The following is a 57,671-nucleotide window of genomic DNA, read 5'->3' as shown; positions in this document are numbered from 1 at the left end:
ACTCTGTCTGGTGCTGTGCACTGGTTCCTGTCCCGCCACCGGCCTATCGTAGATAAGCGCGGAACCGGTTCGGAAAGCGGGCCGGCGGCGCGGCGGTTTTGCTCCAGCGGGGCCAGCTGCCTTGCCTGACGGCAACCAGCCGCGAAAAGCGCAGCGATGCGCCGCTCGGCGAGAGCAGGTAAAGAATGTCCCTGGAGATGTCAGCACTTGAAGTCGAAACAGCAGACGGCTGGGTCCGCGGCGTAGTAGACGACGGCGTACGCACCTGGCGGGGAATCCCTTACGCGGCACCGCCTTTGGATGATCTTCGGCTCCGCGCTCCTTTGCCGCCGCAGCCCTGGACCGGCATCAGGGACGCTTCGGAATTCGGAGCAATACCGCCCCAGTCCCGCGGAATTGCGCTCACGGGTTCACGCCGCAGGCCCCTGATGAGCGAGGACTGCCTGACGGTAAACGTGAGCGCCCCGCTGGAGCCGGAAAAGTCCGGTCTCCCCGTGCTCGTCTACCTTTACGGCGGCGCCTTCAGTTCCGGGTCCTCGGCGGTGCGGACCTACCGTGGAGCCAACCTTGTCCGAACCGGGGAGGTAGTTTACGTCTGCCTCAACTACCGGATCGGCGCCCTGGGGTTCATGGACTTTACGTCTTTCTCCACCCCGGAGCGCCCGTTCGACTCAAACGTCGGGCTGCGGGACCAGGTCGCGGCTCTGCAATGGGTGCAGCGGAATATTGCAGCGTTTGGCGGAGATCCGGAGAACGTCACTATCTTCGGGGAGTCGGCCGGCGGCATCTCCGTGACTGCCCTGATGTGCATTCCTGCGGCTGCCCCCTACTTCCATAAGGCCTTTGCGCAAAGCCCTGCGCCTTCCGGAGCCTATTACCCGGACATGCATGAGCGCTGGGCCCTGGACCTGCTGGAAATACTGCGGGTTAACGAAGCCGACGCCGCAGAGGCACTGAGCCGTATGCCCGCGGCAAAGCTCGTCAACGCCATCCGTCACCTGACCACGAAGGTTGGTCCGGTGCAGCAGCCCGGCAGCCTTAGCGTGTCGCCTGTGATAGACGGCGAGTTCCTGCCCCTTCACCCGATCGACACGTTCCTGGGAGGAAAGTCTGCGCCCAAGCCCCTGGTGCTGGGAACCATGGCCCACGAAGGTGCCCTTTTCGCCAAGCTGGACAACATACTTCCGTCGACGCCGGCGCGGCTTGAACGCATGTTCGCCGGGACCGATCCGGATGCGCTGGCCCGCGTAGTGGCCGCTTATCCCGGCTATCCTTCCCGGGACCGGTCTGTTCAGATCAGCGGTGACCTGGTCTTCTGGTATCCGAGCCAGATGGTGGCAGAAGGGCACTCCAGGGTCGCGCCCACCTGGACCTACCGCTACGACTACGCCACCAGGCTGATGAACCTTCTCGGCTTCGGAGCCACGCATGCCTTCGACGTACCGGTGATGTTCGGTGAAACCAACGAAAGAACCATGCGTGCCCTGTCCCTGCTGGGCGGCATGGAGGAGCTCCGCGAACTCTCCGCCAGGTTCCAGGGATCCCTGCTGAGCCTCGCCCACCGTCATCTGCCCGGCGAGGACTGGCCGCGGTACGACGAGAAGGACCGGCATACCCGGATCTTCGACCGTGAAGACCGGATAGAGTCGGATCCCTTTCCCGAACGGCGGCGGGCCTGGGAGGGGTACCGCGGCTATATCTGAGGTGCCGGGTGCATTCAGTCCGGGCTGCAGCCGTGAGAGTGTTAAGCAGGCTTAGGATTCAACTCCCGTGCCGAAGTATTTAGCTACCCTTTATGTCCACCATTGAGGAGCCAGCATGAGTGCACATTACGACGTCGTTGTCCTCGGAGCCGGACCAGGCGGCTACGTGGCGGCCATCCGCGCCGCACAGCTTGGGCTTAGTGTTGCTGTCGTTGAAGAGAAATACTGGGGAGGGGTGTGCCTGAACGTTGGCTGCATCCCGTCCAAGGCGCTCCTTCGCAACGCAGAGCTCGCACAGATTTTCACCCGGCAGGCGGACACCTTTGGTATGCACGGCGAGGTGAGCTTCGATTACGGTGCTGCCTTCGACCGCAGCCGCCAGGTGGCGGACGGCAGGGTCAAGGGCGTGCACTTCCTCATGAAGAAGAACAAGATCACCGAGTACGACGGCCGGGGTGTCTTCAAGGACGCCCACACCATGGAAGTGACGCTTTCGGACGGGAAGACCGAGGAAATCACCTTCGAGAACGCCATCATCGCTACGGGCGCAACGGTCAAGCTGCTGCCGGGCGTGGAGCTCAGCGAGAACGTGGTGACGTACGAAACCCAGATCCTCAGCCGGGACCTTCCGCGCAAAATGGTGATTGTCGGGGCCGGCGCTATTGGCATGGAATTCGGCTACGTCCTGCGCAGCTACGGGGTGGACGTCACCATCATCGAGTTCATGGACCGCGCGCTGCCCAACGAAGACGCCGATGTGTCCAAGGAAATCACCAAGCAGTACAAGAAGCTCGGCATTCCAATCCACACCTCCGCGAAGGTTGAGAGCGTGGAGGACAACGGCAGCTCAGTCACGGTCAAATACACGGACAAGGGCGGCAAGGAGCAGAGCCTCGAAGCCGACCGCGTCATGATGTCAGTGGGCTTTGCTCCGCGGCTGGACGGCTACGGCCTGGAGAGCACCGGCGTTGAAGTCACGGACCGGGGAGCCATCGCAATCGACGACTACATGCGCACCAGCGTGCCGAACCTGTTCTCGATTGGTGATGTGACGGGCAAACTGCAGCTGGCGCACGTCGCGGAAGCGCAGGGGGTGGTAGCTGCGGAAACCATTGCGGGAGCCGAAACCATGCCCCTTGGGGATTACCGCATGATGCCGCGCGCCACCTTCTGCCAGCCGCAGATCGCCAGCTTTGGACTGACTGAAGCGCAGGCAAGGGACGAGGGGCACGACGTGGTGGTCAGCACCTTCCCGTTTACGGCCAACGGCAAGGCGCACGGACTGGGGGAGCCGGTTGGTTTCGTGAAGCTCATTGCCGACTCGGCGTACGGCGAACTTCTGGGCGGACACCTCATTGGCCCTGACGTCTCCGAACTGCTGCCGGAACTGACTCTGGCGCAGAAATGGGACCTCACGGCGGCCGAGCTTGCCAGGAACGTCCACACCCACCCGACGCTGAGCGAGGCACTGCAGGAAGCCTTCCACGGCCTGACCGGCCACATGATCAACTTCTAGCGGGGACGGGAGTTCCCTGCCGTGTAGCGAAGCAGGAGTGTGTCCTGCGAGCGAAGGACGTGGTGCAGCAGGAGTGGCTGCAGCGGCGCTTCCAGTGTGCCCGAGGTGATGCGGCCTGCCGTGCCCGGAGCGAAGGCCGGTGAGAGGGTAAGACACAGTTCATCCACAAGCCCCGCCGACTGGAACGTGGCGAACAGCTGAGGCCCGCCTTCGCACAGTACCCGCTTGTAGCCACGCTCCGCCAGGACCTGCGCAGCCAGCTCCGGTTCAACCGTCCGCGCGCCTGCCACGGCAACGTCTGCGACACGTTCAAGCGCCGCCCGGCGTGCGGACGAAGCTGCGGCTGCAGTGATGACCAGGGGTCGAACCGGAGCCGCCGTGAAGAAGTCCGAACGGGGATCCAGATCCAGCGAGCCGGATACAACGGCAACTCCGGGATGGGGCGGGTATCCCTGAGCCGTCCGCAGCGACTGCGTTTGGAGCGGCAGCAGTTCCCCGGCGTATCCCTCGGACCGCACGGTGCCGGCACCGACCAGGATTACGTCCGCAGTGCTGCGGAGCAGTGCGAAAACCCGGCGGTCGGCGTCGTCACCCAAGGCACCGGAACGTCCCTTCCAGCTCGCGGCTCCGTCTACGGAAGCCACAAAGTTGAAGCGGAACCGCGGGCGTTCATCCGGCTGTTCCGGGGGCCAGGCGTAGGCGTCCAGCAGCTGCCCGTCGCTGAGCTCCACATCCGAGCCTGCAGCGGTGATAGGCGCCGGACTCATGCCTGCGGCTCATTTCGCTCACCCATGTTGTGGCGCAGCAGCGCGGGTTCCCGCCAGCCCAGAATTGCCTCAGTCATCCGGATGGCGCGGGATGCTGCCCGGACGTTGTGCATCCGCAGGATCCTGCCGCCGTTGATGATGCTGGCCACCGCTGCTGCCAGGGATCCCTCCACGCGGCCGGACTTTGGTTCGTCCAGCGTCTCGCCGATGAAGTCCTTGTTGGAAACCGCGGCCAGCACCGGGTACCCAATTGCCGCAATCTCCGCGAGCCTGCGCGTCAGCTCGAGTGAGTGCAGGGTGTTCTTGTTCAGGTCGTGGCCCGGATCAACAATGATCTTTTCCGGCGGTACCCCGAGTTCCCGGGCATACTCGGCGCGGCTGTGCAGGAACTCGGCAACTTCATCCACCACGTCGCCGTACTGCGGCCGCGGGTACACGGTACGCGGAGCTGCCAGGCTGTGGGTAATGACCAGATGGACACCTGCATCCGCGGCAACCCTGGCCATGTCCGGGTCGTGCATCCCTGTGGTGTCGTTGATGACGGTTGCGCCGGCCACGATCGCCTTCTCGGCCACGGCCGGAAGGAAAGTGTCCGCGGAGATGATCACGTCAGACGCCTCACGAACCGCACGAATCACGGGCACAATCCGGGCAGCCTCTTCGCCCGCGTCCAGGGCCGGCCCGGGGGCGAAAGGAACGCCGCCAATATCAACCCAGTCCGCGCCGTCGGCCACTGCCCGCAAAGCCGCGTCACGGGCGGCCTCCAGACCATAGGTGCGCCCGGCATCGTAAAACGAATCCGGGGTCCGGTTAATGATCGCCATGAGGGCGACTTCCCGCCGAAAGTCCAGTGAACGGGTTCCAATCCGGTGAACCGGATACATCAGCGGAGGCTGATACGGACCGTACGGGGAAGCAATGCGCTGCCGGGCAGCGCTGTTCAGACTCATAAATGCATCCTACGGTGGTGACAGCCAGGCCCGATTCCGCCCGCCTCCCCTGAGCAAAGGACAAACACTCGAATGGAACTGCCGCTTACCCCTCCGGTTCAACCCATGCTCGCAAGTTCGGCCAAGGGCATCCCGGAGGGCAACTTCGCGTACGAACCCAAATGGGACGGCTTCCGGTCCATCGTGTTCCGCGACAGGAATGAAGTCGAGATCACCAGCCGTAACGGACGAAGCCTGAACCGGTACTTTCCCGAGCTGGTGGAAGCCTTTGGGCAAGGCCTCCCGGAGCGCTGCGTAGTGGATGGGGAGATCATCCTCATCAAGCCTGGGGGAAAGCGTCTGGACTTTGACCTGCTGCAGCAGCGGATCCATCCCGCAGAGAGCCGGGTGGAGATGCTGGCAGAACAGACTCCAGCGTCCTTCGTTGCCTTTGACCTGCTGGCGCTTGAGGACCGCGACCTCACCGGAACGCCTTTCGGCGAGCGCCGGACGGAGCTGGAGGCAGTAATGCGCACCGCCGGCGGACGCCTCCACCTGACCCGCCAGACCCTGGACAGCGCCACTGCCGGAAACTGGTTCGAGAGCTTCGAGGGGGCAGGCCTCGACGGCGTAATGGCCAAGGACCTGGACGGCGCCTATGAACCCGGAAAGCGTTCCATGACCAAAATCAAGCACCGGCGTACGGCGGACTGCGTGGTGGCGGGGTACCGCGTGCACAAGAGCGGGGATGACCGCATCGGGTCACTTCTGCTGGGCCTTTACGACGGCGACGGCGTCCTCGCGAATGTCGGCGTGATCGGCGCCTTCCCCATGGCCCGCCGCAGGGAACTGTTCGATGAACTGCAGCCCCTGGTTACCTGGGACACCTCCCATCCGTGGAGCGCCGGGGAAGGCGAATCAGCAACCAGGACCCCGCGCAGCTCCGAGGGAAGCCGCTGGACCGGATCCAAGGACCTTTCCTTCACGCCGCTGCGTCCTGAGCGGGTGGTCGAGGTGGCATACGACCATATGGAAGGTCCACGGTTCCGTCATCCGCCAAGCTTCCTGCGCTGGCGCGGGGACCGGGACCCGGAGACCTGCGGGTACGACCAGCTTGAGGAACCGGTGAGCTACGACCTGGCCGGTGTCCTCCAGAAGCCGGGGACAGCTGCTTCCTGACCACAGGGGCTTCTCGGCACGGGGCCGCCCTCCGTCCTGGTCCCCCCGGGGAACATACCGCGCAGGGCCTTCAAACGGACAGTTTCCTGTCTCCGGGAGAGCCATGCGTGGGATAGTTACTGAGTGGATTACTGCCCCCAGAGCAGCCGGTGCGCCGAGGACGCGGGCGGACGCCAGCGGCGAAACCGTTCGGGAACGGAAGCGAAATGAGTCCCAGCCAGCTGACCACCGAATCCCTGATCTCCGAGTGGCTGGAACATCCCAGCGGACGGGCCATCCTCATCGATGTCCTTGCCCGGCGCGGTCCGGACGTACGCGCGCTTTACGCAATTCAGACCCTGCCGTTGTCCTCGGTGATCACACTTTCCCGTGGAACAGTGACCGCGGAACAACTGGATCTGCTGGTCGAAGCGGCAAACCAGCGGATTTCCGATACTCCGCCCAACCCGGAGCTTGCGCATCTGTTTCCGTCAGCACCGCCTCCGTCTCCCACGGACTGGACGGAGAAAGTCATCCCGGGGCGTTTCAGCGGCAAGCGGTTCATAGTGACCGGTGCCGGGTCCGGAATAGGCCGGGCCACAGCGCTCCGGCTCGCCCGGGAAGATGCAGCGGTAGTCGCCGTCGAGCTCAATACCCTCCGCATGGAAGCACTCCTGGAGAACCCGGCGGCGCACAGCATCACTGGAGTGGTTGCAGACATCAGCCGCGAGGCAGACATCCAGCGGATCATTGCGGCCGCCGGCAGCCGCATTGACGGACTGACCGTCATAGCCGGGGTGGCTGATGACATGACCCCGCTGCACGAGGTCGATGACGATCTGTGGGAGCGGATCTTCCGCCTCAACGTCACGGCCCCGTTCCGCCTGACCCGCAAAGTGCTGCCGATAATGCTCTCCCGGGGCGCAGGATCAATAGTGAATTTGACCTCACAGGCAGGGCTGCGCGGCTCGGTTGCAGGAGCGGCGTACACGGCGGCAAAGCATGCGGTGATCGGGCTGACCCGGAGCGCGGCATACAGCTATTCGCCGCGGGGTGTGCGGGTGAACGCCGTCGCGCCCATGCCCACCCGCGCGATACTGGATTCAAACTACGGATTCCCGGGCGGACTGGGACCGTCGCCCGCGGCGTCCCTGATTCCGGCGGATCTTGAAGCTGCGTCGGTAGCGGCTCCGATAGCCTATTTGCTCAGTGACGACGCAGTGGCCGTGACCGGGACTGTGCTGCCCGCGGATGAAGGCTGGGGACTGGGATAGGAGCTGGTTACGCTGATCACACGGGCAGGCCGGATGTGACGCAGGCGTCCGTGGGGGCCCTCACAGCGGTCCCATACGGGTGATTGAGCGGGGATAACCTGAGTCTTATGGAATCAGGTGACATCAATTTTCATACCCGCAAGTGGGTCAGGCCGGAAGACCTGAATGCGAACGGAACACTCTTCGGCGGGTCCCTCCTCCGCTGGATCGATGAGGAAGCCACCATCTACGCCATCCTGCAGATGGGCAACGGCAGGGTCGTGACCAAACTGATGTCGGAGATCAACTTCGTCAGCTCGGCTCAGCAGGGCGACCTGATTGAGATGGGGCTGTGCGCCACGAAGTTTGGAAACACGTCGCTGACCATGCGGGCCGAGGTCCGGAACATGATTACGCGCTCCAGCATCCTCACGATCGAACGCATTGTCTTTGTGAACCTGGATGAGAACGGCCGCCCTGCCCCGCACGGGTACACAACGGTCACTTACGACCGCGACAGGCTGCCGACCCACCACCTTCCGGCTTTCCCGCCGCAGACCCAGCCCCAGCTCTAGGAACAGGCACCTTTCAGGTGCTGCCCTCCTGCTGCTCCGCCCGCTCTGCCAGCTTCCGGGCCAGGGCAGCCGCGTTCTCCGCGCTCAGCGGGGAACCGGGAAAACGGCCAAGCCGGTCAAGCGGGAGGCTTCCCATCAGTGTGAGCATCGAGGCGGCCACGCCCGGATCACCGGCGCCTGCGCCGAAGGCTTCGGCGAGCACGGCAGCTGCCAGCGGATGTTCCATCCACTCCGCCAGCGTGGAGGACGCCGTAGGCAGCGGCTTCGGTGCCGCGGCCGCAAGCGTGAATGCTGCTGTCAGCCGGATGTCCCGGGAAGAGGACCCTACACGGAGTTCGTACGTCCCGGGGTCCGTTGCCCATAGTCCCGTCAAAGGGTCGAACCGGTCCAGGCTGCCCGGTGCCAGCACCAGCTCAACAGTCCGTGTTTCCCCGGGCGCAAGGTTTACCCGCTTGAACGCACGCAGTTCCTGGACGGGGCGTGGCGCTCCTCCCGCCGGTGCTGCTACGTAGAGCTGAACCACCTCGGCGCCTTCCCTGGCCCCGGTATTCGCCAGCTGCAGGACAGCGCGCACTTCCTCTTCCCCGCCCCGGTTTGAGACTGTGGCCTCCAGGCCGGAATACCTGAACTCCGTGTAGCTCAGGCCGTGGCCGAACGGAAACGCCGGCTCCACCATCCTTGTGTCGTACCAGCGGTAGCCGACCAGCAGGCCTTCGCCGTAGCGGACCTGGCCGGCCTCACCGGGGAAGTTTCCATACGCCGGGGTATCCGCCAGGCGGCGGGGAAAGGTCTCGGCCAGCTTCCCTGACGGGTTCACGTCCCCGAGCAGCACGTCCGTTACTGCCTCTCCGCCGGCCTGGCCTGGCAGCCAGGTCTCCAGTACTGCCGCCGCTTTCGGCACCCAGTCAGTGGCCACGACGGAGCCGTTGGCGAGGACCACCGCCACATCCGGGCGAACCTCGGCTATGGCTTCGAGCAGGCGCAGCTGGGCCTGCGGAAGCTGAAGCGTGCTGCGGTCCAGCCCCTCGGTCTCGGCAGCGTCCGGCAGTCCCAGGAACACTGCTACCTGATCGGCCCCGCGGGCGGCGCGGACTGCTTCGGCAATCAGGTCCTCGTCCGGTGCGCCCGGCTCCAGAAGATAGCCGGCCGCAAACACGGCGCCGGGAATGCGTTCCGAAAGCGCGGTCCAGGCCGTGCTGAGCCGGGTTGGGTTTACCCGGGAAGAGCCGCTGCCCTGGTATCTGGGTGTCCGCGCCAGTTCACCGACAACAGCCAGCGTTGCAGCGGAGCTGAAGGGCAGCAGGGCGCCGTCGTTCTTCAACAGCACCATGGAACGGGCCGCGGCGTTCCGCGCCAGAGCGTCGTGGGCAGTTAGGTCCGGGGGAGCCGCAGGCTTGTCCGCAGTGCGGCGGCCCAGCTCGCGCAGCCGGGCCAGGGACGCATCGACGTCGTCCGGGGAGACCAGCCCGGCATCCAGGCCTGCCACCAGCTCGGCCGGACCTATACCGGAGGAAGAAGGCATTTCCAGGTCCAGGCCTGCCGCCAGCGCTGCAGCCCGGTCCGTGACGGCGCCCCAGTCAGAAACCACCACGCCGTCGAAGCCCCATTCCTGCCGCAGGACCTGCCTCAGGAGCCAGGGGTCCTGTGCAGCGTGGAACCCGTTGATTCGGTTATAGGCGGCCATGACCGTCCACGGTGCCGAGCGGCGCACCACAGTTTCGAACCCGCGGAGGTAGATTTCCCTGAGCGTCCGCTCATCCACGATGACGTCCACGGTCATCCGGTAAGACTCCTGGTTGTTTGCTGCGAAGTGCTTGGGGGACGCCGCGACCCCGCAGGACTGGACTCCGGTCACCCACGCTGCGCCCAGTGAGCCGGTGAGCAGGGGGTCTTCTGAGAAGTATTCGAAGTTCCGCCCGCAAAGCGGCGAACGCTTGATGTTCAGTCCCGGCCCCAGGAGCACATCGACGCCCAGCGCAGCCGCTTCAAGGCCCGCGGCACGGCCAAGTTCTTCAAGCAGTTCCGGATCCCAGGAGCTGGCAGTGGCGCATTCGGCCGGGAAGCACGTGGCGGGCCGGGACTCGCCAAGTCCGGGGCCGGTGTCGCCGGCGGCTGAGAGCCGCACTCCGTTTGGGCCGTCAGTCAGCACCAGGGACCGGATGCCTGCCCGTTCCGAGCCCGGCGTTTCCCACATGCCGGAGCCGCTCAGCAGCTCGGCTTTTTCAGCCTGGTCCAGGCCATTTATCTCCGAGGGCATGCGTGCTCCTGAGTGGTTGGCGTACCGCGTTTGGGTGGCTTGAGTGTAGGCGGCGGGTACTTCCAGGGGAAGCCGCCTGTACTGATGGCGCAGCCGGAAGGCGGTGGTGGCCTCCGGGGCCGGCGCGGTCCCTGTTGTCCGTCCGCCGGCGGGGCTATCGTTCCCTAGTACGGGCGGGGGCGGGTGTGCCCCGATTTCCCCGTCCGGGCTCAGCGCGGGAACAGCAGGTCCTACGGAGAGAAGGCAATGAAGACCAATTTTGACCGCTACCGGCAAATGGCGGAGATTCTCTACCGCAACGGCCTGGGCTATCTGGTCTCGGTGTCAGGGCTGGAATCCAGGCTCCCGTTCCGCCGGCGCGGCACCGATGGTACCGATTCCGGCCGCCTTGCCAGCCCCGCCTACCTGCGCCGGGCCCTGGAAGAGCTTGGTCCCACCTACGTAAAACTCGGTCAGCTGCTCTCCACCCGGCCGGATTTGCTCCCGCCGCCCTATATGGATGAGCTGGCGAAGCTGCAGGACAGGGCGACGCCGGCAGCCTGGGAGGACGTGCGCGCGGAACTGCAGCAGGAACTGGGGGCTGACCCGCTGGAGGTGTTCGCAGAGTTCAACACCACGCCCATTGCCAGCGCCTCGATCGGCCAGGCCTATGCCGCCACGCTCAAGGACGGCTCCGACGTCGTCGTGAAGGTCCGGCGGCCGGGAATCGTTCCCGAGGTGGAAACGGACCTCTCCATCCTGCAGTCACTGGCTGGCCATGCCAGCAGGCACTGGGAGGCCGCCCGGGACTATGACGTCAAGGGCTTTATGGATGAATTCGCCGATACCCTGCGCAAGGAAATGGACTACGTTCAGGAAGGCCACAACGCCGACCGCTTCGCCCTGAACTTCCAGGACGATCCGGACGTGGTGATTCCGCGGATCTACTGGGAACACAGCACGCACAAGGTACTGACAATGCAGCGGCTGTACGGCATGAAGGTCACTGACACACAGGCCCTCGAAGCGGCAGGACTCAACCGCAAGGAGCTGGCGGTTACGGCAGCGAACGCGGAAATGAAAATGGTGTTCGAAGACGGCTTTTTCCATGCCGACCCGCATCCGGGAAACATCTTCGTACAGCCGAACTCACAGATCGGTCTCATCGACTTCGGGATGGTCGGGGAGCTGGATGACAAGATGCGGGGGCAGCTCTCAGCCCTGTTTGTTGCTGTTATCCGCAAGGATCCCGAACGTATGGCCACCGCACTGATGAGGATGACGGTCTCGCGTTCGCGGCCGGACAGGATCAAGCTCAGGGTGGACCTTGCGGGGCTGATCCGGCTCTATTCAAACCGCACGCTCGGGGACGCGCCCGTGGGACGGATCATCTCAAGCGGACTGGCAATCATCCGGACCCACCACCTCCAGCTCCCCGGCGAGGTGGCACTGCTGCTGCGGATGCTCATCATGACGGAGGGCATGGGGGAGGTGCTGGATCCGGATTTCAGCATGGGCAAGACGCTGGCCCCTTATGCGCGGCGCATGACGATGCAGCAGCTGAACCCCGCGGCGTACGCCAAGCGCCTGGGCAAAGCCGGGGGAGAACTCCTGGAACTCGGCACAGAGCTGCCGGGCCAGCTGCAGCGGCTCATCAACACCCTCGATTTCGAAGGCATGGAGGTTCACCTGCGGGCCGGTGACCTCCTGCCGCTGGTGGAACGCATGGAACGCGTTGGAAACCGGATGGTTGCCGCGATCTTTGCAGCGGCGTTTATCCGCGGGGTGGGCGAGCTTACGCTGGGCGATCCTTCCCGCTGGCGCAGCTGGCAGGCACCGCTCATGGGCGCCGGCCTGGCGTCCACCGGAGCGCTGGGAGGATATTTGGCGTGGTCAGCCCGCAGGCAGCGACGGCTGGACGCAGGCTAGGAAACGCGGCTTAACCGAAGGCGGCCGGCCCGGTGGGCCGGCCGCCTTTTGCCGTGACTACTTCTTCAGGCCAAGTTCGGCCGTCGGGATCCGGAAGGACTCCTTCGCGGTCAGGGCCGAAATTGATGCAATACCCGCGACCGCTGCCGTGAACCAGCTGATGACCACCCAGCCGCCGGGCTCAAGGCCGCCCAGCGCTGCCACGATCGAGGGGGCGAATCCTGCCATCAGGAAGCCCAGCTGTGTACCGATGGCCAGCCCGGAGAAGCGGACCCGGGCGCTGAACATTTCGGCGTAGAAGGACGGCCAGACGGCGTTCGCTGCCGCGTACCCGCAGCCAAAGACCACCACGGAGAGGGCGAACTGCAGCAGCGAGTTCCCGGACTCCATGGACAGCAGGTAGAACGGCATTACTGCGGCACTTGAAAGTGCGCCGTAAATGAAGACCGGCTTCCGGCCGAAGCGGTCTGCAGCCATGCCGAAGAGCGGCTGCGTGAAGAGAGCTGCAATGTTGCCGGCCACGACCAGCCAAAGGGTGATGGCGGCGTCGACATTGCCCACCTCAGTGCCGTACTTGATGGCAAGCGTGCCGTAGACAGTGGAGACTGCCGCGATGAAGGCGCAGCAGATCACGCGCAGGACGTCGCGCCAGTGGTGCTTGAGCAGGTCCCCCACGGGCAGCTTGGCGATCTGGTTGTTCGCCTTCGCTTCCTGGAAGGTCGGCGTTTCGTGCAGCGTGCGGCGGATGAAGTACGTGACGATGACGACGACGGCGCTCAGCCAGAAGGGGATTCGCCAGCCAATGCCGTACTTGATGTCATCAGGCAGCGCCATGACGGGAATGAAGACCATGGCGGCGAGGATCTGTCCGCCCTGGGTGCCGGTGAGGGTCCAGGAAGTGAAGAAGGCCCGGCGTCCGTCGGGAGCATGCTCAAGGGTCATGGAGCTGGCACCGGCCTGCTCCCCGGCGGCCGAGAGGCCCTGGGCCAGACGGCAGAGCACCAGCAGGGTAGGAGCCCACCAGCCGATGGTGCTGAAGTCCGGCAGGCAGCCGATCAGGAAGGTGGAAGCACCCATCAGGACAAGGGTGAACATAAGGATCTTCTGGCGGCCCACGCGGTCACCGAAGTGTCCAAGGATCACAGCGCCCACCGGACGTGCAATGTAGGCAAAGCCGAATGTTGCCAGGGACATGATGCTTGCCTGGGCGTCTGCGTCCGGGAAGAACACGTGCGGGAAGATGAGCGATGCGGCGGTGCCGAAAATGAAGAAGTCGTAGTACTCGACCGCGCTGCCCATGAAGCTCGCCGCGGCGGCCTTCTTCGGGGTCTTGGCGGTGGCTTGGGCGGACTGCGTCGGTGCAGCGCTCATATAGGGCCTCCAGGGAAATGTGTGCGGAGTACGCACAGCAGTGCTTCATACGAACACCACAATGTAACCCGTGCCATATCGACATGCAACATAATTGTGCGCTATTCGCACAGTTGTGCATTTTATGAACAGGCCGGTACCGTGGGCCTAGCCCGCCACGGGTATCGAAGGGAGAACCACTTGAGCACCACCACCGAATCCTGGCTCGTCGGGCTGATTGGCGACGGGATTACGGCGTCACTTACCCCGCCGATGCACGAGCGTGAGGCGCTCGAAAATGGACTGCGGTACATGTACCGTCCGGTGGACCTTTCGGTAAACGGACGCAGCGGTACTGAGGTGGGGGACCTGCTGCGCTACGGCCGCGACCTGGGTTTCAACGCCTTCAATATCACCCACCCCTGCAAGCAGCTCGTTATGGAGCACCTGGATGAGGTCTCCGACGACGCAGCCCGGCTGGGCGCCGTCAACACAGTGCTGGTGACAGACTCCGGTTTTATCGGGCACAACACGGACCATTCAGGTTTTGGCCGGGCACTCTCGGCAGGACTTCCCGGTGCGGCGCTGGAGAAGGTCGTCCAGCTGGGAGCCGGCGGGGCCGGCGCTGCCGTCGCTTACGCGCTGCTCAAGGCAGGGGTAGGCACCCTTACCCTGGTGGACCTTGACCCCGGGCGTGTCCGGGAACGTGTCCAGGCACTCTCCGCACTCTTCCCGGATGCCTCCGTCACTGCCGGAACCGGTGCAGACCTGCCGGGGCTCCTTGCTGCCGCGGACGGGTTTGTGCAGGCAACGCCGGTCGGCATGCACTCCCACCCCGGAATGCCGGTTGAGGCAGGTCTGCTCCGGCCCGAAATGTGGGTGGCGGACGTGATCTACCGGCCGGTCCGCACCCAGCTCATCGACACTGCCGAAGCGCTCGGCTGCCGTGTACTGGACGGCGGCTACATGGCCGTGGGCCAGGCTGTGGATGCCTTTGAACTCATCACGGGCATCCGCCCGGATTCGGCCCGCATGCGGGCGCACTTCCTCGAAATGGTCAACAGCGGCCTCTGAGCCGGTTCTGAAGGGAACTCCACCATGCGCACGTCGATCGCCACCGTCTGTCTCTCGGGAACCCTGGAAGATAAGCTCCGCGCCTGTGCAGCGGCGGGTTTCGACGGCGTCGAAATCTTCGAACAGGACCTGGTGGTCTCGCCCTCCACACCGGAACAGATCCGGGCGCTTGCGGCACGTCTCGGACTCACCCTGGACCTGTACCAGCCGTTCCGCGATTTTGAGGGCGTCACTGAGGAACTCCTGGAAGACAATCTCCGCCGGGCCGAAGCCAAGTTCAAGCTCATGCGGCGGCTCGGAATCGACACCATGCTCGTGTGCAGCAACGTGGCCACAGCCACGGTCGACGACGACGAGGTAGCTGCCTCCCAGCTGCGCCGCATGGGTGAAGCTGCTGCCCGGTATGGAATACGGCTGGCCTATGAAGCCCTTGCCTGGGGACGCTATGTAAGCGACTTCGAGCACGCCTGGCGCATCGTCGAGCTGGCCGACCACCCCAACGTTGGTACCTGCCTGGACAGCTTCCATATTCTCTCCCGCCGGTGGGATCCCGCGGCCATCGAGCAGATCCCCGCGGAGAAGATCTTCTTCGTCCAGCTGGCGGACGCTCCGGAACTGTCAATGGACGTCCTCTCCTGGAGCCGCCACTACCGGGTCTTCCCGGGCGAAGGTGCCTTCGACCTGGTGGACTTTATGGGCCATCTGGTCCGCAGCGGCTATAACGGGCCGGTGTCCCTGGAGATCTTCAATGACGTTTTCAGGCAGGCAGCGGAGGAACGCACCGCCGTCGATGCCATGCGGTCCCTCATACGGCTGGCCGAGCAGACTTCCATCCATCTGCGCGATACCGGGACCGGGAAAGCCACAATGGAGCTGGCCACCCTGCCCGGCGTGGGCGAGCCGCTGGGATTCAATTTTGCCGAAGTGAAGGCCGGGCAGCCGGAACTCATCCGCACGCTGCTCTACCAGCTTGGTTTTACCAGCCAGGGCACCCACCGCAGCAAGGCTGTTGAACTGTGGACCCAGAACGGTGCCCGGGTCATCATCAACAACCAGAATGCCCAGGGCATGGAACCCGGCATCTCCGCCATTGGCCTGGACGTTCCGGATGCTGTCGCAGCCGCGTCACGGGCGCTCCAGCTCAAAGCCACGGCCGTGCCCCGCCGCAGCCAGGCCAATGAAGAGGTTTTGCAGGCAGTAGCCGCCCCCGACGGCACGGAGATCTTCCTCTGCGAAGCCGAGCCTTCTGGTCCCGGCTGGATCCGGGAGTTCGGCGCAGGCACCCCTGAACCGGCACCGGGCTCCATCACGGCCCTGGACCACGTGAACCTCTCCCAGCCCTGGCAGCACTTCGATGAAGCCGTGCTGTTCTACGAATCGACGTTGGGCCTGACACCGCGGCCCAGCGTCGAAGTCCCCAGCCCGATGGGCCTGGTCCGCAGCCAGGTCATGCGAAGCAGCGACGGCGCCGTGCGCATGGCACTGAACATCGCGCCGATGGTCTTCAACAGCGAGGGCAACGGCTCCGGCTACCCCCAGCATGTGGCGTTCGCCTGCAGCGACCTGGTCCAGGTGGCCCGGAACGCGGCCGCCCGCGGCCTGGAGTTCCTGCCCGTTCCCGGCAACTACTATGAGGACCTTGACGCACGGTTCGGGCTGGAACCGGCCTTCCTCGCCACACTGTCTGAACTGAACCTGCTCTATGACCGGGATGCCGACGGCGAGTTCCTGCACTTCTACACCTCAACGGTGGGGAACGTGTTCTTCGAGGTAGTTGAGCGCCGTCCATCGTACGAAGGCTACGGGGCGCCGAACGCGCCGGTGCGGCTCGCCGCCCAGTACCTCGCAGACGCCTAAACCCGGTCCTGACCTGTTCGTTTAGCCCCACCGGTCCCGGGCACGCGTAGCACTCTGGGCTAGGATCACTTCCAGAGCGTTCGGGCCGGGCCCGGCAGGAGTGCAGCAGCAGGGGGAGACCGGGATGGACGGCACACACGGGAACTGGTACGTGAAATCCGTGGAGAAGACGTTTACCGTGCTGGGGGCCTTTACGGAGGAGCAGCCGCTGCAGAGCGTCAGCGAGGTCGCCGCAAAAGCAGACCTGAGCCGCGCTGCGGCCCGGCGGTTCCTGCTAACCCTCACTGAACTTGGTTATCTCTCAACGGACGGAACACGCTTTTCCCTGGCGCCAAGGGTCTTGACCATCGGCTCTGCGTTCCTGTCCAACCTGACACTGCCTGCTCTGGCAGAGCCACACCTGAAGCCGCTGTCCGCAGACCTGCAGGAAACAGCTTCCCTGTGCATCCTGGATGACGTCCACGTGGTGTACGTAGCCCGGATCACCTCGCCTCGGCTGGTTAGTGTGGCAGTGCACGTTGGCACGAGGTTTCCTGCCTGGGCTACTTCCATGGGCCGGGTGCTGTTGGGTGCCCTTGACGACGCCGATCTCCAGGACCGCCTGGAGCGTTCGGACATCCGGCGCCTGACCCCAGCCACCATCCCCTCGCACAGCGCTTTGCTGGAGGAAATCACGGGTGTGCGGGAGCGCGGCTGGTCGGTGGTCCGCGAAGAGTACGAGGAAGGGCTCAGCGGTGTCGCGGTTCCGGTGCACCGGGCAGGCCGGGTTGTTGCCGCCGCCAACGTCTCCCTGCACCAGTCCTACAGCCAGGCAGCACTGGAAGGTGTGCTCCTGCCCCGCCTCAGGCAGGCCGCAGCGGACATCAGTGCCGATTACAGCATCCGTCTTACCGGCTAGGACAGGGAACTGCGGCGGGGACCCGTTCGCCTGTCCCCGCCGCAGTCCGTCTTGTTGTCCCCGGAGCTACGTTGCGTAGTCGGAGGCGTTATACAGGTTGAGGCTCAGTGCCGAGGCGATCTGAGCCACTGCCTTGCGTGCACGGACGCTGTTGCCGGCAGGGTCCAGCGGCGGCGAAAAAGCCGCAATGGCCAGCACCCCCGGCATGACGGCCAGGACACCCCCGCCCACGCCGGACTTCCCCGGGAGTCCGACACGGTAGGCCCAGTCTCCGGAGGCCGTGTAGAGCCCCTCCATGGTCATCTCCGCCAGCATGGGCGGAACAATGTCCGTGTGGGTGATCGCAGCCTTCTTCGTGAGCGGGTTGGTTCCCCGGGCCGCGATGGTTGCACCCATGGTGGCCAGGTCCACCGCGGTAACAAGGGTGGAACACTGGCGCGTGTAAACGTCACAGGCCTCCATCGGATCCGAGTACATCGTTCCGCCTGAATACAGCAGCCAGGCAATGGCCCGGTTATGGAAATTGGTGGACTGCTCCGAATCATTCACTGCGTCGCTGAGTTTGATCTCCCGTCCGGCGAAGGCTGACTGCGTCTCGAGGATCTTTTGCCAGCGCTGCTCGGGACCATCCGCCGGGATGAGTGAAACGGTGGACATGGCCCCGGCGTTGACCAGCGGTGAGAGAGGCTTGTCGTCGTGCAGTGCAACCGCTATCACTGAGTTGAACGGCTCGCCCGTGGGGTCCGCGCCAACCTTTTCGTGGAACTGCGGCAACCCCACCTCGTCCATGGCCCGGGCCATGGAGAACACCTTGGAGATCGATTCGAGGGCGAACTCGAAGTTCGAGTCGCCGGTTTCGAACACCTCGCCGTCGGCTGTCACCACACTGATGCCGTAGAGCGCCGGGTCCACCGAGGCCAGATAGGGGATGTAGCTGGCGTTCTGGCCGCCCTGGTCCGACCTAAAGTCGCTGTGGGCAGTTCGTACGGCCGCCTGGATGGCTGACTTGTCAATTTTCATACCGCTGTACTCCCGCCTGCTGCCGGCCCGGTGTGCGGCCGGTGTACCCGCGTCCGTCCGCTCTGTCCTGAACCCCTGGAACCGGCGCCGGTTGGCGAAGACTTCCCGGAGTGTTTGCCGGTGGTGCCGGAGGGTGTCCCGGCGGTGGTGCCGCCGGCAGCTCCGGTTTCCGCGGTGCTGTCGAATGTCTCCTCCCATTTCGCGGACAGCTCCGCCGTGGGTGCCGAGGATTCATTGACCGTCCCCGGGTGCTTGTGTTCCAGCTGCCAGGTGAAGGGCACGAATTCGGCCTGCGGATCCTTCCAGTGCGGCTTCCGGAACGCGTAAATCACCATGGGCAGGATGATGAGCAGCACCGCGCCGCCCACCAGGATTCCCACATAGGTTTCCGGGGACCCCACGGAAATCTGGTCCGGCGGGATGAAGCTGAAGACAAAGGCCATCAGCGAGCCCAGGAATCCGACGCCGCCGAAGATCCACATGCCCAGGTCACCGCCGGGCACCCGGTACGGCCTGGGCCGGTTCGGCTGGCTGTAGCGCAGGTAGATCGCCGCGGCGAACATCAGCAGGTACATCACCAGGTAAAGGATGACGGTGAGCTGGCTCAGGATCTGGTAGGCCGCCTGAACCGAGGGCAGGACCACGTAGACAACGCCGAGGGCCGTCACCATAAACGCCTGGAAGAGCAGGATGTGCGTTCCCATGCCGTGCTTGTTGGTGTGCTGCCAGAAACGTGGGAGGTACCCTGCCCTGCCCACTGCCAGCAGGCCGCTGGAGGGACCGGCAACCCAGGTAACCACCCCGGCGAGCACACCGATCAGCAGCATTCCCGCAACGATCGGGGAGGCCCAGCCAATGCCGGCCCAGTCGAACATGTCGTTATAGGAGGTCAGCAGGCTCTGGGTCAGGTTGATGTCCGCCTGCGGCACCACAAAGGCAATGGCGAGCGTTCCCAGGACGAAAATGATGACTGTTCCTGCAGCGGCAATAAGCACTGCCAGCGGATAATTCCGGGTCGGGTTCTTTACGTCCTTGACGTGGATGGCGTTCATTTCCATGCCGGCATAGAAGAGGAAGATACTGGCTGCCAGGACAACGTTGGAGAAGTTGGAGAAGTCCGGTATGACCTCCCCCCATCCCATCTGGATCTGAGGGGTGTTGCCGGCAAAGTAGTAGGAGAATCCAAGAACCACCAGGATCGCTGCGGGAATCAGGGTGCCGACAATCCCGCCCCACTGCGCAACTTTGGAGAATGCCGCCGCACCCCGGAAGGCAATGAACGTGGCCAGCCAGTACACCACCAGCACGACGGCGAGGACGAAGGCCTTATTCCCCGACAGCTGCGCATCGATGTTCTGGTCCGTGCCCGTGTATGCCAGGGACACTGCGCCGAAGGTGAGCACGGTGGGGAACCAGATGGTCACCTCGATGAAGAGCATGAACATCGCCAGGAAAGCCCATCGAGGACCGAAGGCCTCCCCGACCCAGCGGAAGACGCCGCCGGTTTCCGGCCACCCGGTTGCAAGTTCGGCTGCCACAATGGACACCGGGATCAGGAAAACCAGGGCAGCGAAAACGTAGTAGAAAATCGAGCTGAGGCCATACTCTGCCTCAGCCGGCAGGCCACGCAGACTGACCACGGCCACAATGTTCATTACCGCGAGCGCGCCAACGGTAATGGTGGCGTTCTGCTTTGCCCGGCTCTTCCGGCCCGCCGGGCCAGTCGATGCAGCCGATGCAGTGGAATCGCTCATCCCGCTCACCTCCTAGTGGTGGAATCCCGGATGTTCCTGTTCGGAGGGCATGGGGGCGCTGAGATTCTCCAGATACGCCGTCTCTGTCCTAATGTCGCTGAGCAGGCTTTCGGCCAGGTCCATACTGAGGCCGTTGCGCACCACAATCCGTTCGACCGTGAGGTTGCTGAGGTTGTCAGGCATTGGATAGGCAGGCACCAGCCAGCCCTTGGTCCTAAGCCGGTCGGCCAGGTTGTACAGGGTCCAGCGGTCGGTATGGCCTTGCTTGAGACGCCAGGCAAACACAGGGATGTCGGAGCCGTCGTTCCAGAGTTCGAACGGACCGATTTCGCTGATGCCGTGGGAGAGGAACAGCGCCACGTCCTGGGAAGCCTGCTGGACCTTCCTGTACCCGTCGAATCCAAGCCGGAGGAACAAGTAGAACTGGAGGACAACCTGTGCTCCCGGACGGGAGAAGTTCAGTGCGAAGGTGGGCATGTCGCCGCCGAGGTAGCTCACGTAGAAAATGAGGTCCTCCGGAAGCCACTGCCGGTCCCGCCAGACCACCCAGCCCAGGCCGGGGTACACCAGCCCATACTTATGCCCTGACGTGCTGATGGAATGGACCCGTTCAATCTTGAAGTCCCATTCGAGGTCAGGCTGGATAAACGGGGCAATCATGCCGCCCGAAGCGCCGTCCACGTGGATCGCGATGTCCAGCCCGGTTGAAGCCTGGATCTCGTCAAGCTTCGCGGCGATCTGCTTTACGGGCTCGTACATGCCGGTGTAGGTCACGCCCATGATTGCGACGACGCCAATGGTGTTCTCGTCGACGTACTTCTCAAGTTCGAATCCGTCCAGGCATTTGTGTTCCTCGGAGATCGGAACCAGCCGGGCCTCGATGTCGAAATAGTTGCAGAACTTCTCCCAGCACACCTGTACCGCCGAGCTCATGATCAGGTTGGGCTTCTCTGTCGATTTCCCCTCAGAACGGCGCCGGTGCTGCCAAAGACGCTTCAGTGCCAGGCCGCCAAGCATGCAGGCTTCCGAGGAGCCGATTGTTGAAGTGCCTATGGTTCCCTGCGGGTCGGGGGAGTGCCACAGCCCGGCGAGCATCTTCCAGCAGTACTGCTCAATGGCAGCGGTCTGCGGATACTCGTCCTTGTCGATCATGTTCTTGTCATAGGTCTCGGCGTACAGCCGGTTCGCGTGGTCATCCATCCACGTGCTGACGAACGTCGCGAGGTTAAGCCTTGCGTTGCCGTCGAGCATGGTTTCGTCATGGACGATCTGGTAGGCCGTTTCCGGTGCCATCTCCGACTGAGGGAGGTGATACTTCGATGCCTCCGTGGCCTCGCCCGGCCTGGCGAAGAGCGGATTGACGGTGAGGAATTCGTGTGACTCGTTTTGCGGCATGAGCCCGACCTCTCTATGGAGTGTCCCAACTGGCTGAAAATCCGTAGTGAACGGCGTTATTCGAGTCCGCACAGGGGCGCCAAGCAGGTAAGACTATACGCGCGGGAAAATGCCAATACTAGGTAACTGGCCCGTATTTGCCCGGTGTTGGACGCCTGCCCAGTGGCACCGGAACTTTGTCCGGCCTAAGGGAGCAGAGTTGGACAGCAGCCGTTGAGGGGGCTGTTCGCGGCGCGTAGTGTGAGCCCATCAATCCGCCCGGCAGGCCCGAGGAGAAACCATGGCTGGACTAAGCCGACGAGACCGCTTTGAACTTCCCGAACCCATGCGCCGCCTTTTCGAAGGTGACTGGGAGGTTCCCGCTTTCCGGGTGGAGGAATTCCGGGACAACGGGGCGATGGTAGTTCGGGCAGAGCTGCCGAACATCGATCCGGAGCAGGACCTTGACGTCACCGTGACTGACGGAACGCTGCGGATCCACGGCGAGCGCCGCGAGGAGACATCGAACAAGTCCAAAAACGGCTACCGTTCGGAATTTAAGTACGGCAGCTTCAGCCGCGACATAGCGCTGCCTGCCGGCACATCCCCGGATGACGTAACCGCGTCTTATCACGACGGCATCCTCGAAGTACGGGTTCCGATCCAGTCCGAGGGCGGGACGGGGCGCAAGGTACCCATCAGCCGCAACTGACGGACTGTGGCGCCGGCACCCGCTGGACGCTTCGTGCAGGCGGGCACTCAGGAGGCCGCGTGTCGCAGCAGAGCCAAACCGGGAATTCCCCGTCCCGGCTGCAAAGAACGCCCGCTTGGGCGGTAACGGCAATCATGGCCCTGGGCGGGATTACCGTCTCGCTTGAAAAGACCGCGGTAGTTCCACTTCTCCCGGAGTATCCGCGGATTTTCGGAGTGACCCCGGACGACGTTTCCTGGCTGGTTACCGTCACCCTGCTCAGTGCTGCAGTGGCGACGCCGATCGTCTCCAGGCTGGCGGACATGTTCGGCAAGAAGCGGATGCTGATGATCTCGCTTGCAGTGATGGTCGCCGGCGGATTCATCGCCGCACTGGGCGGATCATTCGCCGCGGCCCTCATCGGGCGCACCCTGCAGGGTTTCGCCGGTGCCGTGATTCCAGTCGGTATCAGCATTCTGCGCGACACCCTGCCGCAGCGTCGGATCGCAGGCGCCGTATCCCTGATGAGTGCCAGCTTCGGCATCGGAAGCGCCCTCGGCCTGCCGCTTGCGGGCTTTATCTATGAGCGGCTGGGCTGGGAAGCGACGTTCTGGGTCGTGGCGCTGGTTGCCCTGGTAATCCTCGCAGCCGTTGCCATCTTCGTGCCGGAGTCTGACCTGCGCACCCGTGGACGATTCGACTATGCGGGCGCACTGCTGCTCTCCGGCGCGATGACCACGCTGCTGCTGGCGATCACAAAGGGCGGCGTCTGGGGATGGACCAGTGACGTCATCCTTGGACTGTTCGCTGCCTGCGCCGTGCTGCTGGCTCTGTGGTTTCCCCTGGAGCTGAGGAACGGCCAGCCACTCGTGGACCTGCGGACCTCCGCCCGCAGGCCGGTCCTGCTGGTCAACATCGCGGCCATCCTGGTGGGATTCTCGATGTACGCGAACATGCTTGTCACGACTCAGCAGCTGCAGCTTTCACGGGTTACCGGCTTCGGGTTCGGCCTCAGCGTGCTGGTGGCAGGACTGACGATGATTCCGTCCGGCCTGGCGATGGTGGCCATTGCACCGGTGTCCGCTCGCATAACCAACTCGGTAGGGGCCAAAGCGACTATGGTGAGCGGCTGTGCCGTCATGGCAGTCGGCTACCTTTCACGCACTGTCCTGGTGAATACCGTCACAGGCATCATTCTTGGTGCAATGGTGATCTCCGTGGGAACTGCCATGGCCATGGCCGCCATGCCCACCATCGTGATGAGCAATTCACCCCGCACCGACACTGCGGCCGCCAACGGTCTCAACACCCTGCTGCGTTCGGTGGGCACATCAACCTGCAGTGCAGCCGTTGCCACCATCCTGGCTTCAGTTACGGTCACTGTTGGCGGGCGGGTCTTCCCGGGGCTGGAAGCGTTCCGGCTGATTTTCATCCTTGCCGGTCTTGCCGCGGCGGCAGCAACGGCCATCTGTCTGCTGCTGCCAAAAGCGGCACGCAGGGAAGCCACGCACCCGGAACTGCACCGCAGCGGCCCGGGCGAGCCTGACGGGGCTGCTCCGGAGGCGGCGCCGGCTCCCGGCCAGGCTTTCCAAGTCACCGGTGTGCTTCGGCCCCCGGGGGACCGCGGGCCCATCGAACAGGGCACCGTGACCGTCACAGGCATATCAGGCGAGCCCGTGGACTGGGACCGCACGGACGAACACGGCGGCTATGCCGTGGTACTGCCGGGCCCCGGCGAATACGTTTTTATAGCGTCACACCGGCGCTGGCAGCCTGTGTCCGAGATACTCAGCTTCCCGGGGACCGCGCTGCCGCACGATATCCACTTCCGCCGGCGTCTGGTGCTGGCCGGCCGGGTCACACACCACAGACGCGCGGTACCCGGAGCCCTGGTTCTCCTGGTGTCCCCGTCAGGGGAGAGCGAGCCCGTTTCTGTCAGGTCCGCCCGGGACGGCAGCTACGAACTGCCGCTGCCGTCCCCTGGACGGTATGTACTCACGGTTGCGGAACCAGGCGGTGCCACCCACACAAGACGGGTCCAGCTGCCTGCGCCGGAGACCCGGCTCGACGTGGACCTGGGAGATGAACCGCCGCCCACAGTACTGAGGGTCTAGTCGCTCAGCGCAGGAACCCCGGCGTACTCCGGGTAGTCCGTATAGCCTTCAGCACCGTCGGTGTAGAAGGTGGACGGGTCCGGTTCGTTCACGGGATACCCTTCGCTCCAGCGCCGGACGAGGTCCGGGTTGGCAATCGCCGGGCGGCCCACTGCAACTGCGTCGCAGAGTCCCTGCTCCATCAGTTCTGCTGCTTCCTCCCGGGTGGTGACCACGGCAAAGCCGGTATTCAGGATCACCGTACCGCCGAAACGCTGCCGGAGTTCCTGCACCAGCGCACCGGCTGGATCGTTGTGGAGGATGCTCAGGTAAGCGAGCCCCAGGGGCTTAATGGCGTCCACAAGGCTGCCGTAGGTGGCCAGTACATCCTGGCCATCGGTCTCCCAGGCGTCCTGGACGTTGTGTGCCGGAGAAATCCGCAGGCCCACCCGCTCAGCCCCGATGGCTGCAGCAACGGCGGTAACAACTTCCACGACGAAACGTGCGCGGGCCTGAGGGGAACCGCCGTAAACGTCAGTCCGCCGGTTGGACGCCGGGCTGAGGAATTCATGCAGCAGGTAGCCGTTGGCGCCGTGCAGCTCCACGCCGTCGAACCCGGCTTCTACGGCCGCGAGGACGCCGCGGACGAAGATGTCGCGGACCTCATCAAGCTCCGGTTCCGTCAGGCCGCGCGGTTCAGTGTGCGGCAGTTTGCCGGCCGGAGTGCGGATTACACCGTCAATGGCCACCGCACTGGGAGCCACGGTCTGGAAGCCGCCGTTGATTTCCGGGTGTGAGACGCGGCCCGCGTGCATCACCTGCGCAAAGATCCGGCCACCGGCCTCATGGACCCCGTTCGTCACCCGGCGCCAGCCGGCAAGCTGTTCCGGAGTAACCAGGCCCGGCTGTCCGGAGAAGCCCTGGCCCTCCCTGCTGGGGTAGGTTCCCTCAGAAACGATCAGACCCAGGGAAGCGCGCTGCCGGTAGTGTTCGGCAACCAGTTCGCCGGGAACGCCGTCCGCTCCGCTGCGAACACGGGTCAGGGGAGCCATCACCAGGCGGTTCGGGAGTTCCAGCGAACCAAGGTTTAGGGGAGAAAACAGATCTGTCTGCACGTACTTCCTTTCGGCAGGCACAGCTGATGTGCCGGCACATGGGGTTACCTGCGCACAACTGAGGCCGGGCAGAACCTATTCCCCCGCAATCCTGTTCCGGCGGAGTCCACGGACTGGGAGCCATAACCGGAGACCTGCAAAAGGGTTCAGCGGACTTCGCGGATGAGGTTGGTTATCCGGGCCGTGGAGAGGCGGCGTCCTTCCTCGTCGGTCATCACCACTTCGTGGGTGGTTACTGTCCCGCCCAGGTGCACGGCCGTAGCAGTTCCCGTAACCAGGCCCCTGGAGACGGAACGGTGGTGGGTGGCTCCAACTTCGATGCCAACGGCGTACCGGCCCGGACCGGCATGGAGCGAGGCAGCGAACGAACCGAGGGTTTCGGCCAGCACAACGTGTGCGCCGCCGTGCAGGATTCCCGCAACCTGCTGGTTACCCTCCACCGGCATGGTGGCAACAATGCGGGAGGGGGTCATTTCCAGGAAGCGGATGCCCAGCTTGACCACCAGGGGGCCCACTCCGGATTCGGCCAGCCAGGGATGCAGCTCTGCCGGCACACCGGCGTCAAGCAGCTCCTGCAGCCGGGGGATTTCGCCCTGGGCGGGGCCAGCCTGGCCCGGCGTGAAAATGTCGCTCATGCCCACTAGGCTTACATCTGTGAGTGAAACTGCCAAACTGGCCTCTGCCCCTGTCTCTGACCCCGCTGCCGAACCGGCAGAATCCCTCGTTGAGGCACCCGGAACGGAAGCGGAGACGGACAATGCGGCAGCGGCCCCCGTGGGCAGCCATGCAGCGCCGGAGCCTTCCGCTCCGGCCGCCGCCGCACCGGCAGAGGCGGCCCTGGGAACGCCCAATGCTTCCGGCAACAGCCGGCTGCTGGTCATTGACGGCCATTCCATGGCCTTCCGGGCTTTCTATGCCCTTCCTGCGGAGAATTTCTCCACCGACACCGGCCAGCACACGAACGCCGTCTACGGTTTCACGTCCATGTTGATCAACCTGATCAAGAACGAAGAACCGACCCACATTGCCGTGGCGTTCGACCTTGACACTCCGACTTTCCGCACCGAGGAGTACGCCGAGTACAAAGGCGGCCGCAACAAAACCCCCGAGGAGTTCCACGGGCAGGTGGACCTGATCATCAAGGTCATGGAAGCCATGCGCATCCCCACCATCTCCCTGGACGGCTATGAGGCGGACGACATCCTTGCCACGCTGGCTGAGCAGGCCGCGGGCCGTAACTGGGACGTCATGGTTGTCTCCGGCGACCGTGACGCTTTCCAGCTGGTGAATGACCGCGTAACGGTCTTCTACCCGAAGAAGGGTGTGTCCGACCTGCCGCGAATGGACGCAGCAGCCGTGGAAGAAAAGTACCTGGTGCCGCCGGACAAGTACTCCGACCTGGCAGCCCTGGTGGGCGAATCGGCCGACAACCTTCCCGGCGTCCCGGGTGTTGGCCCGAAGACCGCTGCGAAATGGATTAAGCTCTACGGCGGCCTTGAGGGCATCCTCGAGCACCTTGACGAAATCAAGGGCAAAGTGGGCGACTCCCTGCGCGCCAACATCGAAGACGTTAAGCGGAACCGGCGCCTGAACCGGCTGCTGCGGGACCTTGAGCTGCCCGTGGACCTTGATGCCATGGCGGCCCGCCGGCCGGACCGGGAAGCAATCGAGGAGCTCTTTGACGCCCTGCAGTTCAATGCCCTGCGCAAACGGCTGTTCGACGTCTACGGCGAGGAAGAGACGCCGGGGGATCATCCGGAAATGCTGCCCCCGGAACACACCACCATCACGGCGGCCGACGCGCTGGAAGCCTGGTTCCGGACCACCAACCAGAAGCCTGCGGGCGTCCGGCTGGTGACCGAAGGATCCGGCGAAGCACGCGAAGCGGTCGGACTTGCCGTCGTCACCGACGAGTCAGCGGCCTACGTGCCCCTGACGGAACTGGACGCCGACGCCGAGTCAGTCCTGGCCGCCTGGCTGGCAGACCAGAACGCGCCCAAGGTCGTTCACGATTTCAAGGATGTCTACAAACTCCTGTCCCGGCGCGGCCTGCACCTCGACGGCGAAGTGGACGATCCCGCCATCTCCGGCTATCTCATCCAGCCCGACCGGCGCAGCTACGACCTGCCGGACCTGAGCCTGCAGCACCTCAAACTTTCCCTCGAATCGTCGGCCGCCTCCGGCAACCAGCTTGAACTCTCCCTGGACGGCGAAGACACCGCCGCTCCCGCGGTCATGGAGGCATTCGCGTCGCTTCGCCTGAGCGAGCACTTCTCCGGTCTCCTGGTGGAACGCGGAGCCAATCAGCTTCTGGGCGGACTGGAACTGCCCCTCGCTGAAGTCCTGGCCGAAATGGAGCTGGCCGGTATTGCCGTGTCCACTGACAAGCTTGACCGGCTGCTCGACGAGTTTGGCCGCACCATCGATCAGGCCAAGGAAGAGGCCTTCGCGGTGATCGGCAAGGAAATCAACCTTGGCTCCCCGAAGCAGCTGCAGGTGGTGCTCTTCGAGGAACTGGGCCTGCCCAAGACCAAGAAGATCAAGACCGGCTATTCCACAGATGCCGACGCGCTGGCGGACCTGATTGTGAAGACGAACGGACACCCGTTCCTTGCGCACCTTCTCGCCTACCGGGACGCCTCCAAGCTCCGGCAGACCGTGGAAGGACTGCGCAAATCGGTCTCCGACGACGGACGCATCCACACCACGTATGCCCAGACGGTCGCGGCAACAGGCCGGCTTTCCTCCATCAACCCCAACCTGCAGAACATCCCCATCCGTTCCGAAGAGGGCCGGCGCATCCGCGAGGTCTTTGTGGTGGGCGAGGGTTACGAGACACTGCTGACTGCCGACTACTCCCAGGTGGAAATGCGCATTATGGCGCACCTGTCCGGAGACGAAAGCCTGATTCAGGCCTTCCGGGACGGCGAGGACCTGCACCGGTTCGTCGGCTCGCACATCTTCGGCGTTCGGCCCGAAGAGGTCACCAGTGCCATGCGGTCCAAGGTCAAGGCAATGTCCTACGGACTGGTCTACGGCCTGAGCTCCTTCGGCCTCTCCAAGCAGCTGTCGATTCCGGTGGACGAGGCCCGCACCCTTATGCGCGACTACTTCACCCGGTTCGGTGCCGTGCGTGACTACCTGCGCGGCGTCGTCGAGCAGGCCCGCAAGGACGGCTACACCTCCACCATTGAAGGACGCCGCCGCTATCTTCCCGACCTGGCGAGCACCAACCGCCAGCTGAGGGAAATGTCCGAGCGGGCAGCCCTCAACGCACCGATTCAGGGTTCCGCGGCAGACATCATCAAGAAGGCCATGCTTGGAGTGGATGCCGAACTCAGGAAGCAGGGCATGAAAACGCGTATGCTTCTGCAGGTCCATGACGAACTGGTGCTGGAGGTTGCCCCCGGGGAACGGGAAGCAGCCGAAAAACTGGTCCGCGAACAGATGGCCGGCGCCGCCGATCTCTCGGTCCCGCTGGATGTGTCCGTAGGCTGGGGTGCCAGCTGGCATGAGGCCGGGCACTAGGCACCATCCGAATACCACCCAGGGGGAATCTTGACGGCCGAACCAACAGCACCTGCCCTGCGCACGGAACGCTTCCGCGCCGGTCTGTCCGAAACTGACCCCCAGCGCGCAGATGACCGGACCTCGGACTGGCTGCAGGCCGTCAACGTTGGGTTTCACGATCCGGCGTGGAAACCGGAGCAGGCGGCGTCCCTCGTGGAGGCATACCTCGCCGACGGACGGATGCTCACGGGCGTTTACGACGGCGCTGCACCCGAGTATGCCTGGAACCCCAAGGCACCGGTGGCCACCTACGCCACAATGTCCAACGACCTGAACGCCGGGGGGACGCTGCTGCCGGCTCACCAGATCACATCTGTGACAGTGCGTCCAACACACCGCCGCCGGGGCATCCTGACCAGCATGATCTCCGGGGATCTTCAGCGGGCCAAGGAGGACGGCTTTGCGGTAGCGGCGTTGCTTGCCTCAGAGGCAGTGATCTACGGACGGTTTGGATTCGGTGCGGCGACCGTTGAAACCAACGTCGAAATCGATGCGCGCGGCCGGCTGGAACTCAAGACTCCGCCGTCGGGGTCCACAGTGCTGGCGGAACCGGCACGGATGGAGGAGCTTGCCCCTGAGATTTTCCGCCGCCACCTGCGGGTTACCCGGGGTGCCCTCGGACGGCAGGCCGGCTACGCGAAACGTGCTGCGGGCCTGTGGGGCGACCTTCCGGAAATCCAGCAGGATGTACGCGCCGCCGTTCATTACGACGACGCCGGAACCCCGGACGGTTACGTAACCTACCGCTTCCTCCCGTGGGAAACCGAACCGCACACGCTCAAGGTCCTGGACCTGGTGGCCGTGGACGACACCGCGCGGCTTGAACTGTGGCGCTACCTGGGCTCGATCGACCTGGTCGAGAAGATCACCGCGTCGGGTCCGCTGGCCGATCCGCTTCCCTGGGCGCTGGCCGACCGGCGGCGGTACCAGATCACCGGCGTCGAGGACACACTGTGGCTGCGGGCCCTCGACCCGGCTGCGATGCTCCGGGCCCGGGGCTTTGAATCCGACGGCGAACTGGTGCTCGGCGTCGCAGATCCCCTCGGCCTGGCCCAGGGCCGGTGGCTGCTCCAGGTAAGCGGCGGATCAACGGTACTGACGGAACTGGGGGAGGAGCTGCCTCAGGGACTGCCCGTCGTGGAGGCCGACGCCGCGGCATTCGCCTCCCTTTATCTTGGGGGAGTTCCGGCATCTGTCCTCGCTGCGGCGGGCGGGATCCGGGGTACTGCCGTTGCTCTTACCGCACTCGGACGGCTCTTCGATGTGGCCCGGGCACCATACTGCAGCACCCACTTCTGACAGGACCGGCGCAGCGGGAATTACCGGCGCCCGGCATGGGTTTAGAGGATAGGGGAAGCAGTACTGCCGGTTTCCCCGATCGGCTTTGACCTGACTTGGAGGGTCCGGCTAGACTGAACAGGCGCGTCACGCGTGCTGGTTCGGTCCTCTGATTGAAGCTAATTCATGACAGGGAGCCTCCAAGCGCAGGCGGGCAACACAAATTATTTACATTCTGTCCATCTCCGGACAACCAAGCACCGTCTTGAGCCTGATCCTTCGGGTTGCACGCGAGCCGGTGGGAGTTCATCCGGAATTACTACAACTTCCACATCGGAGTCCCAACTACATGACCATCACCACCACCGAGAAGTCCGGTACCCCGCAGGTCGCGATCAACGACATCGGTTCTGCCGAGGACTTCCTCGCCGCCATTGACGCAACGATCAAGTACTTCAACGACGGCGATCTCGTCGAAGGTACCGTCGTCAAGGTTGACCGCGACGAGGTTCTGCTCGACATCGGTTACAAGACCGAGGGTGTCATTCCTTCCCGTGAGCTTTCCATCAAGCACGACGTTGATCCCGGAGACGTTGTCTCCGTGGGCGACCAGGTCGAAGCTTTGGTCCTCACCAAGGAAGACAAAGAAGGCCGTCTGATCCTCTCCAAGAAGCGCGCACAGTACGAGCGTGCCTGGGGCGACATCGAGAAGGTCAAGGAAGAAGACGGCGTCGTCACCGGTACCGTCATCGAGGTTGTCAAGGGTGGTCTTATCCTCGACATCGGGCTGCGCGGCTTCCTGCCGGCATCCCTCGTGGAGATGCGTCGCGTCCGCGACCTGGCTCCGTACATCGGCCAGCAGATCGAAGCCAAGATCATCGAGCTGGACAAGAACCGCAACAACGTGGTCCTGTCCCGCCGTGCATGGCTCGAGCAGACTCAGTCCGAGGTCCGTTCCACCTTCCTCAACAAGCTGGAAAAGGGCCAGGTTCGTCCGGGCGTTGTTTCCTCCATCGTCAACTTCGGTGCATTCGTGGACCTTGGCGGCGTAGACGGCCTCGTCCACGTTTCCGAGCTGTCCTGGAAGCACATCGACCACCCCTCCGAGGTCGTTGAAGTTGGACAGGAAGTCACCGTTGAGGTTCTGGAAGTTGACCTCGACCGCGAGCGTGTCTCCCTGTCGCTGAAGGCTACGCAGGAAGATCCGTGGCAGACCTTCGCCCGCACCCACGCCCTGGGCCAGGTTGTGCCGGGCAAGGTCACCAAGCTCGTTCCGTTCGGTGCGTTCGTACGCGTCGAAGACGGCATCGAAGGCCTGGTCCACATCTCCGAGCTGGCTGTGCGCCACGTAGAGCTGGCCGAGCAGGTTGTCTCCGTTGGTGACGAGCTCTTCGTCAAGGTCATCGACATCGACCTCGAGCGCCGCCGCATCTCCCTGTCGCTGAAGCAGGCGAACGAGGGCGTTGACCCCGAGGGCACCGAGTTCGATCCGGCTCTGTACGGCATGGCCGCAGAGTACGACGAAGCCGGCAACTACAAGTACCCCGAAGGCTTCGACCCCGAGTCGAACGAATGGCTCGAGGGCTACGAGACCCAGCGCGCCGCTTGGGAGCAGCAGTACGCTGACGCCCAGGCCCGCTGGGAAGCTCACAAGAAGCAGGTTGCCCAGCACAACTCCGAGGATGTTGCTGCAGCGTCGGACTCCGTTGAGTCCAGCTCCACCAGCTACTCCTCCGAGCCTGCTGCATCCGAGTCCGCTGCCGGTACCCTGGCATCCGACGAGGCACTTGCTGCACTGCGCGAGAAGCTGACCGGCAACTAATCTAAGTTGCTAAGGCTCTAGCCGCTGAAAAGGCGGGTTCCCACTTCGGTGGGGACCCGCCTTTTCGCATGTCAGCGGCAGGTTTGGAAGGTTGGTAGGCTGGGGCCGCCATCAGGGCAGGAAAACAGGGGAACACACCAGGGGGAAGTACATGCAGCGCCAGGAGGCAATCTCACCGCAGGCCGCGGAACTGGAACCGGAGATCCGGCGCAGGGCACAGGCAGCGGCCAGACACGTGACACCGGTTCAGGCCGCCAACCTCTTCAACGGAGTAGTTGAAGCAGAGCGGACCGAAGCATTTGAAGATCTCAGCGCAGCTGAACAGCTGGAGCAAGACCTCCATGAGCGGTATCCGCGTTACTTTGAGGCAGCAGACGCAGTACGCGATACTGAAGCAAAAGCAGACCTGCCCCGGTTCCGTGCCTGGCGCAGGGAGCAGCACCGGCTTGCCCGTGAAGCTGACAGCTGGTCCGCGGGGAACGCCGGCCGGATCCGTGCCGCGGGCGGTATCCTGCTGGCGGCGGTGGTTCTTACCCGTCCGTTCGGCCTCATCTCGGCAGACGTTTTCTACACCGCGGGCCTTGCTGCCGCCGCCCTGCTGGTGCTTGGAACCCAGCTGCTCAAAAAACGCCGCAGCCCCCTGTGGAACGGCGCCTTTGCTGATCCCCGGCTCGCCTCCCTCTACGTGTGGGGATACGCATCAGGGGTAGCGGCCGTGGCCCTGATCAGGACGCGTGAGCCTGATGCCGATCAGTGGGAAACCGCCATGCGCCAAATGGAGGCGATGTGGGAGCGCCGCAACCGGCGCAGTACCCTCTGGGCCGAGGAAGACTACACCGGCATCCGTTACACCAGCGCCTAGCGGGGAGGCTAGGCGGACTCCCGCACAACGAGGGACGTAGGCAGCCGGCAGACTCTTTCCGCTGCCCGGCCTTCGATGAGTTCCACCAGCATGCGTGCCATCTTCTCGCCGAGTTCAGCGATGGGATGGTGGACGGTCGTCAGGGCGGGGGAGACACCGGTGGCAAACTGGTCGTCATCGAAACCTACGACAGCGATGTCTTCGGGAATGCGCAGGCCGTGCTCCCGGAGCACCGCGTGGGCGCCAGCAGCCATCTGGTCGTTCGCAGCGAACAGTCCGTCAATGGGTTTGCCCCGTGCCAGGAGGCGCTCCATCGCTGCTGCCCCTGAGGCGACAGTGAAGTCTCCGTACTCCACCAGGGCATCGTCGAGACCGGCGCGGTGCAGGCCCGTCCGCCAGCCCGCAAAGCGGTCCACGCCCGGAGGCATGTCCTGCGGGCCGGCGATGGTGGCTATGTTCTGCCTTCCTGTCTCGATCAGGCGCTGGACGGCCGCCAGCGCTCCCTCTTCGTTGTCGACTTCGACGTAGTAGCTGTCACTGGCGTTGAGGAGCGGGCGGCCTGCGAAGACGATCGGGAGGGCGTCGCTGAGGTGCTCCCAGGAATGGTCCCCGCTGTGGTGGGAAACCACCAGTACGCCGTCAACATTGCCACCCATCAGGTACCGCTGCGTCTTGCCCGGATTCGACTCCGAGGACGTGACCATGTTCAGCATGTAATCCGTCGAATTGAGGTACTTGGCCACTCCCTCCACGACCGTGGCGAAGAACGGATCCGCGAACACTTTGGACGTGGACTCGGGTACCAGCAAGGTGATGGTGTAGGTTCGGCGGCTTGCCAGTGTCCGGGCCGCACGATTGGGAACATAGTTCAGTGTCCGGACGGCCTGCTCCACGCTCTGGACAAGCTCAGGCGCCACCGAAGGCGAGCCGTTCACGACGCGCGAGACCGTTGCCCTGGAGACGCCGGCGAGCGCCGCCACCATCTCCAGGGTCGGAGCCGGCCGCACCTGGCCTGTGTCAGTACCCAATGAGGTCTCCATCCACTGGCATCCTTTGCCGTTGTTCCATGCCGAACCCAGTTCCCAATCCTACTTTCCCCTTATCCGACCGGAGCCGTCTCGGGGGAAGTGCTGTGGGCGCCGGCAACCGAGCCGCCGCGGCTCTCCGCAATGAACCTGCTGTACGCCAGGCCGCTGTCCTTGATGATGCGTTCCTGCGTCTGGTAGTCCACGTGGATGATGCCGAAGCGCTTGTCATAGCCCCATGACCACTCGAAGTTGTCCAGGAGGGACCAGACGAAGTAACCGCGGACGTCGGCTCCTTCGTCGATTGCCTCCCCGACGGCTTTGACGTGGTCGAGTATGAAGCTGGTGCGTTCCGTGTCGTGGACGGCCCCATCCCCGGACACTTCGTCGTCGTAGGCGGCACCGTTCTCGGTGATATAGAGCGGCGGCAGCTGCGGGTACTCCTGACCGAGACGGACCAGGAGCTTCCTGAGGCCCTCAGGGTTCACTTCCCAGTTCATACCGGTCCGCGGCAGCCCGCGGGACGGGAACGTAATATGTTCGGCTCCGACCCAGGGTGAGGCTACGGGCCGGCCGCTTCCTCCGCCGTGTCCGTCCTCGCCTGAGGTGTCCGGGTGCCCGCTGATCTGGTCATCGTGGTAGTGGTTCACGCCCAGGAAATCGATGGGTGCGCCAATAACCTCCATGTCGCCCGGGAGGATGATGTCGTGGAGCCCGTACGGCTCCAGGTCCCGCAGGGAGTCCTCCGGGTAGGCACCGAGGAGGATAGGTTCCAGGAAAATGCGGTTCTGCAGGGAATCGAACAGCCGGGCGGCCTCAAGGTCAACGGGATCGTTCGGATCCTTCGGAATCGAATTGCTCAGGTTGAGGGTGATGCCAACCTGTTCGGCCCCCAGGGTGCGCAGTTCTGAAGTGGCCATGCCGTGGGCCAGGTGCTGGTGGTGCACGGCTGCGACCGCTGCGTTCGGGTCCTGCCGGCCAGGGGCATGGACTCCTGAACCGTAGCCAAGCAGGGACGAGCAGAACGGTTCGTTGAAGGTGGTCCAGTGCTTGACCCGGTCACCCAGGGCTGCGTAGACATCCTGGGCGTACTCCACGAACCTGCAAGCTGTGTCGCGGTTGGTCCACCCGCCCTGTTCCTCCAGTCCCTGCGGAAGGTCCCAGTGGTACAGGGTGAGCCAGGGGAGGATCCCTGCTGACAGCAGTTCGTCAACAAGGCGGGAGTAGAAGTCCAGTCCCTTGGAATTCAGAGCTCCGCCTCCGGGCCGGACCCGCGCCCAGCTGGTGGAGAAACGGTAGGAGTCCAGCCCCAGTTTCTTCATCAGGGCAACGTCCTGCGGCATGCGGTGGTAATGGTCCACCGCGACGGACGGGGTGTCTCCGTTAAGGACGTTCCCCGGAATGGCCGCGAAGGCATCCCAGACCGAATCCTCTTTGCCGTCTTCCCTGGCCGCGCCTTCTACCTGGGCGGCGGCAGTGGCTGAACCCCAGATGAAACCGGGCGGGAAATTGCTGTGCTTCCGCGTAGAGGTGTTGTTAGTCATTAGCCCTTCACTGCTCCCTGCATGATTCCGGAAATAAGTTGCTTGCCCGCTGCCACGAAAAGAACCAGCAGCGGAACGGTGGCCAGCACGGCACCGGTCAGCACAATTGAATAATCGACGTAGCGCGCCGACTGCAGCTGGCTTAGTGCCACCTGCAAAGTGGGATTGTCTGCCAGCACGAGCATGGGCCACATAAAGTCAGTCCACGCCGTCATAAATGTGAACAGGCCCAGGATGGCCATAGCGGGCCGCGCCGCCGGCAGCGCCACATGCCGGAAAGTTCCAAGCATGCTGGCCCCGTCCATACGGGCGGATTCGATCAGCTCGTCGGGAATGACGTCCACCAGGTACTGGCGCATAAAGAACACGCCGAAGGCTGTTACCAGCCCCGGCACAATTACGGCGCCTAGTTCGCCTGTCCAGCCTAGTTTCTGCATGACCATGAACAGCGGGATGATGCCAAGCTGGGTGGGGATGGCCATGGTGGCGATTACCGCCACCATGAGGACACCGCGTCCCCTGAACCTCAGCTTCGCAAACGCGTAGCCTGCTAGCGTGGAGAAAATCACCACCGAGACGGTGATTGTTCCGGAGATGATGACGCTGTTGGCCAGCGCCTGCCAGAACGGCACGGTGTTGATGACCTCGGACACGTTGGTCCAGAACCGTCCGCCGGGCAGGAGCGGAGGCCATTCCTGCCCAAGGGCGGGATTTCCGTTGCTGCCGATAATGACGGACCACCAGAGCGGATAAGCCGAGCAGAACAGGAAGACCAGCAGGATCCCGTAGGTGAGGAATCCCGGACGGCGTCCGCTGCCAAAAGACTGCCCCTGGCGGCGTTTACGGACCGGTTTCCCGGCCCCTGACCCGGTCCCGGTTCCCGGGACAGCCCGGGCTCGCTGCAGGACGCTCATGACTTTCTCCTTGAGACACGTGGCCGCTGGGAATCACCGGTGGCGATCCGCTTGGAAATAAGGAAGTTGACCAGGCCCACCAGCACAATGATCAGGAACAGCAGCCAGGCCACTGCCGAGGCCTTGCCGAAGTTTTGCCTCTGGAAGCCCATGTCCCACAGGAAGAGCACGGTGGTTTGGAACTGGCCCTGGATTCCGCCGGCATTGACCGGATCAAAGAGCTTGGGTTCGGCAAAGATCTGCAGGCCGCCGATAGTAGCGGTAATGATCACGAAGATCATGGTGGGACGAATACTCGGCAGCGTGATGCTGAAGAACCGCCGGACAGCACCCGCACCGTCAATTGCTGCGGATTCGTAAAGGTCGCGGGGGACAGCCTGCATGGCGGCCAGCAGGATCAGCGCGTTGTAGCCGGTCCACCGCCAGTTGACCATGGTGGCGATTGCGATGTGGCTGGGCAGCGTGCCCGTCTGCCACATAATCGGGTCGACCCCGAAGTTGCCCAGCAGGTTGTTCAGCAGTCCGTTGTTCTCGGCAAACATCTTGGAGAAGATCAGTGCCACCGCAACGGGCGTTACAACGTAGGGCAGGAGCACGGACATGCGCCAGAAAGTCTTGGCCCGCAGGTGCTGATCCAGGATAGCGGCGAGGAAAACGGCGACTACCAGCTGGGGAATCGCAGAGAGCAGGAAGATCGAAAAGGTGTTGAAGAGCGAACCCCAGAATCGGGTGTCTCCCAGTACGCTGACGAAGTTCTGCAGCCCGATAAAGTCGCCCTGTCCCTTTAGCAGGTGCCATTCGTGCAGTGATACCCAGAAGGTATACACCAGCGGGAACAAACCGGTGATACCGAAAAGAATAAAGAACGGTGAAATATAGAAGTAAGGGGACGCCTTCATATCCCATCTGGAGAGGCGCTGGCGGAACGTTGTCCGCGGCTTAACCGGTTGCTTCTGGACAGGCCGGTTCAGTGTGGCGGTCATGGCAGACTCCCGTGCTCCGGGCGGGGCCTCCCGGAGGAGGCCCCGCGTGCGGTGCTGCTAGTTGTTGATGACCAGGTCGTTGAGGAGCTTCAGTGCTTTCTCCCATGCCTGGTCCGCATTCGCGGTACCTGTCTCCAAGTCATCGATGGCCGGGCCAAAGACCTTTTCCTGGATAACTGAATCGTCCGGTCCCTTGAACTGCGCCTCTACGCCTTCGGCGCGCGAGGCCAGGATGGCCCCGGTAGGAGCATCGTTGAACCACTCATTCGGTGTTGCATCGGAGGCAAGCTGCTCCTGTGCCTCAAGAGTGCTGGGGAAGTTGCCGGCCGCTGCGGACTGCTTGATCTGCTGTTCCGGGTCCGTTAGCCAGGCAGCGAGCTTGGCAGCTTCCTCCTTGTGGTCCGAGGTTTCCGGTACCGAGAGGAAGGCGCCGCCCCAGTTTGAGGCACCGCCGGGGAACACGTCGGCGAAGTCCCAGCCGCTGTCAGTGGAGCCGCCTGCGGTTTCAATACCGCCCTGGATGTTTCCGAGCATCCAGCCGGGGCAGACCATGGTGGCGAAAGTGCCGTCCAGGAAGGACTGGCCGTTGTTCCACTTCCACTCTTCCTGGTTCGCGGACAGTCCGTCGTCAATGGAACCGGAGAGCATCTTGAAGTTTGCGATCATCGCATCGTTGCCCTCGATGTTCAGCTCGCCGTCCTTCGTGTAGTAGCCCTCCTCCATCTGGTTCACCATGGAGTTCCATACGAAGCCGGCCTGGTCGAACCAGGCTTTACCGCTGGCGTCCTTGTACTGGTTACCGACTTCGAAGTACTTCTCCCACGTGGCGTCTTCCCCGCCCAGGAGTTCAGCGACGGCTTCGCGGTCGCTCGGCAGGCCGGCAGCTTCGAAGAGGTCTCCGTTGTAGCAGATGCCCTGCGGTCCGATGTCCGTGCCGTAGCCGATGACGCGGCCGTCCGGGTCGGTGCCCTGCTTGTACTTCCAGCCGACCCAGTTGTCCTTAAGGTCCTCTGCACCGTATTCGTTCAGGTCCACGAACTTGTCCGAAACCTCCATGATGGCGCCTAGCCAGCCCTCTTCAATGGCCACCACGTCGCTGACGCCTGAACCTGCGGCAAGCTTCGTGAAGAGGTCAGTCCGTGCGTTGCCGCCGGTGTCAATGTTGTTGGGCTTGATGGTGATGCCGGGGTTGGCCTCTTCGTATTCCGCGTAGAGGTCGTCGTAGCCGAAGGTTCCGAATGTGGTGACGGAGAGTTCAATCGGGTTTTCCTCCGAGGCGGGTTCGCCGCTGTTGCTGCTGCCTCCGCCGCAGCCGGCGGCGAGCAGTGCGACTGCCGCAGCACCTGCCACGACAGCTGCTGAATTTCGGAACTTTTTCACGGTCACTCCTTTGTGTGTGTCTTGCCGGTTGAAATCCCGGGGAGGACCGTGCCGAATGGAAACTGGGCTTGTCCTGGGACGGGACGCTAACTGTGGATCCTGTAGCCAGAGAGCCCGTTGCGGTTCGAAACTCCCGAACCGTTCCAGAGAGCGCTCTCTGATCTTGCTGAGAGCCTAGATGTGACGGGCTTCACTGTCAAGAGAGCGCTCTCTGAGGTTTTCTCGTGTCGTGGGGGGACTGGCGCCGACTAGCGGCGGGTGGTCACAGTAACCGTAAAACGGGGGTTTCGGGCGACCTGCTCCGTGGGGCCTACTATCCGGTTCAAAGTCGGCTTGTACGCCAGATGCGAATTCCAGACTGTCCATAGTTCACCACCGGGACGCAGCACCCTGGCAGCATCGGCAAAGAGCTTGAACGCAATGCCGGTGTGCACGCTGGCTCCAATATGGAAGGGCGGGTTCAGCACCACGAGGTCCTGTGACTCGTCCTGGAGCCAGCTGAGGGCATCCGCGCGTCGGACATCGGCACGGTCCGAGACGCCGTTGGCTTCGAGCGTGAGTTCTGTCGAGGCGACGGCGGCCTCGGACTGATCGGAAGCCAGCACGCGGATCGCCGGCCTGGCGAGCGCGAGGTAGGCGGCGATCGCGCCGTTGCCGCAGCCCAGATCGACTGCCGTCCCTGTCTCCCGTGCCCGGGCCAGGAACGGCAGCAGGAACCGGGTGCCGGGATCCAGTGCCGCGCCGCCAAAAGCAGCGCCCCGGGCCCGCAGCTGCAGCGGCGCCGGAAGGCCGACGTCGTATGCCGCTTCCAGCGGAAAACGGGACGCTGGCAGCTCACCCTGGGGCCGCGGCCCGCCGGCCACCAGGACGCGGGATTTCTGCCGCGCCAGGGACACTGTCAGCGACTGGAAGTACCGGCCCAGCACATCGTTCATGGCCATTGTCATGTGCTTGATCCGGCCGGCCGCGTACACCCGGACGTCCGGTGCGGCATTGGCGGCGATCAGTTCTGCGATCTCTTCCAGGGCGTCCAGTGAGCGGGGCAGCCGCAGCAGGACAACCTTTGCTCCAGTTGCCAGGGACGCATCCAGCGGATAATGCGAGTAGGAGCCGGTTAGACCAGGAACCGCCGCGTTGCGGTCCAGCGCCAGCTCTCCGGAAAGCGGGTCCTGGTGGACACGGATTCCGTGCAGTCCGTGCAGCGAAGCAGCACCGAGTGTCAGGGCGCCGTAGGAATCACCTATGACGGTTACGGCGCCGGGTTCCTGTGCCGCTGCCGACAGGTCATCAGCTGCCAGGTCCAGCAGCAGCCTGTCAGCCGCATCGAAGGCCTGCAGGTTCTCGGCTTCCACATCCGGCGCGCGGCCGAGCTGCTCGAAGTCGAACGCCGGGTTGGCAGGGGTCACAGGTCAATCCATTCGGTCGTGATCAGATCGGCGGCGGTATCCCCGGCTGTGAGGGAGGCCAGCCGCTCCCGGAAAGCGGTATCAGCACCGGGAGTATCCGGAAGGGCAACGGTAATGACTGCTCCGGCGGCGCCGTACTCGGTCCCGCGGACGGCGTAGCCTGCGCTCCGCAGGTCGTTTTCAAGGCGTCCCGCACCGGCATGGCCGGCAGGAACGCTGTACAGCTGCATCCGCTGCCGTCGCAGGAGCGGAGCGGAAGCCAGGGCGGAGGATACGGATTCGGAATAAGCCCGCACCAGGCCGCCGGCGCCGAGCAGGATCCCGCCGAAATAGCGGACCGTAACGGCAGTGATGTCGCTCAGGTCGGATGCGCCGTCGAACGTTTCGCGTTTGGTAATCGCCTCAAGCATCGGAATTCCTGCTGTTCCGGAAGGCTCGCCGTCATCACTGGAGCGCTGCACCTCCCGCCCGGGCCCCAGTACGAAGGCGCTGCAGTGATGCCTTGCGTCGTGGAATTCCCGGCGCAGTTCCGCGATCAGGGCGCGGGCCGCGTCTTCGGTTTCCGTGCGCCGCAGTACGGTGATGAAGCGTGAGCGCTTGATTTCGAGTTCGCTCCGGTGGTCCCCGGAGACGGTTGTGTAGCGCCCCGGCGCCGCCTCGAATTCGCTCACCCTGACAGTCTAGTTGGCAGGGCAGTCCCTGCCCCTCATGCCGGGCGGGGACGGTAGGGTGGGGGGATGCTGAAGGTAGGTCTCACCGGCGGGATCGCCGCCGGAAAGTCACTCGTTGCCCGTACGCTCGTGGAGTGCGGTGCCACCCTGATCGACGCCGATGCGCTGGCGCGCGAGGTTGTGGCTCCCGGAACCCCAGGCCTTGCAGCCGTGGTGGAGGCTTTTGGCTCCGGCGTCCTTGCTGAGGACGGCTCCCTGGACCGCCCGGCCCTCGCCGCCATCGTCTTCGGTAATGAGGAGAAGCGCAAAGTGCTGAACTCGATCATCCACCCGCTGGTGCGGTCTCGGGCCGCCGAGCTCGCCGCGGCAGTTCCCCCGGAGGGCATCCTGGTCCAGGATATTCCGCTCCTCGTGGAGACAGGCCAGGCCGGCTCCTTCGACTTTGTGCTGGTGGTTGAAGCTCCGCAGGAAACCCGGCTGGACCGTATGGTGCGGGACCGGGGCATGGAACCGGAGGCAGCACAGGCGCGGATCGATGCCCAGGCCAGTGCCGCGGAGCGGGCCGCAGTGGCCGACGTCGTCCTGGAGAACACCGGCACTGAGGCAGAAGTGGTGGCTGCGGTGCAGCGGCTGTGGGACGAGCAGCTGGTGCCGCGCAACGAAGCTCTGCTGCGCGGGGAGCCGCCGGCCGTTATGCCGTGAGCAATACGGACAGCACCTGACCGCGTCCCGGAGTAGCGTTGAACCATGAGTCTTGCGCAGGACATCAAACGTGTTGTTGCCCCCTTTGAAGTAGTCAGCGATTACTCACCTGCCGGCGACCAGCCGACCGCCATCAAGGAACTGGCTGAACGCATCCAGGCCGGCGAGAAGGACGTTGTCCTGATGGGCGCCACCGGTACCGGTAAGAGCGCGACCGCGGCCTGGCTGGTGGAGCAGGTGCAGCGGCCCACCCTGGTAATGGTGCAGAACAAGACGCTTGCCGCCCAGCTGGCCAACGAATTCCGGGAACTGCTGCCCAACAACGCCGTTGAGTACTTCGTTTCCTACTACGACTACTACCAGCCCGAAGCGTACGTGCCGCAGACGGATACCTTCATTGAGAAGGATTCCTCCATCAACGAGGAAGTGGAGCGGCTGCGGCACTCGGCTACCAACGCTCTGCTGACCCGGCGCGACGTGATCGTTGTGGCAACCGTGTCATGCATCTACGGCCTCGGCACGCCGGAAGAGTACATCCAGGGAATGGTCACCCTGCGCCGCGGTATGGAAATGAACCGCGACGACCTGCTGCGCAAGTTTGTTTCCATGCAGTACGTCCGCAATGACATGGACTTCCACCGCGGGACCTTCAGGGTGCGTGGAGACACCGTTGAGATCATTCCGATGTATGAGGAACAGGCCATCCGGATCGAGTTCTTCGGCGACGAGATCGAGAGCATTCAGACGCTGCATCCCCTCACCGGCGACCTGATCCGCGACGAGCAGGAAATGTACGTCTTCCCGGCCTCGCACTACGTGGCTGGACCGGAACGGATGAACCGCGCCATCAAGGGCATCGAGGACGAACTGCGCGAACGCCTGCAGGAGCTTGAAAGCCAGAACAAGCTCCTCGAAGCGCAGCGGCTGCGGATGCGCACCACATATGACCTGGAAATGATGCAGCAGATGGGCTTCTGCAACGGCATCGAGAACTACTCCCGCTGGATTGACGGCCGCGGTCCCGGTACCGCCCCGCACTGCCTGCTTGACTATTTCCCGGACGACTTCCTGCTGGTGGTGGATGAGTCCCACGTGACCATTCCGCAGATCGGCGCCATGTATGAGGGCGACATGTCGCGGAAGCGCACGCTCGTGGAGCACGGCTTCCGGCTTCCGTCCGCGATGGACAACCGTCCGCTGAAGTGGGACGAATTCCTGGAACGGATCGGACAGACCGTCTACATGTCCGCCACTCCGGGCAAGTACGAACTCGGCAAGGCCGACGGCGTGGTGGAACAGATCATCCGCCCCACAGGCCTTGTGGATCCCGAGGTGGTGGTCAAGCCAAGCAAGGGCCAGATCGACGACTTGCTGTCCGAGATCCGCATCCGCACGGAGAAAAACGAGCGCGTCCTTGTCACTACCCTTACCAAGCGCATGGCGGAGGATCTCACCGGCTACCTGCTCGAAAACGGGGTCAAGGTCGAGTACCTGCACTCCGACGTCGATACCCTCCGGCGAGTTGAGCTCCTGCGCGAACTGCGGATGGGCACTTTCGATGTCCTGGTTGGCATTAACCTGCTCCGTGAAGGCCTCGACCTTCCCGAAGTATCCCTGGTCTCGATCCTCGACGCTGACAAGGAAGGCTTCCTGCGCAGTTCGACGTCGCTGATCCAGACGATCGGCCGTGCCGCCCGAAACGTCTCGGGCCAGGTACACATGTATGCCGACCGGATCACGGACTCCATGGCGCACGCCATCGATGAGACCAATCGGCGCCGGGCAATCCAGGTGGCGTACAACAAGGAACGCGGCGTAGACCCCCAGCCCCTCCGGAAGCGGATTGCGGACATCACCGATTCGCTGGCCCGGGAAGACGCGGACACCAAGGCGCTCCTGGAAGAGGCCGCTAAGAAGCAGACCAAGTCAGGCAAGGGCAAGGCAGCCAAGGGCATCCGGAAGGACGGTCTGGCTGCGGCACCGGCTGAAGACCTCACCGGCCTGATCGAACAGATGACGGAACAGATGCACGCAGCAGCTGCAGAACTGCAGTTCGAGCTCGCTGCACGGCTGCGTGATGAGGTGGGCGACCTGAAGAAGGAACTCCGCCAGATGCAGAATGCCGGGCACGCCTGAGATAGACTTCTTGGCGGCGGTGGGGTGGTTCCGTAGGCAAAACCGGAACGCCCCGCCTTTTTCCGTGCTCTGAAAGGTCTGTTCCCCATGCCCGCACTGCCCCTCGCCTTCGAGGTTGGTACTTTCATTGTCCTAGGGCTGGTCCTGCTCTTCGACCTGCTCCTGGTCGTCAAGCGGCCCCACGAACCCTCCATGAAGGAAGCAAGCCTATGGGTTGCCTTCTACGTGGGCCTGGCGCTCGTCTTCGCGGTGATGATGTTCATCTTTACCGGCCCGGAGTACGGCAGCCAGTTCGTTGCCGGCTGGGTGACTGAGTACAGCCTCAGCATCGACAACCTCTTTGTGTTCATCATCATCATGGCGCGTTTCTCGGTACCCCGTAAGTACCAGCAGGAAGTGCTGATGTTCGGCATCATCATCGCGCTGATCCTCCGCGGCATCTTCATTCTCATCGGCGCCGCCGTGATCGAGAACTTCTCCTGGGTCTTCTTCCTCTTTGGTGCTTTCCTGCTCTGGACCGCGTACAAGCAGGCCACAGACAACGGTGAAGATGAAGAGGGCGGCAGTGACAACAAACTGGTCCGCAAGCTCACCGGCTTCCTGCCCATGACGGAGAACTTCGACGAGGGCAAGGTCCGCACCGTGGTGGACGGCAAGAAGGTCTTCACCCCGATGATCATCGTCTTCATCACCATCGGCGTGACGGATCTGATGTTCGCCGTCGACTCCATTCCTGCGATCTTTGGTCTCACCCAGAGCGCATTCATCGTCTTCACAGCCAACATCTTCGCGCTAATGGGCCTGCGCCAGCTGTACTTCCTGCTCGGCGGACTGATGGACCGGCTCATCTACCTCAAGCACGGCCTTTCGGTGATCCTCGCCTTCATTGGCGTGAAGCTGATCCTGCATGCACTGCACGTCAATGAGCTGCCCTTCATCAACGGCGGCGAGTCGGTTGCCTGGGCACCTGAGATCCCCACCTTCGTGTCGCTGGCCGTCATCCTCGGCACCATTGTGATCGCCACCGTAGCGAGCCTGCTGAGCCCGAAGGCCAAGGCTGTGCAGGCTGTCGCTTCGCTCGAAGGGGCCCTGAAGGTTTACCGGAGCCTGGGCGAGGACACTCCGCATGAAGAGCGGACCAAGGCCTACGACGACGTCTCCAAGACGTACCGCGCTGCCGAGAAGGCTGCCGAAACCCGGGACGACGTCGAGCTTCCCGAGATTACGGACGAAGCGCGGCAGAAGTTCCTCGCGGAGGACCCGCGGAAGAACGGAAACACTCCGAACTAGCCGCACGCCGGCTGCAGAGGGCACCAGGACCGCCGTCCAGGTGCCCTCTGTCCGTTAACCCGGAGAGGAAAGCATCGCACCAAAGCAGTTTGCGCGGGACAGGGCTGCCTGGCGTGTACGGCGCTACTCTTCGAATACCGCTTGTGTCCCTCGGCAGAGGGGAATCCCAGGGTCCCGCCGGGGCCACTTTGTATCCGCCTACGCTCCCCAGGAGCAACCATGAACTTCTTCGAAGTACTTTGGTCAATCATTGCGGTGTTCTTCCTTTTCGCATACCTGATGCTGCTCTTCCAGATCTTTGCCGACCTGTTCCGGGATGACAGCATGAACGGCTGGGTGAAGGCGGTGTGGGTCTTCTTTCTGTTGTTCCTTCCCTACATCACGGCCCTGGTTTACGTCATTGCCCGCGGACGGAGTATGGCAGCCAGATCTGCACAGCGGGCCAGCGAGTCCCAGGAACAGGCTGCCGCGTACATCAGGCGCACCGCGGGGACCCAGAACGCCGCTGAGCAGATCTCCTCGGCAAAGTCGATGCTGGACGAAGGGCTTATTACCAGCGACGAATTCGGCCGGTTGAAGGCGAAGGCGCTGGCCTGAACCATCCCCCGGTGCGGAGTAATTCAGTGCACGCCGGTTACTCCCGCTAGGCCGCTGCGGGAGAAGCCGGCGTCTGCTGTGTCCGGGCCATTACCTCCAGGACAATGATCGCCGCCACCATTACGGCCGCTACTCCGAGGACAATCCCGGCCGCGATACCAGGCAGGAACAGGACCAGCACCGTCAGCGCTGCGGCACATGCCTGGCATATCCGCAGGTGGCGCATTGCCCAGCCGGACCAGCGTGACGGATGCCCGGCTGCGTAAAGCACTCCCACGGCCAGCAACGCCAGCACCAGCACCGAGCGCAGGGCTCCGGACAGCGGCCCCAGGAATGCGTTGCTGACTGCAGCGGCAGCCTCGGGGGAGACCGCGCTTCCGCCGGCAGCGTTGACAATTCCCTGTTCGATGACACGGATGGCCAGGACGGCAGCCAGTGCAGCTCCGGCACTGGAGAGGGAGAAAATGATGCCGCTTCGAAGCCGGCGCCCGGCCGGAGCAAGGAGCACCGCCCCAGCCGCCAGCAGGAAGGCAGCCCATGGCAGCAGTGCAGCGACACGGCCGAGGGCGTCGAGGGCGGAGATCGCCGATGCAAGCCCCGGGGCGCTGAAGACGGTGTAGTCCTGGCCGGCGTCATCAGGAATGGCAGACGCAACCCCTACGCCCTGGGCCAGAAGGCGGGACTTGGCCTCGGCTATCATCGCCGTCGTGGAGATGCTCACGTTTCCGTTCTCCGCAATGGAAGCGATGCCGCCCGGGTCGTCTTCCACGGCACGGACAAGGACCTGGTGAGCTGCCCGGTTGGCATCGGTCCAGATCGCCGCGAAGGCCTGGCTTGCCACCGCCTTAGATACCGTCTGCTCAACCAAGGTGTTGGTTCTTTCGGCGATCCGGGGCCCCAGGACCGAGGCGAGGCCCTGCGCTGCGCGCGTGTCACTGCGCTCGGCTACAGCGTCCTGAATGCTGGAGCTAATGTCCATCCGTGACGTGATCTGGTCCGAGATCTGTCCGGAGAGATCATCCTGCACGGCCTGGTCCTGGATCACGGGCCCGATTGTGGCGACATAGCGGTCCGTATTGCTGACCAGGCTGCCGGCGTATCCGGCAATCACTGCCGCGACCAGGGCCAGCCCAGCCAGGACCGCCAGAACCGCGGAAGAAATCCTTCGCCATGGGTCCCAGGGCGGCGGCACGACGGTGCCGGGCAGAGTGCCGTAACGCGTGCTGGGTGCCATGGAATGACCTTCCGCCGCTTTCAGCTACTTCCAGTCAGGGTATTCCCATTCCGTGGCACCGGCTACGTGCGCCGCAAACATCCAGCACCCATCACGCTATTGGCAGCTCAGCGGCGGCGCGCTGAACCCAATCGGCCCAGGAGGGTGCCGCTGCCCCCACGGCGGTCCTGTGACTGCGAACCGGGGGGCGGCGCGGGGTACAAGCGATCGGCTTCGGCCCGCTTGCGTGCGTTGAGGTTCTGGAGATGGGAGGAGAGGTTTCCGCCTGCAGGCGTAACCGGTTCGCTGGCCGCGTTTTCGTCAGCCCCGATGTACTCCCACCCGCTGCCGAGTTCTATCAGCGAGCGGTGCTTGACGTCGTAGTACCCGGGCCGGATACCAAGGGCTACGCCCCTTGCGCCGGCGGCGGAGGCTAGCAGATGAAAGTGGAAACGCGTTGTGACCCATTCCTGCTGCGCCGAAAGGGGAAGACCATGCTGCCAAATATGTGCGAATGGAATGAAACGCTCACCGGGAATGAGGTCCGCCAGGCGGGCGAACGCCGCATGGTCGATGCCTGGAATGGCTTCGACGTAGCTGACCTGCTTGCCTGCACTAATTGCACGTTCAATGATTGGGCGGACACTGGCAATAGTCTTTTCGAAAGTCTCCGTGTCGGTCATATCGCTCTGGATGCAAACAAATAGTCCCTCCGCATCCGGAGTGTCCCGCGCGATTTCAGCATTCGCTCCCAGGAATGCGTCGTCTATGCCCAATGGAACGCCGTACGCCCGGGCACTGTCCTTGTCACGCACAGATACGTAATCGAAGTCCCGGAAGAAGGCCTTCGGGTCCGCCGGCTCGGTTACCGCTGGCATCAGGCCGTGACCGGTGGCGTACAGCTTGGCCCCCGTCATCTCCTTCACTGCCAGCATGGCCTCCGTAAGGGCGAAGTGATGGGGCCAGACACCGTTGAGGTAACCGCCGCCCAAGAGGTGCAGTGAGCGGGCATCGCGAAGTTTGAGCAGACCGAGGTCGTAGGCTGGAGAGCCCAGGTTGGTAACGAGTTCGCGTACCCGGGGGCCAATCTGGTCCGCCGGCAAGTGGCAGGATTCAGAAACCGCACGCCAAAGAGTGTCGGTCACATTCAATCGCGGGTGCATTCCGGCGAAAAGGGTGGAAGAGGAGCCTGGCTGCGGGCAATCCAGCCAGACATCCGCCTGCGGCGCCCTCTCGGCCAGATACTTGAGCCACGCAGCCGTAATGAACTCATCACCGAAATTCGGGTGTCCTGAAGTGCCAATCAGATAGATAACCGGATGCGCCATGGTTAAAGGTTATCTGCTTGCCGGTTATCCGAAGTTCAACCCGGCGTCGTCGGTTCCGTGTCTCATTCTCTGCCGCGCACCATGCCCAGCAGGCGGTTGAAGATGCCCTCGCCGTCGTCGGCTATGCCGTCGTGGTGGAACTCATCCGTTTCCCAGACTTTCAGCCCGCGCACGGCCGCAGCTGTCTCAAGGGAGAGGTCCCGGTCCACGTAAATGTCATTGGTGTAGACCGCAGCCGCGGCAGGAACGGTGTTGGACGCCAGCTGCCGCGGGTCGTAAAGCTCCGGCCAGTCGGATTTTGCTGCCAGCAGGTCCGCAGTCCGCTGCAAGGGACGCAGCGCCGGATCCTCCTCGAAATACCAGTGATAAACCATCTCGCCGGTGTACAGGGGTTCGGCGGCGCTGGGCAGGAAGTCCGGCCGGGATCCCAGGACCCGCCACGCGGCCCACCGCGTAGCCTGCCCCTGTGCGTAGATCGATTCGTGCATCAGGGCGTACAGGGGATTGGTGGAGCGCTCAGCGAGCTGCCACATTCCGGCCAGGAACGTGTCAGAGAGCCTGGGCCCGTCGGGGGTATCGATGAAAGCTTCTTCCAGCAGGTAGTGCAGACCGTCCATGCGGGTATTGCCGCCAAGGTAGGAACCGGCCATCTGGAACCGCCGGGTGGACAGCCGCGTGCCGTCCGGAAGGTACTCGGGCACGGTCTCCAGGTGCCGGGCAATCCGGGTGGTCAGCTCCCGGTCACCGGGATACTTCGCGAAGTACTCCGCGTTCCGTGCGGCCACCCTGCTGAAGGTTGCCTGGTATACCCGGTCGGCGGGGCCGGTAAGGGGTGCCAGCCCGCCGGTGATCAGCGCTTCCTTCAGGCCCGCAGGCGCGAACGACAGATAGGTCAGCGCGCAGAACCCGCCATAGGACTGCCCGTAGATGCTCCATGGTCCGGAGCCGAGGGCTGTGCGAACGAGCTCGGCATCGGCCACGATCGAGTCCGCGCGGAAGTGGGTAAGGTACTCCGCCTGCGCAGCAGCATCGCCGCGCAGGGCCAGGCTCTGGCGGTTCGCCGGCGTCGAGAGTCCGTTTCCGCGCTGGTCCAGCATCAGGATGCGGAACCGGCGGGAGGCCGCTTTGGTCCAGCCGCCGAACTGCAGCAGCCGGTTTCCCTTTCCGCCCGGTCCGCCCTGCAGGTACAGGAGCCAGGGAAGGTCAGCGGCGGGGGATACCTCGGGGTCGGAGTACTCGCGGGCGAAGACGGAGATTTGCTCGCCGTCCGGGCGGGAGTGGTCCAGTGGAACGGTGAACCGGTGCTCCACGGTCCGCATGCCCCGGACAAGCACGGGATCGGAAGCGGTGTGCTGAACGCTCATGCCGCACCGGGGGTGCCGAAGTCCTCCAGTGCCCCGCCGGTGAGGCGGTAAGTCGTCCACTCGTCCATGGGCTGGGCACCCAGGGACTTGTAGAAACGGATGGAAGGCTCATTCCAGTTCAGGACGCACCATTCCACCCGTGCGTAACCGCGTTCGACGGCGAGCTGGGCCAGGTTGCGCAGCAGGGCTTTCCCGTACCCGCGGCCGCGGGACTCCTGACGGACGTAGAGATCCTCCAGCCAGATGCCGTGGACCCCTTCCCAGGTGGAGTAGTTCAGGAACCAGAGTGCGAAACCCTGGATTCCGCCGTCGTCCTCCAGCACGTGTGCAAACACTGCCGGGTGCTCGGCAAAGAGATGCTCGGCAAGCGCCTGTGGAGTGTTCCTGACCGCGTCCGGCTCCTTTTCGTAGACGGCCAGCTCCTGGATGAGCTCGAGGATTACGGGAACGTCTTCTTTGCGCGCGGCTCTGATCTGCATGGCATCCAGCCTAGTCCAGCCGCCCGGCCTGGATCACCCGGATTACGGGGGACCCCGCCTCGTCCGAAGCTGCCAGGTCGACTTCCGCGCTGATGCCCCAGTCCAGATGCCCGGCGGGATCCTTGAAGATTTGCCGGACCTCCCACTTGTCCGCGAGCTCCTTGATGATCAGCAGCTGCGGGCCGCGGGCATCGGGACCGTCGTCAATGTCGTCGTGCTCTTCGAAGTAGTCGTCCAGGACACCGGCCCACCGGTCTGCATCCCAGCCCGATCCGCCGTCCAGGGCACCGAGGGCGGCGTCGTCCTCGTCGGCAAAGAGCTTGACCCGCTGGAACATTTCGTTGCGGACCATGACCCGGAAGGCCCGTGTGTTGCCGGTGAGCTTTTCCGGGGCGGGGGGCAGCACGGGTTCGCTTCCCGCGGAGGAATCGATTCCGGCGGCCAGCTCTTCCCATTCATCCAGCAGTGAGGAGTCCGTCTGGCGGACAAGTTCCCCGAGCCATTCGATGATGTCCGAAAGGTCTTCCCTCAGCGCTTCGGGCGGAACAGTCTGCAGCAGCGCCTTGTAGCAGTCCGCCAGGTAGCGCAGCACAACGCCTTCGGACCTGGCGAGGGAATAGAAAGCCACGTATTCGCTGAAGCTCATGGCGCGTTCGTACATGTCGCGCACGATCGACTTTGGCGTGAGTTCGAAGTCGCCAAGCCAGGGAGCGGAGGACCGGTAGACGTCGAAGGACTGGAACAGAAGCTCCGCCAGCGGCTGCGGATAGGTAACGTCTTCCAGCAGGGCCATCCGCTGCTCGTACTCAATGCCCTCGGACTTCATGGCAGCCACTGCTTCGCCGCGGGCCTTCTTTTCCTGTGCGGAGAGGATCTGGCGCGGCTTTTCCAAGGTGGCTTCAATGACGGAAACGACGTCGAGGGCGTACGAGGGGCTCTCCGGGTCGAGGATCTCAAGTGCAGCCATGGCGAACGGGGAAAGCGGCTGGTTCAGTGCGAAGTTAGGCTGCAGGTGGACCTTCAGCCGGACAGTGCGGCCGTCGGCGTCCGGTTCGGGGAGCTTCTCCACGATGCCCGCCGTCTTCAGTTCCCGGTAGATGCCAAGCGCTTTGCGCATCAGGCGGAGCTGGGAAGCACGCGTCTCGTGGTTGTGGGTGAGCAGTTTCTTGGCCGCGGCAAACGGGTCCCCGGGGCGCTCCAGGATGTTCAGCAGCATGGCGTGGGTGACGTTGAAGCTGGAGGTCAGGGGTTCGGGAGTGCCCTCCACCAGCTTTTTGTACGTAGGTTCGCCCCAGGACACAAAACCGGCCTGCGGCTTCTTCTTGGTTACCTGGCGCAGCTTCTTTTGGTCATCGCCGAACTTGGCTTTGGCCTTTGCCATTGCCTTGGCATTCTCGATCACGTGTTCCGGCGCCTGCACCACCACGGTGCCGGCAGTGTCGTAGCCCGCCCTCCCGGCGCGTCCGGCGATCTGGTGGAATTCGCGGACGTTCAGCGGACGGGTGCGTACGCCGTCGTACTTGCTGAGCGCCGTGATCAGGACCGTGCGGATGGGCACGTTGATGCCGACGCCCAGGGTGTCGGTGCCGCAGATAACCTTGAGCAGCCCGGCCTGGGCCAGCTGCTCCACGAGGCGGCGGTATTTGGGCAGCATGCCCGCGTGGTGCACCCCAATTCCGTGCCGGACCAGGCGGTTGAGGGTCTTGCCGAAGCCCGGGGCGAACCTGAATCCCGCGATCAGCTCGCCGATGCGGTCCTTTTCCTCCCTGGTGCAGACGTTGATGCTCATCAGGGCCTGGGCCCGGTCGATCGCCTCGATCTGGGAGAAGTGCACCACGTAGACCGGCACCTGCTTGGTGGCGAGCAGTTCCTCAAGGGATTCCTGCACCGGGGTTTCGACGTAGTAGTAGTGCAGGGGGATGGGCCGCTGCACCGAGGTCACCGTCACCGTATCCCGGTTGGTGGACTTGGAGAGGTCGGTGCTGATCCGGGTCATGTCGCCAAGGGTGGCGGACATCAGCAGGAACTGGGACTGCGGCAGCTCCAGCAGCGGCACCTGCCAGGCCCAGCCGCGCTGCGGGTCGGAGTAGAAATGGAACTCGTCCATGATGACGGTTCCAATATCCGCGTCCGCACCTTCGCGCAGGGCAATGTTGGCCAGGATCTCCGCGGTGCAGCAAATGATCGGGGCATCCTTGTTCACCGAGGAGTCGCCGGTGACCATGCCGACGTTTTCAGCCCCGAAGATGTCGCAGAGCGCGAAGAACTTTTCCGAGACCAGTGCCTTGATGGGGGCCGTGTAGTAGCTGCGCTCGTCCATTGCCATGGCGTAGTAGTGCGCGGCGATGGCGACCATGGATTTACCGGATCCGGTGGGCGTGGCCAGGATGACGTTATTCCCGGTGACCAGTTCCATGACGGCTTCGTCCTGGGCGGGGTAAAGGGACATGCCCCGGGACTCCACCCACTCCAGGAAGGAGGTGTAAACCTCGTCAGGATCGATGGTTTTGGTGCCGGCGGCTGCGGCGGGCAGCTGATCAAGTAGTTTCATCTCACCTACCAGCCTAGCCCGCAGCATAAAATCCCCCGGCCGTGGTGTTTCGCTGCCCGCCAGGAGCAGCACTGCTAGGCTCGCGCCCATGAAATGGGACCCCGAACGCTATACACAGTTCTCCAGCTACCGCGACCGGCCGTTCTTTGATCTTGCCGCCCGGATTGGGGCGGAGGAACCGGAATGGGTGGCGGACCTCGGCTGCGGCACCGGAGCGCTCACCGCAGTCCTGGCCGACCGCTGGCCGGGAGCGTCTGTCACCGGGATCGATTCCTCGGAAGACATGATCCGCGAGGCCGCGCCGCGCTCGGCCGGCAACCTGGCCTTCGCGCAGGGGCAGATTCAGGACTGGGAACCGTCCCCGGGCCGTGGGGTGCTGCTCTCCAATGCCGCGCTGCAGTGGGTCCCGGAACACACTGACCTGCTGGCACGCTGGGCTAAGGAAATGGATCCGGGATCCTGGCTGGCGGTCCAGGTGCCGGGCAATTTCCATGCCCCGTCCCATGCGCTGATGCGGGAGCTTGCCGGGAGCCCGCGGTGGAGTCCCGCGCTCGCAGGCGTGCTGCGGGGCGGGGATTCAGTCGCGGAGCCCGCGCAGTACCTTGAGCTGCTGGTGGAGGCAGGTTTGGAAGCGGATGTGTGGGAGACCAGCTACCAGCAGGTGCTTACCGGGCCGGACCCTGTCCTGGACTGGGTCCGCGGAACAGCACTCCGTCCGGTAATGGCAGCACTTGACCCGCAGGACTATGCCGCTTTCGAGACCGAATACGGTGCCCTGCTGCGGGAGGCATATCCAGCGAACAGCTGGGGGACAGTGCTGCCGTTTAGGCGGATCTTCATGGTGGGCAGGAAAGGTGTCACAGCCTAGGCTTCGGGAGGGAGTCTTCGCACGCGGTATCGGCGTCCACTGCCCGGCAGTGCGGCTCCGGTACGGGCAGCCTTCATCAGCGGCGTGTTGAGGGGCTGGCTGCAGCCAGCACCGCCAGAAGTGGGATGACCGGCCCCAGGGGCAGCCGGGCTCCCTCGCCCGGCCACTTTCGGAAGCCCAGTACGGCCGCCGCCGCGCTCACCACGATCATGGCAATGATTGCAGCCACGTTGGCCACTGAGACCACGAAGGTGGTGTCGCGCAGGACCACCAGCAGCACGGTGATGACTCCCAGCAGGAGCACGCTCACGTAGGGATGTCCGTGGCTGGTATGCCTTCCCAAAGCCGGCGGGACGTCGCCGCGGGCAACCATGCGCAGCATGATCTCGGAGGCCCCGAGGACGTTGGCTTTGGCGCCTGAGAGGGTTGAGAGGCAGGCGGCAAAGGCCGCCAGCAGGCCTCCCCAGGCGCCCATGACAATCTCGGCGGCCTGGGAAACCCCGGTGGCGCTGAAAGAGGTGATGCCGCTGGCCGACATCGCGAGCACGGTACCCAGATACACCGCGGCTGAGACGAGGGTGGTGAGCATTATGGAGCGGGGTACCTTCGCCAGCTTGATGCCCACAATCCAGGTTTCCGCCCGGGCAACCAGCGACGTCGGGCCCAGGTTCAGTGCGGTGACCAGCACGGTGGCGGCGAGGATATAGCTGAGTGCTGCACCGGGTCCTGCGAGGTTGAGTGCTGTGCCTGACAGGGTGAAGACCCCGCCGCCCACCGTGGTGCCCACGCCGAAGGCCACGCAGGCCACCAGCCCGATCTGTCCGGGCCCACGGGGCCCGGCGGAGTCAGTCGACGCTGGATTGGCCATGGCTGTACGCTCCCAGTCGGTCCGGCAGGCCCCCTCGGAGCGTAGGACCGTCAGTGGAACGGGGTCAACGCCCTGTCTTCCATAGGCCGCTTACCAGCCCCGTTCCTTCCACTCTGCCAGGTGCGGACGCTCGGCGCCCAGGGTGGTGCCGGCTCCGTGCCCGGGATGGACCAGGGTGTCATCGGGGAACTTCTCGAATATACGTTCGACTACATCGGTGAAGAGCGAGTTGAAGCGCTCCGGATCTTTCTGGGTGTTTCCCACTCCTCCGGGAAAGAGTGAATCACCCGTGAACAGGTGTGCCGGGCCCTCCGGGTCCCGGTAGACCAGCGCCACGGAACCGGGGGTGTGTCCCCGCAGGGCAATGACCTCCAGGTCAAAGCCGTCGAAGTCCAGGACGTCCCCGTGGGAGAGCGGAACCTCGGTTGGCACCTCAATGTCCGGGACGTCCTCTGTTCCGGCCGCTGTGCGGGCCCCGGTGGCGGCGGCGGCATCGGCGAGCGCGCGTACATGGTCCCAGTGGCTGTGGGTCGTAATGATCATCCGGACGGAGGCTTCAGTGTGGCCGCCGTAGAGATCAGCCGCACCGGCGTCGAGCAGCTCCCGGATGCGCGGGAAATCATCGGCCGCATCGATCAGGACCTGGGCGCCTGAGTTCCTGGCGGTGAGGACATACACGTTGTTGTCCATGGAGCCTACGGATGCACTGCGAATCGAGACGTTCTTCGTATCCAACATGGCGCCAGTCTAAGGGGCGGCGCCGCCCGGCCCGCTGCAGAACCGCTGTGTCCGGATGTGCCTTGCCCGCACAGCAGTGCCGGGCGTACGTTCAGATGGTGCCGGAACGTCCCGGCAGTACCGGGAGGATACGTGCTTCTTCGGCTCGTTCGCGAAAACCTGGCACCGTACAAGGGTGCCGTCACCGCCGTCGTCATCCTGCAGTTCCTGCAGACCGCTGCCACACTGTTCCTGCCCACGCTGAACGCGGACATCATCGACCAGGGTGTGGTCCGCGGGGACACCGCCGCCATCATGTCCATTGGCGGCTGGATGCTTGCTGTCACGGCAGCGCAGGTGGTTTGCTCGGTGGCGGCCACCTATTACTCTGCACGCACGGCCATGAGGGTCGGACGCAACGTGCGCAATGCGCTGTTCACCAATGTGGAGACGTTCTCAGGGCGGGAAGTCGGTCTGTTCGGAGCGCCGTCGCTGATCACCCGGACCACCAATGACGTGCAGCAGGTGCAGATGTCCCTGCTGCTGACCATGACCATGATGGTGTCCGCTCCCATCATGGGCGTGGGCGGAGTGCTGCTGGCCCTGAACCAGGACATTCCCCTCTCCGGGATCCTGCTGCTGATTCTTCCGGTCCTGGTGGTGATCATCGGGCTGGTGCTGCGCCGGCTCGTGCCGCTGTTCCGCAGGGCCCAGAAGCAGATCGACCGGGTCAACGGTGTGCTGCGCGAACAGATCATGGGAATCGCCGTCATCCGCGCGTTCGTGCGCGAACGCAGCGAGACGCAGCGGTTTGACAGCGCGAACCAGGAGCTCACCGGCACCCAGCTGCGGGTAAGCCAGTACCTGGCGCTGCTGTTCCCCGCCACGATGCTGGTCGCCAACCTGGCCACCGTGGCCGTCGTCTGGTTCGGCGCCTTCCGGATCGATGCCGGCCAGATGCAGATCGGTGCACTGACTGCTTTCATCGCCTACATCATGCAGATCCTCATGGCGGTGATGATGTCCATGTTCATGATCATGATGCTCCCGCGTGCTGCGGTCTGCGCTGAACGGATCTACGAGGTCCTGGACACCCGCACCAGTGTGCAGGACGCCCCGGGCGCCCGCGAGCTCGATTACGACGGCGGCAGGCTGGTGTTCACGGGGGTCGGCTTCACCTACCCCGGCGCTGAGGACCCGGTGCTGCGGGACATCAGCTTCGAAGCGGAGCCGGGGCAGACCACGGCGATTATCGGATCCACGGGGTCCGGCAAGTCCACCCTGCTTAACCTGGTGCCGCGCCTGCTCGACCGCACCGAGGGGACCATCAGCGTGGACGGGCAGGATACTGCCGGTGTGACACTGCATTCCCTGCGCGCAGGCATTGGGCTGGTTCCACAGCGGGCACACCTGTTTTCCGGAACGATTGCCTCGAACCTGCGCTTCGGCAAGCCCGACGCCACGGAAGAGGAACTCTGGGAAGCACTGGAGATAGCCCAGGCGGCAGACTTTGTCCGGGCCGCAGAGGGAGGCCTGGACCACCAGGTGGAACAGGGCGGCGGCAACTTCTCCGGAGGCCAGCGGCAGCGCCTGGCTATCGCACGGGCACTGGTGGTCCGTCCGGACATCTACCTCTTCGATGACAGTTTCTCTGCCCTGGACTTCGTCACGGATGCCCGGCTCAGGGCAGCCCTGAAGCAGCGCACGGCCCACGCGACGGTGCTGGTGGTCGCCCAGCGGGTGAACACCATTACCGACGCCGCACGGATCGTCGTCCTCGACGAAGGACGGATTGCCGGGATCGGCAGTCATCTTGAGCTGATGGAAACCAGTCCCACCTACCGGGAGATTGTCTCCTCCCAGTACACCCCGGAGGAGGCACTGTGAGCATGCACGGACGCGGGGCCCCCGCCGCGAAGCCCGCCAGTTTCGCTGCCTCATCGGCCCGCCTGCTGCGGCTGCTGTCCCCGGACCGGTGGCGGGTGGCGGCGGTGCTGCTCTGCGGCGTCGTTTCAGTGGCGCTCGCGGTCACTGCACCCAAGGTGCTCGGCGATGCGACCAACGTGATCTTCAACGGCGTGATCGGAGCGTCGCTCACCCCCGGGGTTTCCAAGGAAGCCCAGGTGGAGGCACTGCGTGCATCAGGGGAGAGCCAGCTGGCAGACATGCTCGCCGCCATGGACGCCATACCGGGGGAGGGAATCAACTTCGGCACACTGGGCGCGCTCCTGGCCGGAGTGCTTGCCATCTACCTCGCCTCGTTCTTCTTTGGCTGGGCGCAGGCAAGGGTGACCGCACGGATAGTGCAGAACGCGATGTACCGGCTGCGCAGGGACGTGGATGCCAAGCTCTTCCGCCTGCCGATGTCCCACTTCCAGCAGCAGTCACGCGGCGATGTGCTGAGCCGGGTCACCAATGACATCGACAATCTGGCCCAGACCCTGTCGCAGAGCATTACGCAGGTCATCACGTCCGTGCTGACTATTGTGGGCGTTCTGGGCATGATGCTGTGGATCTCCCCCCTGCTTGCACTGATCGCCGTGCTGACGGTGCCGGTTTCTGCCCTGGTGACCATCCTGATCGCCCGGCGCTCGCAGGTGCAGTTCAAAGCCCAGTGGAAGACCACCGGCGAAGTGAACGGCTATATCGAGGAAATGTTCACGGGCCAGGACGTGGTCAAGGCATTCGGCCAGCAGGAACGCGTTGTGGCCGGCTTTGTGCCCGGCAATGAACGCCTCTATGAATCATCCTTCCGGGCACAGTTTGTCTCCGGTGTGATCATGCCGACCATGACCTTCATCTCCAACCTGA

General features: G+C 63.9%; 44 protein-coding genes and 1 pseudogene (1 of these 45 only partly in view). 22 read left to right on the top strand and 23 right to left on the bottom strand.

Annotated elements, in window-relative coordinates; translation table 11 throughout:
• The first annotated feature begins 197 nt into the window (after positions 1-197).
• Positions 198-1,703: a carboxylesterase/lipase family protein gene (locus tag AO716_RS12745; protein WP_055242254.1), complete on the top strand. Its 1,506-nt coding sequence runs from the start codon at positions 198-200 to the stop codon at positions 1,701-1,703.
• Between the two features lie 115 nt (positions 1,704-1,818).
• On the top strand, positions 1,819-3,219 hold the full coding sequence (gene lpdA, locus AO716_RS12740) for a dihydrolipoyl dehydrogenase (RefSeq protein WP_055241281.1): 1,401 nt from the start codon (positions 1,819-1,821) through the stop codon (positions 3,217-3,219).
• Here the strand turns inward: lpdA and AO716_RS12735 are convergent.
• On the bottom strand, positions 3,216-3,986 hold the full coding sequence (locus tag AO716_RS12735) for a pyrimidine reductase family protein (RefSeq protein WP_055241278.1): 771 nt from the start codon (positions 3,984-3,986) through the stop codon (positions 3,216-3,218). The genes lpdA and AO716_RS12735 overlap by 4 nt on opposite strands.
• Positions 3,983-4,936, bottom strand: coding sequence for a dihydropteroate synthase (folP, locus tag AO716_RS12730; protein WP_055241277.1), 954 nt, complete (start codon positions 4,934-4,936; stop codon positions 3,983-3,985). Before folP ends, AO716_RS12735 begins: the two co-directional genes overlap by 4 nt.
• A gap of 72 nt (positions 4,937-5,008) precedes the next feature.
• Between folP and AO716_RS12725 the strand changes: the two genes are divergently transcribed.
• From AO716_RS12725 to AO716_RS12715, 3 genes are all read left to right on the top strand, one after another.
• Positions 5,009-6,094 (top strand): ATP-dependent DNA ligase, encoded by a 1,086-nt coding sequence (locus AO716_RS12725; RefSeq protein WP_055241275.1) that lies wholly within the window; start codon positions 5,009-5,011, stop codon positions 6,092-6,094.
• A gap of 206 nt (positions 6,095-6,300) precedes the next feature.
• Entirely contained in the window at positions 6,301-7,347 is a 1,047-nt protein-coding gene (locus AO716_RS12720) for an SDR family NAD(P)-dependent oxidoreductase (RefSeq protein ID WP_055241272.1), read from the top strand.
• A gap of 107 nt (positions 7,348-7,454) precedes the next feature.
• A complete protein-coding gene (locus AO716_RS12715) occupies positions 7,455-7,901 on the top strand; it encodes an acyl-CoA thioesterase (protein WP_082413545.1) in 447 nt (148 codons plus the stop codon).
• A 13-nt stretch (positions 7,902-7,914) separates the two neighbouring features.
• Here the strand turns inward: AO716_RS12715 and AO716_RS12710 are convergent, their stop codons facing one another.
• Positions 7,915-10,158, bottom strand: coding sequence for a glycoside hydrolase family 3 C-terminal domain-containing protein (locus tag AO716_RS12710; protein ID WP_055241269.1), 2,244 nt, complete (start codon positions 10,156-10,158; stop codon positions 7,915-7,917).
• A 246-nt stretch (positions 10,159-10,404) separates the two neighbouring features.
• Between AO716_RS12710 and AO716_RS12705 the strand changes: the two genes are divergently transcribed.
• Positions 10,405-12,066, top strand: a complete 1,662-nt coding sequence (locus AO716_RS12705) for an ABC1 kinase family protein (protein WP_055241267.1) — start codon at positions 10,405-10,407, stop codon at positions 12,064-12,066.
• A gap of 57 nt (positions 12,067-12,123) precedes the next feature.
• Here AO716_RS12705 and AO716_RS12700 read toward each other — a convergent pair whose 3' ends face one another.
• The gene (locus AO716_RS12700; RefSeq protein ID WP_055241265.1) at positions 12,124-13,437 is read right to left on the bottom strand and encodes an MFS transporter; all 1,314 of its coding nucleotides are present in this window, start codon (positions 13,435-13,437) and stop codon (positions 12,124-12,126) included.
• A gap of 180 nt (positions 13,438-13,617) precedes the next feature.
• On the opposite strand from AO716_RS12700, the gene AO716_RS12695 reads away from it, so the two are divergent.
• The 3 genes from AO716_RS12695 (at position 13,618) to AO716_RS12685 (ending at position 17,245) form a co-directional block, all read left to right on the top strand.
• Complete coding sequence (locus AO716_RS12695) at positions 13,618-14,490, top strand: shikimate dehydrogenase (RefSeq protein WP_055241262.1); 873 nt, start codon at positions 13,618-13,620, stop codon at positions 14,488-14,490.
• Positions 14,491-14,514: 24 nt separating this feature from the next.
• Complete coding sequence (locus AO716_RS12690; protein ID WP_055241260.1) at positions 14,515-16,347, top strand: bifunctional sugar phosphate isomerase/epimerase/4-hydroxyphenylpyruvate dioxygenase family protein; 1,833 nt, start codon at positions 14,515-14,517, stop codon at positions 16,345-16,347.
• Positions 16,348-16,471: 124 nt separating this feature from the next.
• A complete protein-coding gene (locus tag AO716_RS12685; RefSeq protein ID WP_055241258.1) occupies positions 16,472-17,245 on the top strand; it encodes an IclR family transcriptional regulator domain-containing protein in 774 nt (257 codons plus the stop codon).
• Between the two features lie 66 nt (positions 17,246-17,311).
• On the opposite strand, the gene glsA is transcribed toward AO716_RS12685, so the two are convergent.
• From glsA to AO716_RS12670, 3 genes are read right to left on the bottom strand one after another with little or no spacing between them, the layout of a single operon-like run.
• Positions 17,312-18,265 carry a glutaminase A gene (gene glsA, locus AO716_RS12680; RefSeq protein ID WP_055241255.1) on the bottom strand — a complete coding sequence of 318 codons (954 nt, stop codon included), beginning with the start codon at positions 18,263-18,265 and terminating at the stop codon, positions 17,312-17,314.
• Positions 18,262-20,019, bottom strand: coding sequence for a putative glutamine/gamma-aminobutyrate antiporter GadC (gene gadC / locus AO716_RS12675; protein WP_082413544.1), 1,758 nt, complete (start codon positions 20,017-20,019; stop codon positions 18,262-18,264). Before gadC ends, glsA begins: the two co-directional genes overlap by 4 nt.
• Positions 20,020-20,031: 12 nt before the next feature.
• Positions 20,032-21,414, bottom strand: coding sequence for a glutamate decarboxylase (locus AO716_RS12670; RefSeq protein ID WP_055241253.1), 1,383 nt, complete (start codon positions 21,412-21,414; stop codon positions 20,032-20,034).
• 280 nt (positions 21,415-21,694) lie between these two features.
• Between AO716_RS12670 and AO716_RS12665 the strand changes: the two genes are divergently transcribed.
• Both AO716_RS12665 and AO716_RS12660 read left to right on the top strand, forming a co-directional pair.
• The gene (locus tag AO716_RS12665; RefSeq protein ID WP_055241251.1) at positions 21,695-22,105 is read left to right on the top strand and encodes an Hsp20/alpha crystallin family protein; all 411 of its coding nucleotides are present in this window, start codon (positions 21,695-21,697) and stop codon (positions 22,103-22,105) included.
• Between the two features lie 59 nt (positions 22,106-22,164).
• Positions 22,165-24,198, top strand: coding sequence for an MFS transporter (locus tag AO716_RS12660; protein WP_235472080.1), 2,034 nt, complete (start codon positions 22,165-22,167; stop codon positions 24,196-24,198).
• Here the strand turns inward: AO716_RS12660 and AO716_RS12655 are convergent.
• Positions 24,195-25,292, bottom strand: a complete 1,098-nt coding sequence (locus AO716_RS12655; protein ID WP_082413542.1) for an alkene reductase — start codon at positions 25,290-25,292, stop codon at positions 24,195-24,197. The genes AO716_RS12660 and AO716_RS12655 overlap by 4 nt on opposite strands.
• A 146-nt stretch (positions 25,293-25,438) precedes the next feature.
• The gene (locus tag AO716_RS12650; protein ID WP_055241249.1) at positions 25,439-25,927 is read right to left on the bottom strand and encodes a PaaI family thioesterase; all 489 of its coding nucleotides are present in this window, start codon (positions 25,925-25,927) and stop codon (positions 25,439-25,441) included.
• Between the two features lie 259 nt (positions 25,928-26,186).
• On the opposite strand from AO716_RS12650, the gene polA reads away from it, so the two are divergent.
• The 4 genes from polA (at position 26,187) to AO716_RS12630 (ending at position 32,824) form a co-directional block, all read left to right on the top strand.
• On the top strand, positions 26,187-28,820 hold the full coding sequence (gene polA, locus AO716_RS12645) for a DNA polymerase I (protein ID WP_055242246.1): 2,634 nt from the start codon (positions 26,187-26,189) through the stop codon (positions 28,818-28,820).
• A gap of 30 nt (positions 28,821-28,850) precedes the next feature.
• Positions 28,851-30,161: a GNAT family N-acetyltransferase gene (locus AO716_RS12640; RefSeq protein ID WP_235472079.1), complete on the top strand. Its 1,311-nt coding sequence runs from the start codon at positions 28,851-28,853 to the stop codon at positions 30,159-30,161.
• Positions 30,162-30,489: 328 nt separating this feature from the next.
• Complete coding sequence (rpsA, locus tag AO716_RS12635) at positions 30,490-31,962, top strand: 30S ribosomal protein S1 (protein ID WP_055241244.1); 1,473 nt, start codon at positions 30,490-30,492, stop codon at positions 31,960-31,962.
• A 151-nt stretch (positions 31,963-32,113) separates the two neighbouring features.
• Positions 32,114-32,824 carry a hypothetical protein gene (locus AO716_RS12630; RefSeq protein WP_055241242.1) on the top strand — a complete coding sequence of 237 codons (711 nt, stop codon included), beginning with the start codon at positions 32,114-32,116 and terminating at the stop codon, positions 32,822-32,824.
• Between the two features lie 8 nt (positions 32,825-32,832).
• Here the strand turns inward: AO716_RS12630 and AO716_RS12625 are convergent, their stop codons facing one another.
• From AO716_RS12625 to AO716_RS12595, 7 genes are all read right to left on the bottom strand, one after another.
• Positions 32,833-33,864 carry a LacI family DNA-binding transcriptional regulator gene (locus AO716_RS12625; protein WP_055241240.1) on the bottom strand — a complete coding sequence of 344 codons (1,032 nt, stop codon included), beginning with the start codon at positions 33,862-33,864 and terminating at the stop codon, positions 32,833-32,835.
• A gap of 59 nt (positions 33,865-33,923) precedes the next feature.
• Positions 33,924-35,393 carry a GH1 family beta-glucosidase gene (locus tag AO716_RS12620; RefSeq protein WP_055241238.1) on the bottom strand — a complete coding sequence of 490 codons (1,470 nt, stop codon included), beginning with the start codon at positions 35,391-35,393 and terminating at the stop codon, positions 33,924-33,926.
• On the bottom strand, positions 35,393-36,307 hold the full coding sequence (locus AO716_RS12615; protein WP_055241236.1) for a carbohydrate ABC transporter permease: 915 nt from the start codon (positions 36,305-36,307) through the stop codon (positions 35,393-35,395). Before AO716_RS12615 ends, AO716_RS12620 begins: the two co-directional genes overlap by 1 nt.
• Complete coding sequence (locus tag AO716_RS12610) at positions 36,304-37,290, bottom strand: carbohydrate ABC transporter permease (RefSeq protein ID WP_055241234.1); 987 nt, start codon at positions 37,288-37,290, stop codon at positions 36,304-36,306. The genes AO716_RS12615 and AO716_RS12610 overlap by 4 nt, the downstream gene beginning before the upstream one ends.
• 57 nt (positions 37,291-37,347) lie before the next feature.
• Positions 37,348-38,676 (bottom strand): ABC transporter substrate-binding protein, encoded by a 1,329-nt coding sequence (locus AO716_RS12605; RefSeq protein ID WP_055241232.1) that lies wholly within the window; start codon positions 38,674-38,676, stop codon positions 37,348-37,350.
• 242 nt (positions 38,677-38,918) lie between these two features.
• A complete protein-coding gene (locus AO716_RS12600; RefSeq protein WP_055241230.1) occupies positions 38,919-40,076 on the bottom strand; it encodes a class I SAM-dependent methyltransferase in 1,158 nt (385 codons plus the stop codon).
• A complete protein-coding gene (locus AO716_RS12595) occupies positions 40,073-40,747 on the bottom strand; it encodes an IMPACT family protein (RefSeq protein ID WP_055241228.1) in 675 nt (224 codons plus the stop codon). The genes AO716_RS12600 and AO716_RS12595 overlap by 4 nt, the downstream gene beginning before the upstream one ends.
• Before the next feature lie 66 nt (positions 40,748-40,813).
• On the opposite strand from AO716_RS12595, the gene coaE reads away from it, so the two are divergent.
• The 4 genes and pseudogenes from coaE (at position 40,814) to AO716_RS12575 (ending at position 45,472) form a co-directional block, all read left to right on the top strand.
• Positions 40,814-41,449: a dephospho-CoA kinase gene (gene coaE / locus AO716_RS12590; RefSeq protein WP_055241227.1), complete on the top strand. Its 636-nt coding sequence runs from the start codon at positions 40,814-40,816 to the stop codon at positions 41,447-41,449.
• A 45-nt stretch (positions 41,450-41,494) separates the two neighbouring features.
• The gene (gene uvrB, locus AO716_RS12585) at positions 41,495-43,585 is read left to right on the top strand and encodes an excinuclease ABC subunit UvrB (protein WP_055241224.1); all 2,091 of its coding nucleotides are present in this window, start codon (positions 41,495-41,497) and stop codon (positions 43,583-43,585) included.
• A gap of 87 nt (positions 43,586-43,672) precedes the next feature.
• Positions 43,673-44,668: pseudogene (locus AO716_RS12580) on the top strand (TerC family protein); the annotation flags it as partial.
• 426 nt (positions 44,669-45,094) lie between these two features.
• Positions 45,095-45,472 (top strand): PLDc N-terminal domain-containing protein, encoded by a 378-nt coding sequence (locus tag AO716_RS12575; protein ID WP_055241223.1) that lies wholly within the window; start codon positions 45,095-45,097, stop codon positions 45,470-45,472.
• 46 nt (positions 45,473-45,518) lie between these two features.
• On the opposite strand, the gene AO716_RS12570 is transcribed toward AO716_RS12575, so the two are convergent.
• The 5 genes from AO716_RS12570 to AO716_RS12550 all read right to left on the bottom strand — a co-directional run bounded on the left by AO716_RS12570 (position 45,519) and on the right by AO716_RS12550 (position 52,407).
• On the bottom strand, positions 45,519-46,706 hold the full coding sequence (locus tag AO716_RS12570) for a hypothetical protein (protein WP_055241221.1): 1,188 nt from the start codon (positions 46,704-46,706) through the stop codon (positions 45,519-45,521).
• Positions 46,707-46,813: 107 nt separating this feature from the next.
• Positions 46,814-48,013, bottom strand: a complete 1,200-nt coding sequence (locus AO716_RS12565; RefSeq protein ID WP_055241219.1) for a polysaccharide pyruvyl transferase family protein — start codon at positions 48,011-48,013, stop codon at positions 46,814-46,816.
• 62 nt (positions 48,014-48,075) lie between these two features.
• Positions 48,076-49,377, bottom strand: a complete 1,302-nt coding sequence (locus AO716_RS12560; protein ID WP_055241216.1) for an alpha/beta fold hydrolase — start codon at positions 49,375-49,377, stop codon at positions 48,076-48,078.
• Positions 49,374-49,856: a GNAT family N-acetyltransferase gene (locus tag AO716_RS12555; RefSeq protein WP_055241214.1), complete on the bottom strand. Its 483-nt coding sequence runs from the start codon at positions 49,854-49,856 to the stop codon at positions 49,374-49,376. The genes AO716_RS12560 and AO716_RS12555 overlap by 4 nt, the downstream gene beginning before the upstream one ends.
• A 10-nt stretch (positions 49,857-49,866) precedes the next feature.
• A complete protein-coding gene (locus AO716_RS12550; RefSeq protein WP_055242244.1) occupies positions 49,867-52,407 on the bottom strand; it encodes a DEAD/DEAH box helicase in 2,541 nt (846 codons plus the stop codon).
• 88 nt (positions 52,408-52,495) lie between these two features.
• Between AO716_RS12550 and AO716_RS12545 the strand changes: the two genes are divergently transcribed.
• On the top strand, positions 52,496-53,275 hold the full coding sequence (locus tag AO716_RS12545) for a trans-aconitate 2-methyltransferase (protein ID WP_055241212.1): 780 nt from the start codon (positions 52,496-52,498) through the stop codon (positions 53,273-53,275).
• A 76-nt stretch (positions 53,276-53,351) separates the two neighbouring features.
• Here the strand turns inward: AO716_RS12545 and AO716_RS12540 are convergent, their stop codons facing one another.
• Together AO716_RS12540 and AO716_RS12535 are read right to left on the bottom strand one after the other, a co-directional pair.
• The gene (locus AO716_RS12540) at positions 53,352-54,143 is read right to left on the bottom strand and encodes an amino acid permease (protein WP_055241210.1); all 792 of its coding nucleotides are present in this window, start codon (positions 54,141-54,143) and stop codon (positions 53,352-53,354) included.
• 90 nt (positions 54,144-54,233) lie between these two features.
• Positions 54,234-54,881, bottom strand: coding sequence for an MBL fold metallo-hydrolase (locus AO716_RS12535; RefSeq protein ID WP_055241208.1), 648 nt, complete (start codon positions 54,879-54,881; stop codon positions 54,234-54,236).
• Between the two features lie 132 nt (positions 54,882-55,013).
• On the opposite strand from AO716_RS12535, the gene AO716_RS12530 reads away from it, so the two are divergent.
• Together AO716_RS12530 and AO716_RS12525 are read left to right on the top strand one after the other, a co-directional pair.
• A complete protein-coding gene (locus AO716_RS12530; RefSeq protein WP_055241206.1) occupies positions 55,014-56,747 on the top strand; it encodes an ABC transporter ATP-binding protein in 1,734 nt (577 codons plus the stop codon).
• Positions 56,748-56,749: 2 nt separating this feature from the next.
• Positions 56,750-57,671: the start of an ABC transporter ATP-binding protein gene (locus AO716_RS12525; protein WP_055241203.1), read on the top strand. The gene runs 992 nt beyond the window's last position; 922 of the gene's 1,914 nt are visible here — the first part of the coding sequence; it begins with the start codon at positions 56,750-56,752; its stop codon lies off the right edge, out of view.

The sequence above is a fragment of the Arthrobacter sp. Edens01 genome, assembly GCF_001307035.1.
Lineage (GTDB): Bacteria > Actinomycetota > Actinomycetes > Actinomycetales > Micrococcaceae > Arthrobacter_B.
Note: the sequence above shows the minus strand (reverse complement) of the source record. Positions and strands in the feature narration are given on the sequence as shown.

Coding starts and splice junctions, on each gene's coding strand:
- AO716_RS12565 (WP_055241219.1), bottom strand. CDS start 48,013: ATGGCGCATCCGGTTATCTATCTGATTGGCACTTCAGGACACCCGAAT.
- AO716_RS12570 (WP_055241221.1), bottom strand. CDS start 46,706: ATGGCACCCAGCACGCGTTACGGCACTCTGCCCGGCACCGTCGTGCCG.
- AO716_RS12745 (WP_055242254.1), top strand. CDS start 198: ATGTCAGCACTTGAAGTCGAAACAGCAGACGGCTGGGTCCGCGGCGTA.
- AO716_RS12710 (WP_055241269.1), bottom strand. CDS start 10,158: ATGCCCTCGGAGATAAATGGCCTGGACCAGGCTGAAAAAGCCGAGCTG.
- AO716_RS12690 (WP_055241260.1), top strand. CDS start 14,515: ATGCGCACGTCGATCGCCACCGTCTGTCTCTCGGGAACCCTGGAAGAT.
- AO716_RS12700 (WP_055241265.1), bottom strand. CDS start 13,437: ATGAGCGCTGCACCGACGCAGTCCGCCCAAGCCACCGCCAAGACCCCG.
- AO716_RS12555 (WP_055241214.1), bottom strand. CDS start 49,856: ATGCAGATCAGAGCCGCGCGCAAAGAAGACGTTCCCGTAATCCTCGAG.
- folP (WP_055241277.1), bottom strand. CDS start 4,936: ATGAGTCTGAACAGCGCTGCCCGGCAGCGCATTGCTTCCCCGTACGGT.
- AO716_RS12535 (WP_055241208.1), bottom strand. CDS start 54,881: ATGTTGGATACGAAGAACGTCTCGATTCGCAGTGCATCCGTAGGCTCC.
- AO716_RS12615 (WP_055241236.1), bottom strand. CDS start 36,307: ATGAGCGTCCTGCAGCGAGCCCGGGCTGTCCCGGGAACCGGGACCGGG.
- AO716_RS12685 (WP_055241258.1), top strand. CDS start 16,472: ATGGACGGCACACACGGGAACTGGTACGTGAAATCCGTGGAGAAGACG.
- AO716_RS12705 (WP_055241267.1), top strand. CDS start 10,405: ATGAAGACCAATTTTGACCGCTACCGGCAAATGGCGGAGATTCTCTAC.
- AO716_RS12625 (WP_055241240.1), bottom strand. CDS start 33,864: ATGGAGACCTCATTGGGTACTGACACAGGCCAGGTGCGGCCGGCTCCG.
- coaE (WP_055241227.1), top strand. CDS start 40,814: ATGCTGAAGGTAGGTCTCACCGGCGGGATCGCCGCCGGAAAGTCACTC.
- AO716_RS12650 (WP_055241249.1), bottom strand. CDS start 25,927: ATGAGCGACATTTTCACGCCGGGCCAGGCTGGCCCCGCCCAGGGCGAA.
- AO716_RS12735 (WP_055241278.1), bottom strand. CDS start 3,986: ATGAGTCCGGCGCCTATCACCGCTGCAGGCTCGGATGTGGAGCTCAGC.
- glsA (WP_055241255.1), bottom strand. CDS start 18,265: ATGAAAATTGACAAGTCAGCCATCCAGGCGGCCGTACGAACTGCCCAC.
- AO716_RS12620 (WP_055241238.1), bottom strand. CDS start 35,393: ATGACTAACAACACCTCTACGCGGAAGCACAGCAATTTCCCGCCCGGT.
- AO716_RS12575 (WP_055241223.1), top strand. CDS start 45,095: ATGAACTTCTTCGAAGTACTTTGGTCAATCATTGCGGTGTTCTTCCTT.
- AO716_RS12720 (WP_055241272.1), top strand. CDS start 6,301: ATGAGTCCCAGCCAGCTGACCACCGAATCCCTGATCTCCGAGTGGCTG.
- rpsA (WP_055241244.1), top strand. CDS start 30,490: ATGACCATCACCACCACCGAGAAGTCCGGTACCCCGCAGGTCGCGATC.
- AO716_RS12550 (WP_055242244.1), bottom strand. CDS start 52,407: ATGAAACTACTTGATCAGCTGCCCGCCGCAGCCGCCGGCACCAAAACC.
- AO716_RS12610 (WP_055241234.1), bottom strand. CDS start 37,290: ATGACCGCCACACTGAACCGGCCTGTCCAGAAGCAACCGGTTAAGCCG.
- AO716_RS12630 (WP_055241242.1), top strand. CDS start 32,114: ATGCAGCGCCAGGAGGCAATCTCACCGCAGGCCGCGGAACTGGAACCG.
- AO716_RS12540 (WP_055241210.1), bottom strand. CDS start 54,143: ATGGCCAATCCAGCGTCGACTGACTCCGCCGGGCCCCGTGGGCCCGGA.
- AO716_RS12665 (WP_055241251.1), top strand. CDS start 21,695: ATGGCTGGACTAAGCCGACGAGACCGCTTTGAACTTCCCGAACCCATG.
- AO716_RS12725 (WP_055241275.1), top strand. CDS start 5,009: ATGGAACTGCCGCTTACCCCTCCGGTTCAACCCATGCTCGCAAGTTCG.
- AO716_RS12715 (WP_082413545.1), top strand. CDS start 7,455: ATGGAATCAGGTGACATCAATTTTCATACCCGCAAGTGGGTCAGGCCG.
- gadC (WP_082413544.1), bottom strand. CDS start 20,019: ATGAGCGATTCCACTGCATCGGCTGCATCGACTGGCCCGGCGGGCCGG.
- AO716_RS12670 (WP_055241253.1), bottom strand. CDS start 21,414: ATGCCGCAAAACGAGTCACACGAATTCCTCACCGTCAATCCGCTCTTC.
- AO716_RS12560 (WP_055241216.1), bottom strand. CDS start 49,377: ATGAGCGTTCAGCACACCGCTTCCGATCCCGTGCTTGTCCGGGGCATG.
- AO716_RS12545 (WP_055241212.1), top strand. CDS start 52,496: ATGAAATGGGACCCCGAACGCTATACACAGTTCTCCAGCTACCGCGAC.
- lpdA (WP_055241281.1), top strand. CDS start 1,819: ATGAGTGCACATTACGACGTCGTTGTCCTCGGAGCCGGACCAGGCGGC.
- uvrB (WP_055241224.1), top strand. CDS start 41,495: ATGAGTCTTGCGCAGGACATCAAACGTGTTGTTGCCCCCTTTGAAGTA.
- polA (WP_055242246.1), top strand. CDS start 26,187: ATGGCCTTCCGGGCTTTCTATGCCCTTCCTGCGGAGAATTTCTCCACC.